Below are 55,733 nucleotides of genomic sequence, written 5' to 3'. Positions count from 1 at the left end.
CGTGCCCCGCCGCCGTCCCGCCGCGCTGCGGGCCCTGCAGCAGCGCGAGCAGGAGCTGCACGAGCGGCTGGCCACCCTGGCCGCCCGGGCCCAGAGCGGCGAGTTCGCGCGGCTGCTGGCGAGCATGGGCGCCGGGGTGCAGCAGCGACTCGCCACCTGGCCGGTGTCGTGACCCCGGTCGAGGCGCTGCAGAACGCGCTCGCCGCCGAGCACGCGTCGGTCTACCTCTACGGCCTGCTCGGGGCCCGGGCCTCGGCGTCGGCCCAGCCGGTGCTCTTCGACCGGCTCCAGCAGGCGTACGCCGACCACCGCACCGCCCGCGACGACCTCGTCGCCCGACTGGCCCGTCGTGACGTCGACCCCGTCGCGAGCGAGACCGACTACGCCCCGCCGGGGCCGGTGTCGACCCCGGCGCAGATCGAGGCCGTCGCCCGCACCCTGGAGCGCCGGGTGGCGCTGACCTACGGCGAGACCGTGGCCCACACCTCGGGCGAGGACCGGCTCGCGGCGATCGACGCGCTCGACGCGGCCGCCGTCCGCGGCCTGGGGTTCGGGGAGCCCCCGACCGCCTTCCCCGGCCTGGCCTGAGGCTCCCCGCGCCTCAGCGTCCGAAGTCGGCCTTGGTGATGAGGGCGTGGATCCCGGTCGTGCGGTCGACGACCTGCGAGCACTGGAAGTCCGCCGCCGCCGAGAGGTAGGCGTAGGCCACGGGTCCGGCCACGCCCAGCTCGTCGGTGAGGAACGCCAGCGCCTGCCGCACCGCCGCCTTCATCGCCAGGTCGAGGCTGGTGGCGTTGCCGCCGTTCTCCGGGCCGTCGGGGTCGCTGAGCCCGATCGGGATCCAGTGGTCGGGGGTCTCGGCGAACGGCGCGTCGAAGGCCGGCCGGGGCGCGCCCCGCAAGCCCCGCTTGACCACCGTCAGCCGGAAGGTCGGCCGCAGCGACCCCTCCATCGCCGTCAGCGCCACCTCGCCGTCGCCCTGCGCCATGTGGGGGTCGCCGCTGTAGAACATCGCGCCGGGCACCTGCACCGGCAGGTACAGCGTGGAGCCGACCGTCAGGTCGTTGATGTCGATGTTGCCGCCCGCGTCCGTGGGCGGCACCGAGTCCACGAGGGCCGAGGTGTCGCGGGCGACGCCCATCATCCCCATGAACGGGTGCAGGTCGAACCCGACGGGCACCGCCCCGGGCAGCCGGCCGCGCAGGCCGCCCCGGGAGCGCTCGGCGGCGGCGAAGACGCTGATGTTGCCGCCCTCGTTGAAGTACGGCCGCGCCCGGGGGTCGCCCTCGAACTTCTCGGGGTACTCCCCTGGCAGCGCGCCCTTGCCGTGGCGGTTGGAGATCACGCCGTACGGCACCCGCAGCGGGAGGTCGAGCACCTCGATCTTCAGCACGTCGCCGGGCTCGGCGCCGCGCACCGCGATCGGGCCGGTCACGACGTGCGGGCCGGGTCCGTCGTGCGGCGTGCGCGCGGCCACGGCGACGGCGTCGCGGAGCACGGCGCGCTCGGCCACGCCGTACTGCTCGAAGAACTGGCGGGGGTCCTTGCCCTGGTCCTCGAGCAGGCCCTCGTGGGAGATGGTGTCGAGGGTGACCACGTCGCCGGAGCGCACCACGGCCACGGGCTCGGAGTCGCGGTTGGGCAGCCGGCCCCACAGCACCTCGTCGGCCTTCGCCCGGACGTAACGGCCCCGGGTGCGACCGACGCCGGGCTGCAGCACCTGCAGCGGTCGCGCGCGGGTCGCGGGCGCGGCGCTCGCCGCGCCCTGCTCCCCGGTGACGAGGGCGGCTCCGAGGGCACCGGCCGCTGCGGCGCGCAGCATCGAGCGGCGGGCCAGGGCGGCGGCCGGGGAGGGGAGGGCGGGGTGAGCGGGCACGGGGGTGCTCCTCTGTCTCGGTGACGGGTCCACGCCACCGAAGCAGGGGGAGGTTTCGTCCCGACGACGCCAGATGTCGGGGAGGTCACACGTCGTCCCCCGGCGTACGACGCACCGCGGCTGCGGCGCTCAGAGGCCGGCGATGATCCCGGGGAGGTCGGCGAGCTCGTGCGCCACCGCGTCGGGGACGCCCTCGGAGTGGCCGACCTGCTCGGCCGGGATGACGCTGTGGGGCACGTGGACGGCGCGCAGCCCGGCGTTCTGGGCCCCCCAGACGTCGTCGTAGAGCCGGTCGCCGACGTAGACGCAGCGCGCCGGGTCGGAGGCACCGACCGCCGTCATCGCCGCCCGGAACACCTCCGGCGACGGCTTGGTCCACGGCACCTCGCTGGTGTAGACGGCGCCGTCGAGGAGGTCCAGCACGCCGTCGCGCCGGAAGAAGTCCTCGTGCCAGGCGCGCGGCCAGATCGTGTTGGACAGCACCCCGACCCGGACCCCGGCCTCGCGCAGCCCGGTGAGCAACGGCACCACCTGCGGGTCGGTGGCGGTGTGGGGCTCCCAGAACTCCCGGTAGTGGCTCAGCAGGTCCGGGTCGTGCGGCAGCCCGGCCTCGTCGAACAGGTCGGCCACGGTCGAGCTGCGCTGGTGGTCGCGGCTGCGCCCCCAGATCACCTGGTTGGCGCGCTGGAGCGTGTCGACGTGGACGTGCGGTGGGTGGCTGGAGCCGGTCACCGCGTGGGCCAGGGCGAGCGCCTCGGCGTGGAAGTCGATGTCGTGCCAGCGGGTCAGCGTCCCGCCCCAGTCGAAGATCACGGCCTCGGGGTGCATGACGGGAGGCTAGTGGGGCGGCGTCGCCCGCCCGGTCCGCGGTGGGTCCACGGGGCCGGGCGGACGGGTCGGCTCAGGCCCGGTAGGCCGTCCACATCTGGTCCATCCGGCTGTCCTGGCCGGCGCTGAACGTGGTGTAGCAGCTGTCGTAGCTGTAGTCCATGTAGTTGTGGATCGGGTCGAGGCCCGGGGCGGGGCAGGAGTCGCGGCCGGTGGGGCACCCCGACGACGGCGAGGCCTGGGCCGGGGTGTCGCTCACGGAGTCGCCCGGGTCGGCGCACCCGCCCTGGAAGGTGTGGTAGAGCCCGAGCCAGTGGCCGGCCTCGTGGGTGGCGGTCTCACCGAGGTCGTAGTTGGTGGCCGACCCGCCGGGCAACGAGGAGTACTGCACCCGGATGCCGTCGATCCGGGGCTGCTTGGAGTAGTCCCACGGGAAGGTGGCGATGCCGAGGTAGTCGAAGTCGACGAGCCAGATGTTGAGGGCGTTCTTGCCGCCCTGCCGGGTCGCCGCCCGGTACTTCGAGCTCTGCTTGTCCTGGTGGTAGGCGTCGTTGACGATGCGGTCGGTGCCCGCGAGCCGGAAGCCCACGCCCGTGTCGAGCCCGGCGCCGTTGACGTCGGCGCCGCCGTAGGTCTGGTTGAGCACGGTGACCTGCTGGGCGATCTGGGCGTCGGTGACGTCGCCCGCACCGCCCTTGCCGATCATCACGTGGACGTAGACCGGGATGCTCGCGATGCTGTTGCCCGCCGCGGCGCTGGTCCGGTCGGCGCGCTTCTGGCGCACGATCTGCCTGGTGGAGGCGTCGATGCGCCGCTGCTCGGCGCGGCTGACCTCGCGGGTGTCGGCCTTGGAGCCGGCCTGTCCGGGACGGACCCGCGCCGAGGCGCCGGCCTGGTCCACGTGGTCGGCGTGGTCGGTCTGCTCGACGCAGTCGGCGGCCTGGCGGGCCGAGGACGCGGCCACGGGGGCGGCGGCCGTGGAGGCGGCTCCGGCGGTGAGGGTGGTGGCCAGCGCGGCCGCGAAGGCGGCGCGCAGGAGCGTGCGTGTCATGGGTCTTCCTTCCCGAGAGGACCTCGACCGTATGCCGCGGCGCACGGCCGGCACCAGACCCCGAGACCAGATCGTTGCCCGCCGCAACCGCGGCGGGTCCCGGGCTACCCGCGCACGACCCCCACCAGGTGGTCCACGGCCTCGCCGACGGGCACCTCGGTGCGCTCGCCCGTGCGACGGTCCTTGACCTCGACGTTGCCGTCGACCAGGCCGCGGCCGACGGTGACGATGGTGGGCACCCCGATCAGCTCGGCGTCCTTGAACTTCACCCCGGGGCTGACCTTGGGCCGGTCGTCGTAGATCACCTCGACGCCCCGGGCCGAGAGCCCCTCGGCGAGCGTGGTCGCGGCCTCGAAGACGGCGGCGTCCTTGCCGGTCGCGACGACGTGCACGGCGGCCGGGGCGACCTCGCGGGGCCAGATCAGGCCGAGCTCGTCGTGGTTGGCCTCGGCGATGGCGGCCACCGCGCGCGTCACGCCGATGCCGTAGGAGCCCATCGTGACGGTCACGAGCTTGCCGTTCTCGTCGAGCACCCGGAGGTCGAGCGCCTCGGCGAACCAGCGACCGAGCTGGAAGATGTGGCCCATTTCGATGCCCCGGGCGGACTCCAGGGTGCCGTCGGCGCACTGGGGGCAGGCGTCGCCGTCGCGGACCTCGGCGGCCTCGATGGTGCCGTCGGGGGTGAAGTCGCGGCCGACGACCAGGTCCAGGACGTGGCTGCCCTGCACGTCGGCACCGGTGACCCAGCGGGTGCCCTCGGAGACCCGGGGGTCCACGACGTAGCGGATCCCGGAGGCCGACGCCTCCCCCAGGGCGCCGGGACCGATGTAGCCCTTGACCAGCGCCGGGTGCTTGCGCAGCTCCTCCTCGTCCATCGGCTCGACCTCGATCGGCTCGAGCTGACCCTCGAGCCGCTTCTGGTCGACCTCGCGGTCACCGGGCAGGCCGATGGCCAGCGGCTCGCGGGTGCCGTCGGGGTGCTTGAGCACCACCAGGACGTTCTTGAGGGTGTCGCCCGCCTGCCAGGGGCGGTCATCGCGGGGGAAGGCCTCGTCGAGGTGGGCGACCAGGGTGGCGATGGTCGGGGTGTCGGGGGTCTGCTCGGCGTGGGCGGCCGGCGCGTCGTCGTACGGCACGGGCGCGGGGGTCGGGACGGCGACGGCCTCGACGTTCGCGGCGTAGTCGCAGTTCGTGCAGCGGACGTAGGTGTCCTCCCCGACCTCGGCCTTGGCGAGGAACTCCTCGGAACGCGAGCCGCCCATCGCGCCGCTGGTCGCCTTGACGATCGCGTAGTCGAAGCCGAGCCGGTCGAAGGTCTTCACGTACGCCGCGCGGTGGGCGGCGTAGGAGCGGTCGAGGCCCTCGTCGGTGACGTCGAAGGAGTAGGAGTCCTTCATGATGAACTCGCGGCCGCGCAGCACCCCGGCGCGGGGACGCGCCTCGTCGCGGTACTTGGTCTGGATCTGGTAGAGCCAGACCGGCAGGTCCTTGTAGGAGGAGTAGAGGTCCTTCACCGCGAGGGTGAACATCTCCTCGTGGGTCGGACCGAGCAGGTAGTCGCCGCCCTTGCGGTCCTGGAGCCGGAAGATGCCGTCGCCGTAGGTCGTCCAGCGGTTGCTGGCCTCGTAGGGCTCCCGCGGCAGCAGCGCCGGGAACGACAGCTCCTGGGCCCCGATCGCGTCCATCTCCTCGCGCACGATCCCCTCGACCTTGCGCAGCACCCGCAGGCCCAGCGGCAGCCAGGTGTAGATGCCGGGGGCGGCGCGACGGACGTAGCCGGCGCGGACCATCAGGCGGTGGCTGGGCACCTCGGCGTCGACGGGGTCCTCGCGCAGCGTGCGGACGAACAGCGAGGACATGCGGAGGACGTGGGGTGTTGTCACCGGCACAGGCTAACGACCGGAGCGGGTCGCGGGCCGGGCGAGGTGGACCACGACGAGCGCCGGGCCGAGCGGGCGGCGCGGCGCTACCGGACCGGCCGTCCCGCGCGGGCGGCCCTGAGCGCGACCCGCAGCGGCGGGAGCTGCAGCGGCAGCCGGGCCCAGGCCGCGGCCTTCACGGCCGTGCTGTCGCTGCGGCGGGCGTCGCCGGCCATCTTGAGGTTGGCGGGGTAGACGGCGAGCAGCAGCGCGGCGCTCGCCCAGCCGGCGGCGGGACGCGTGCGCGGGTGCAGCAGGCCGGCGGCGCACACCAGCTCGGCGACGCCGCTGACGTAGACGATGCCGCGGTGGGCGGGCAGCACGCGCAGCACCATCGGCTCGAAGGTCTGCGGCCGCACCAGGTGCACCACGCCCGAGGACGCGAACGCCGCGGCCAGCCCGAGCACGCCGGGGTCGGGGCGACCGCGGTCGCGCCGGTGGGTGGGGCCGGTCAGCAGCGGGCCGAGGTGGGTCACGTCGCGCTCCTCGCGTCAGAACATGATGGTGGAGAAGGTGTCGGTCTGCTCGAACCCGGCGCGGGCGTAGGCGGCCCGCGCAGCGGTGTTGTGGGCGTTGACGTAGAGCGAGACCGCCGGGGCGATCTCGCGCAGGCAGGTGGCGACCACGGTCGCCATCCCGGCGGCGGCCAGCCCCTGTCCGCGCAGCTCGGGGTCGACGTACACGCCCTGGATCTGGCAGGCGCTGGGGCCGGCGCACGCGACCTCGGCCTTGAACAGCACCCGGCCGTCCTCGATGCGCGAGAACGACCAGCCGCGGCCGACGAGCTGGTTGACGCGGGCGCGGTAGAGGTCGCGGCCGCCGTCGACCTCGGGCGAGACCCCGACCTCCTCGGTGTACATCGCCACGCAGGCGGGGTAGAGCACGGCCGCCTCCTCGCGCGTCGTACGCCGGACCTGCTGGTCGCAGGCGATGTCGGCCGGCCTGGTCGTGACGAGGTGGGGCTGGTCCCAGCGCAGCTCGCGTGGCCGGGGCCAGCTGTCCTCCAACCCGGCCCAGAGCACCTCGACGGCGTCGCGCGGACCCACGATGGTCGAGCTGCGGGGGCTGTTGCGGGTGGCCCGCTCGGCGAACGCCTCGCACGCCGCCGGGCTGGCGCTCACCGGCACCAGGTTGGCGCCGACGTGGCACAGCGAGACCAGCTCGTCGCCCTCGTGGTAGCCCCACATCTCGCCCCCGAGCCAGCGGGGGTCGAGCTGGGTGATGCGGGTGCGGTAGTCGGCGAAGACGTTGGCGACCGGGTCGCGGGCGACCACGGCCAGCGCGGCGGTCACGTCGGAGGGCCCCAGCACGCGCACGCCTTGGCTCGTCCGGACCACGCGGGGAGCCTACGGCAACGGGGGTCGTCGGGTTCGGGAGTCAGCGGACCGGCGCCAGGTCTACGGTGTGGCCATGTCGCACCCCCGGCCTCGTCCCCGCCACCGGTTGCCGGTCACGCTGCTGGCCCTGGCCCTGACGGGCACCGTCCTCGCCGGGTGCGGAGGCGGTGACGACGGCCGCGACGGCAGCGCCGAGCCCGCTGCGGAGGAGGTGGACCCGCAGGACGCGGCGTGCCGCACGCGGTGGCGCGCGCTCGCCGACGAGGTCGGTGACCGGTCGCAGGACGAGCACCCCTCGACGCTCGCCGGCCGCTGGACCAGCGTGTCGGCCACCATCGACTACTACGCGGTCAGCGGGTCGGCCTCGGACTGCGAGAAGACGCTGGACGCCCAGCGTGCCCAGGTGGCCGCCCTGGAGGAGCTGGGCACCGCGCTCCGGCGCTACGACGTGCTCTACCAGCACGACCGGCTGGCCGAGGACGCCGCGGCGTACACCCCGCCGAAGGCGCGCAAGGGGCAGGACGAGCCGCCGAGCCGCAAGGCCGTCCGCGCCGCCCTCGGCACGCTGGAGGAGCAGGCGCCGCGGGCCGAGAAGGACCAGCTCGCCGGGTGGCAGCAGGCCACCGCCATCGACCCCACCGAGAAGAAGTCGGTCGCCAAGGCCAAGAAGGACCTCGCGTTCCTGTCGCAGGAGAGCGCCGCCTGGCGCAGGGCGAGCGCCGCCCAGCGCACCATCGAGCGCGGCCTCCGCGCCGCGGGCTGACCCCGCGCGTCCCTCACCGGGGTCCTGCCATGCTTCGGCCGTGACCGACCGCGCCACGCACCCCGACCACGACCGGGCCGGCGGCCGGCGGCCCCGGCTGACCCGGCTGCTCCCCTGGCTCGGCCTCGCGGCCGCGGTGGGCGTCGTGGTGTGGGCGTTCTGGTGGCCGGGCCACAGCGGCGAGCAGGTCTACCCGCGAGCACCGCGCAACGCCTCCGACCGCGAGGTGCCGCCGCTGCACGGGCTGTGGGAGCCGAAGTGGTGGGGACCCGGCACCGCCCCGGCGGTGCTGCTGGCCCTGCTCGGCTGGAGGTACGCCGCCGCGGTCGCCGACCGGCTGCCCTGGCGCGCGCTGCTGCTGGCGTCGTACGCCGTGGGGCTGGGGTGGATGGTCTCGCTCGCCCTCGTCGACGGGGTGGAGGGCCTGACCCGGCAGCTCGGCAACCCCTTCGAGTACCTCACCACCGCCCGCGAGGTGACCGACGTCCCGCAGCTGCTGACGACCTGGCGCGAGCGGATGCCGCTGTACTCCGAGGACGCCTTCCCCACCCACGTCGCGGGCCACCCGCCCGCCGCCCTGCTGTTCTTCGTCGGGCTGGTGCGGATCGGGCTGGGAGGCGACCTGGCCGCGAGCCTCGTGGTGGTGCTCCTCGCCGCCAGCACCGCCCCGGCCGTGCTGGTGGCGCTGCGGGCGCTCGGCGCGGAGACCACGGCACGGCGAGCGGCGCCGTTCCTGGTGCTCGCCCCGACTGCGGTGTTCATGGCCGTCTCCGGCGACGCGCTGTTCGCGGCGATCGGGGCGTGGGGCATCGCCTGCCTCGCGCTCGGCGCCACCCGCACCCGGCGCGGACCGGCCCTGGCCTGGTCGGCGCTGGCGGGGCTGCTGCTCGGGACTGTCGTGATGATGTCCTACGGGCTGCCGCTGCTCGGCGTCGTCGCCGTGGCCGTGCTCCTCGCCGCGCGGTCGTGGCTGCCGCTGCCGGTCGCCGCGGCCACGGCCCTGGTGGTGGTGCTCGGGTTCGCCGCGGCCGGCTGGGCCTGGTGGGACTACTACCCCGTGCTGGTCGACCGCTACGAGGAGGGCATCGCCAAGGACCGGCCCGAGGACTACTGGCGCTGGGCCAACCTGGCCCTGCTGTTCCTCAGCGCCGGCCCGCTCGTCGGGGCCGCCGTGGCGAACCTGCTGGCCACGACCCGGGCGACCTGGCGGCTCTACCGGGCGCCCGTGCTGCTGACGGCCGCGGGCGCCGTCATGGTGGCGACCGCCGACGCCTCGGGGATGAGCAAGGCCGAGGTGGAGCGCATCTGGCTGCCGTTCATGCCGTGGCTGCTGGTCGGCTGCGCCCTGCTGCCCGACCGCTGGCGCCGCTGGGGCCTGACCCTGCAGCTGCTCACCGCCCTGGTGGTGCAGCACCTCTTCTACACCGTCTGGTGAGGTAGTCCGAGACGAAAAGCACCGCCGGAGGGCCTCCGGCGGTGCTTCCTGTCTCGGACTATCGGGAGCTCAGCCGACGCTGACCTCGGCCGACGCGCCCTCCTCGGCCTCCATGGTCTCGGCGATGCGCATCGCCTCCTCGATGAGGGTCTCCACGATCTGGCTCTCGGGGACGGTCTTGATGACCTCGCCCTTGACGAAGATCTGACCCTTGCCGTTGCCGGACGCGACGCCGAGGTCGGCCTCGCGGGCCTCACCGGGGCCGTTGACGACGCAGCCCATGACGGCCACGCGCAGCGGCACCTCCATGCCCTCCAGGCCCGAGGTGACCTGCTCGGCGAGCTTGTAGACGTCGACCTGGGCGCGGCCGCACGACGGGCAGGAGACGATCTCGAGCTTGCGGGGGCGCAGGTTGAGCGACTGCAGGATCTGGATGCCGACCTTGACCTCCTCGACCGGCGGGGCCGAGAGCGAGACGCGGATCGTGTCGCCGATGCCCTGGGACAGCAGCGCGCCGAACGCGGTGGCGGACTTGATCGTGCCCTGGAACGCCGGGCCGGCCTCGGTCACGCCGAGGTGCAGCGGCCAGTCGCCGGCCTCGGCGAGCAGCTCGTAGGCCCGGACCATCACGACGGGGTCGTTGTGCTTGACCGAGATCTTGAAGTCGTGGAAGTCGTGCTCCTCGAACAGCGAGGCCTCCCAGACCGCCGACTCGACCAGCGCCTCGGGCGTGGCCTTGCCGTACTTGTCCATGATCCGCTTGTCGAGCGAGCCCGCGTTGACGCCGATCCGGATCGAGGTGCCGTGGTCCTTGGCGGTCCGCGCGATCTCCTTGACCTGGTCGTCGAACTTGCGGATGTTGCCCGGGTTGACGCGTACGGCGGCGCAGCCGGCCTCGATCGCGGCGTAGACGTACTTGGGCTGGAAGTGGATGTCGGCGATCACCGGGATCTGCGACTTGGTCGCGATCGCCGGCAGCGCGTCGGCGTCGTCCTGGGAGGGGCAGGCCACCCGGACGATGTCGCAGCCCGACGCGGTGAGCTCGGCGATCTGCTGCAGCGTCGCGTTGATGTCGGAGGTCAGCGTCGTGGTCATCGACTGCACCGAGACCGGGTGGTCGCTGCCGACGCCGACCTTGCCCACCTGGATCTGGCGGGTGGGGCGACGCGGGGCCAGCACGGGCGGCGGGGCCGCCGGCATGCCGAGGGACACAGAAGTCATGGACCCAGTCTAGGAGCGGGTCACGAGAGGCTGATCGGGGCCAGCACGTCGGCGACCACCAGGACGACGCTGACGACGAGGATCACCGAGGCCATCACGTAGGTGACGGGCAGCAGCTTGGCCGCGTCGACCCCTCCCGGGTCCGGCCGGCCGCGCAGCCGCGCGAGCGCCCGGCGGACCGTCTCGTAGAGGGTGGTCGCCATCTGGCCGCCGTCGAAGGGCGGCAGCGGCACCAGGTTGACCAGGCCGAGGAACAGGTTGAGCCCGGCCAGCAGCGTGATGATCGCGAAGAACCGGTCGAGCCCGGGCACGCGTTCCTCCGAGGCCAGCTCGCCCGCGACCCGGCCGGCGCCGACGACGCTCATCGGGCCGTTGGGGTCGCGCTCCTCCAGCCCGAGTGCGGCCTGGCCGGCGTCCCAGACCCGCGCCGGCAGGGTCCCGATGGTCTTCAGCGTCTGCCAGGTGCCGTCGGCCATCACCGTGACGACGTAGCCGAGGTCCTGGCGCTCGCGCTCCTGCGTGGGCACCACGCCGAGGAACCCGACCTCGGAGACCTCGGTGGGCTTCTCGGCGTCCGTGACCTGGGTGGTGACCGTGGTGGTGGGCCGCAGCGTGACCTCGCGGCCGGCGCGCTCGACCACGACCGTGGCCGTCCGCTCGCCGTTGCCGCGGATCGCCCGTTGGGTCTGCGACCAGGTGCGCACCGGCTCGCCGTTGATCGAGACGAACCGGTCGCCGGAGCGGAACCCGGCCTCGCGGGCGGGCGAGGCCGGGTCGTCGGGGGTGCAGTCACGCTGCGGCTGGTCGGCCGTCGCCGCGGTCACCGCGATCACGCACTCCGAGACCCCGGAGACCGTGGTGGTGGCCTGGTAGACGCCGTAGCCCATGAAGGTCATCGCGAACAGCCCGAACGCCAGCACCAGGTTGATGGCCACGCCGGAGCCCAGGATGACCAGCCGCTGCCACCACGGCTTGTCGTAGAACAGCCGGCCGTGGTCGGCGGGGTCGACGTGCTCGTACTCCGCGTCCCGGGCGTCGCTGGCCAGCTGGGCGAACATGCCGGTCGGCCGGCTGCGGACCATCGTCGCCGTGGCGCCCGCGTCGGCGTTGGGCGGGACCATCCCGACGAGCTTGCAGTAGCCGCCGAGCGGGATGGCCTTGAGGCCGTACTCGGTCTCGCCGCGCTGCCGCGACCACAGCGTGCGGCCGAAGCCGATCATGAACTGGGTGACCTTGACGCGGAACAGCTTGCCCGGGACCAGGTGCCCGGCCTCGTGCAGGGCCACCGAGCCCAGCAGCCCGACCACGAAGACGAGGACGCCGAGGACGAAGAGGAGCACGGTCATGCAGGGGCGTCCTTCAGCAGGCTCTGGGTGTGGTCGCGGGCCCAGCGGTCGGCGGCGAGCACGTCGTCGACGGTGAGCCGGGCCGCTGGCTGCTGCGAGGGTACGTCGTGCGCGGTCAGCACCCGCGCCACCGTGTCGACGATGTCGACGAACCGCAGCCGGCCCTGCCGGAACGCCTCCACGCACACCTCGTTGGCGGCGTTGTAGACGGCCGGGGCGGTGCCACCGCGGGTGCCGGCCTCGCGGGCGAGACGCACGGCGGGGAAGGCCTCGTCGTCGAGCGGGGAGAACTCCCACGTCTGCGCGGTCGTCCAGTCCACCGCCGGCGCCGTGCCGGGCACCCGGTCGGGCCAGGCCAGGCCGAGGGCGATCGGGATCAGCATGGTCGGCGGGCTGGCCTGGGCCAGGGTCGAGCCGTCGGTGAACTCCACCATCGAGTGCACGACGCTCGTGGGGTGCACCACCACCTCGATGTCCTCGAACGGGATGCCGAAGAGCAGGTGGGCCTCGATCACCTCCAGGCCCTTGTTGACCAGGGTGGCGGAGTTGATGGTCACGACCGGGCCCATCGCCCAGGTGGGGTGGTCCAGCGCCTGCTCCGGGGTCACCTCGGCGAGCTCGTCGCGGGTGCGGCCGCGGAACGGTCCCCCGCTGGCGGTGAGCACCAGGCGGCGTACCTCGGAGGCGCTGCCGCCCCGCAGGCACTGCGCGAGCGCGCTGTGCTCGCTGTCGACCGGCACGATCTGCCCCGGCGCCGCGAGGTCGGTGACGACGGGGCCGCCGATGATCAGCGACTCCTTGTTGGCCAGCGCCAGCACGTTGCCGGCCTCGAGCGCGGCCACGGTCGGTCGCAGCCCGACCGCGCCGGTGACGCCGTTGAGGACCACGTCGCACTCCAGCCCGGCCGCCTCGACCGAGGCGTCCTCCCCCAGCCCGTGGAAGGCGGGGCCGAGCTCGGCGACCTGCTGCTCGAAGAGCTCCTCCTGCGACCCCCCGGCGGTCAGCGCGACCACCCGGAACCGGTCGGGGTGGGCCCGGACCACGTCGAGGGCCTGGGTGCCGATCGAGCCGGTGGACCCGAGGATGACGACGTCGCGGCGCTGGTTCACCGGCCCATGGTGGCAGCCGACGCCGACAGGAGCCTCACGCACCGCTGGCTACGCTGGACGGTCCAGCCCCGCTCCACCCCCGCGGCCCCAGACGCGACGGAGCACCGCACCACCCTGCACCGCCGGCCGACCCGGCCCGCCCGGGACGGCGCTCCGTCGTCTGCGGCTCCCGACAGGAGCGAGCGACCCCGTGACCCACCCGTACGCCGCCTCAGCGACGGCGGCGCCAGCGTGCCCGGCCGTCGGCCCGGCGCAGCCGGCCCACGGGCGTCCAGCCGCCGCGGAGCCCCTCGCGCCCGGTGTCGGCCGCGAACACGTTGCCGGGGCCGTCCTCGGTGCTCGGACCGCGCAGGGCCACCCGGTCGACCAGCGGGCCGGAGATGCGGTCGTAGACGAACGGCAGGTAGCGGAAGCCGAGCACGGCGAGCTTGTTGACGGGCCCCGCGTCGGAGGCCCGGCGCGGCCGGTCGAGCATCGCCAGGCACTTCGTGGCCACCGCCTCGGGCGTGATCACCGGCGGCGGCGCCGACCCGCGGCTCCCGGCGTAGGAGGCGGCCTGGTGGTAGATCGGCGTGTCGATGGCACCGGGCTTGACCAGGCAGACGTGGATGCCGCGCTCGTGACGGGTCTCGGCCTGCATCGCTCGCACCAGGCCCAGCTGGCCCCACTTGGCGGCGCTGTAGATGCCCATCGAGGGCACCGCGATCTCGGCGAGCAGCGAGCTGACCACCACGAGCGTGCCGCCGCCCTGGCGGCGGAACACCGGCAGCACGTGCCGGGCCAGGTGGTGGGTGCCCATCACGGCGGTGTCGACCACCCGCTGCACGACCTCGGTCGGCACCTCGTCGACGTCGCCGTAGGCCATCACCTGGGCCGTCGTCACCACCGCGTCCAGCCGGCCGTGACGCTCGAGCACCTCGGCCACCGCCCGCTCCACGGCCGCGCCGTCTACCACGTCGGCGGCGATGCCCAGCGCCCGGCCCGGCAGCGCCGCGGCGACCTCGGCCACCCGGCCGGCGTCGCGGGCCACCACGGCGACGACGTCGCCGCGGGCGGTCGCGGCACGCGCCACGGCCAGGCCGATGCCGGACGTCCCGCCCACGACCATCAGCACGCGCCCCGGACCCGCCACACCCTCGTCAGTCGTCACCCCTCGCACACTACGGACAGGTAGATCAGCCATGACCTCACGCACGGTCCTCGTCACCGGCGCCTCCAGCGGCATCGGCCGCGCCACCGCCATCCAGGCCGCGGAGGCCGGCGACCACGTCGCCCTGCTCGCGCGGCGCAAGGAGAAGCTGGAGGAGGTCGCCGAGGAGTGCGCGGCCGCCGGCGCCTCCGGCACCACCGTCGTCGCGGCCGACGTCGCCGACGACACCGCCGTCGGCGACGCCGTCGACGAGGTGGTCCGCGCCACCGGCCGGCTCGATGCGGTGCTGCACTGCGCCGGCGTCGTCAGCTACGGCCGCACCGAGGACACGACGCCGGAGGACTTCGACTCGGTGGTCTCGACCAACCTGCTCGGGGCCGCCAACGTCGCGCGCCACGTCGTACCCGTCCTCCGGGAGCAGGGCGAGGGCACCCTCGTCCTCGTCGGCTCGCTGCTCGGCCACATCAACGTGCCCGAGATGACGCCGTACGTCGTGAGCAAGTGGGGCGTCCGGGCCCTGGCGCGCCAGCTCCACATCGAGAACCTCGACACCCCCGGCGTCCGCATCGTCCACGTCGCCCCCGGCAGCGTGGACACCCCGATCTACGGCAGCGCACTCGACTCCGCCGGCGGCGTCAACACCCCGCCCCCGCCGACCATCTCCCCCGAGCGCGCCGCCCGGGCCGTGCTGCGCCACGCCCACGGGCGTCGTACGCCGACGCGCTCGGTGCAGACGGCCTGGAGCAACTACGCGATGCTGCTCGCCTTCAACCTCGCCCCGGCCGTCTGGGACCGCACCGTCGGCCCCGCCTTCGAGCTGGTCTCCCGCCGCCGCGGCCAGTGACCGGAGAGCGGACACAGCGATGCGTCATACGAGACGGGCGCCTGAGCGACCGTCTCGCATGACGCACCCGGGCGACCTCAGAGCTTGACGGCGACGTACTTGGTCTCGAGGTACTCCGCGATCCCCTCGTTGCCGCCCTCGCGGCCCAGGCCCGACTGCTTGACGCCGCCGAAGGGGGCGCCGGCGTTGGAGACCAGGCCCTGGTTGAGGCCGATCATGCCGGTCTCCAGCGCCTCGCTGACCCGCAGCGCGCGGGACAGGTCACGGGTGAAGAGGTAGGCGACGAGGCCGAACTCGGTGTCGTTGGCCGCCGCGACCGCCTCCTCCTCGGTCTCGAAGGTGGCGATGGGCGCGACGGGGCCGAAGATCTCCTCCTTGAGCAGCCGCGCGTCCGTGGGTACGCCGGTCAGCACGGTCGGCTCGAAGAAGTAGCCCGCCCCGTCGCGGACACCGCCGCCGGTCACGGCCGTGGCGCCCTTGGCGACGGCGTCGTCGACGAGCTCGGCGACCTTGCCGCGCTGGTCGGCGTCGATGAGCGGACCGACGTCGGTGCCCTCGTCAGCGCCGTGGCCGAGCGTGAGCGCCTGCATCTTCTCGGTCAGCCTGGCGGCGAACTCCTCGGCGACGGACGCCTGCACGTGGAAGCGGTTGGCCGAGGTGCAGGCCTCCCCCATGTTGCGCATCTTGGCCACCATCGCCTGCTCGACGGCCGCGTCGAGGTCGGCGTCCTCGAAGACCACGAACGGCGCGTTGCCGCCGAGCTCCATCGAGGTCTTGAGCACCTGCTCGGAGGCCTGGGCGATCAGGGTGCGGCCGACCTCGGTCGAGCCGGTGAAGCTGAGCTTGCGCAGCCGCGGGTCGGCGATGAGCGGCTTGGCCAGCTCGCTGGAGGCGGAGGTCGGCACCACGTTGAGCACGCCCGGCGGCAGCCCGGCGTCCTCGAGCAGCCTCGCCAGCGCCAGCATCGACAGCGGCGTCTGCTCCGCGGGCTTGACGACCATCGTGCAGCCGGCGGCGATGGCCGGGGCGATCTTGCGGGTGCCCATCGCGGCCGGGAAGTTCCACGGCGTGATGAACAGGCAGGGGCCGACCGGCTGCTTCATCACGAGCACCCGCGACTGCCCGTTGCCGGCCTGCTTGAAGTAGCCGTCGATGCGCAGCGCCTCGCCGGTGAACCACCGGAAGAACTCCGCGGCATAGGCGATCTCGCCCTTGGACTCCGCCAGCGACTTGCCCATCTCGAGCGTCATCAGCAGCGCCAGGTCGTCGCTGCGCTCCTGCATCAGCGTGAACGCGCGGTGCAGGACCTCCGAGCGCTCGTTGGGCGGGGTCGCGGCCCAGTCGCGCTGGGCGGCGACGGCGGCGTCCAGGGCAGCCGCACCGTCGGCGACGCTCGCGTCGGCCACCTCGCACAGCGTCTCGCCGGTGGCGGGGTCCTCGACCGGCATGGTCGCGCCCCCCTCGGCGTCACGCCAGGCGCCGCCCACGTAGAGCTGTCGCGGGGCGGCGTCCAGGACGCGTCGGGCGTCGGGGTGGGTGCTCATGCGGGGTCCTTCCGGGTGGACGACGTCGTCACGGGCCCGTGTGCACGCGGCCCGGCTCCCACCCTAGGACCGGCGCTCAGACCTGCAGCAGCCGCCGCAGCGCCTCGGGGGCGTACGGCGCCGGCTCGGCCGCCAGGGCCTCGGCCTGCTCGACCACGCTCCGCGTCGGGGAGTACGCCGCACCGGGCTCGAGCACCTCGCACGCCGCCGGGTCGGTGCGCCCCGCGCGCAGCATCACCGACCAGTCGAGGTCGGGCTCGACCACGACCTCGCCGCCCCGGGTCCGCACCAGGCGGGTGCGTCCGTCGGGAGCCGGGTCGACGCCGCCGGAGACCACCGTGACCGGCGCCGCGGGGTCCTCGTCGGTCCGCACCACGCCCCCCACCCGCGCCGTGGCGAGCGCGGCCACGACGGCCTCGACGGCGTGGTCCTCGGCGAGGTCGACGACCACGGGGACGCCGGGGCCGACGCCGAGGTGGTGCAGCAGGCCACCGAGGGCGGCGACCTCCTCCAGCAGCCGGGCGTGGGTCCAGGTGCGGCCGGCGGGCGCCTGGATCACGGGCTCCTCGCCGCGGCCGTGGATCACGGGGGCGTCGAGGAGGTCCCAGCTGACGTTGGTCACCGAGCGGCTGCGCATGGGACAACGCTAGCCGGGCCCGCTCCGGCCACCACCGCTGCGGCATGATCGGCCGGTGACCCGCAGCGGCAGCCGGAACTGGCACGAGATCGAGTCCCCCGACGAGCTGGCCCTGGCGGTGCAGCGGGTGGGGAGCGGCGGGTCGATGGCCGGCTGGCAGCTGCAGGACGTCGACCTCGGCAGCCAGGAGGCCGCGCTGCTGGCGCTCGACCCCGCCGGCGCCCTGGTGCTGGGCGGCACCATGTCGGCCGCGCTCGAGGAGCACCTCCGCACCGGTGGCGCGCTGGTCTTCCCCGACCTGCCGCACGTGCCCTTCGACCCGTGGCGCCCGCACCTCTACACCCCCGAGGAGCTCTTTGCCGGCCTGGAGGAGGGCGGCTACCCCGGGACCCTCGACGCCCTCGTCTACGGCTGGTCGCGACGCTCCCACCGCGGCCGGCTCGCCGACCAGCTGGCGATGGCGATCCACGACGCGTCGGTCGACGACGCGCTGGAGGAGCGGCTGCGCGGCCGCCGCGTCGTCGGCCTGATGGGCGGCCACGCCGTCACCCGCACCGACGAGGTGTACGCCGCCGCGGCCCGCCTCGCCCACCGGCTCGCGGCCGGCGGGCTGACCGTCGCGACAGGAGGCGGACCGGGCGCGATGGAGGCGGCCAACCTGGGAGCCAGGCTCGGCGACAGCCCGCCCGAGGTTCTCGACGCCGCCCTGGCCGAGGTGTCCGCCGTCCCGTCGTACTCCCCCGACGTCGGGGCCTGGGCCCGCAGCGGCCTGGCCGCCGTCACCGGCCACGACGACCGGCCCGACAGCGGCCGCTCGGTGGGCATCCCGACCTGGCACTACGGCCACGAGCCGCCCAACGTGTTCGCGACGAGCACCGCGAAGTACTTCCGCAACGCCATCCGCGAGGACGTGCTGCTGGAGAAGTGCCGCGACGGCATCGTCTACCTCCCCGGCGCCGCGGGCACGGTGCAGGAGGTCTTCCAGGCGGCGTGCACCAACTACTACGCGCCGGCCGAGGACGTGGCGCCGATGGTGTTCGTGGGCGAGCACCACTGGACCCAGGTGCTACCGGTCTGGCCGCTCCTGCGCGCCCTCGCCGACGGCCGCCCCATGGCCCGCTCCGTCGTCCTCGTCGACGACCCCGCCGACGCCGCCTCGGTCCTGCTCGGCTGAGCGGTCGCCGCGTCGCAGCGACCACGGCTCGAGGCGGCGGTAGCCCTTGACCGACGTACGCCGCACCCGGCGCAGCTTGAGCTCCTCGCGGTCCTGCAGCTCCTCGGCCAGCGACCGGTCGACGAGCACGCGCCCGGGCCGGGAGGTGCCGGTGAGCCGCGAGGCCAGGTTGACGACCGGGCCCAGCACGTCGCCGAAGCGGGCCAGCGCGCGTCCCCAGGCCAGGCCCACCCGCAGCTCGGGGAAGTCGCCGTCGCGGTCGGCCTCCTCGACCAGCTCGAGCGCGATCGCGGCGACGTCCTCGGGCCGGTCGGCGACGAAGAGCACCTCGTCGCCGATCGACTTGATGATGCGACCGCCGTGCCCGCTGACGATCTCCAGCGCCCGCTCCTCGAAGCGGTCGACCAGCCGGGCGGTCTCGCGACGGCTCAACGAGCGGCTCTGCCGGGTGAACCCGACGATGTCGGCGAACCCCACGCCCATGAGCACGCCCTCGGCGTCGACGGCGCTCCCGTCGCCGGTCGCGTCCCCCTCCGACCCCTCGGCCGGGGAGGCGTCGGCCAGCAGCAGCCGGCTCGCGGTGGCGACGGTGTGCCGGCGCCAGACGTAGCTCTGCAGCTGCTCGACCGCGGGCGTGATCCGCTCCATCACCGCCGTCAGCTCCTCGACGTCCATCGCGTCGACGTCGACGACCCGGGCGAGCAGGCCGAGCTGCCACTCGGTGAGCCGCGCGAAGCTGCGGCCCATCGTGCGCACCAGCGCCGACTGGTCCTCCTCGTCGACGACCCCGAGCTCGACGAGCTCCTGGGTGAGCCGCAGCGCGTCGAGGTCGGCGTGGGTGAACGCCACCTCGTCGGGGTCGACGGCGGTGAAGCCGAGCGAGCGCCAGCGCACACGGGCGTCCTCGTAGGGGATGCCGACCTGCTCGGCGATCTGGGCACCGGTCAGCGACGGCTCCTCCCCGAGCAGGAACACCTCGAAGAGGTCGACCAGCTCACGCCGGTCGGGACGCTCGCTCACCGGAGGTCCGACGGGCGGGTCATCCGGCCGCGGGGCCCAGGCGGTCCTCGGTGGTGCCGCGCAGCGCCTCGCCGAAGGCCGGTACGTCGTCGAGCAGGTCGGTCAGCGCCTCCTTGGTGAAGTGCACGACCTCGACGGGGGTCAGGCTGACCACGCTCGCCGAGCGCAGCTTGTGGCCCACGATCGCCATCTCGCCGATGACGTCGCCCGGACCGAGCCGGGTGACCTCCTCCTTGCCCTTGCGGACCGAGACCTCGCCCTCGACGATCAGGTAGGCCTTGTCGCCCGGGGTCTTCTCCCAGATCAGCGACCAGTTGGCCGGCAGCTTGACGTGGCGGCCCTTGCTGACGACCTTCTTCAGGTCCTTCTCGCTCAGGCTCTCCAGCCGGTTCAGCGATCCGAGCTTCCTGGGGTCCAGCTCCTCGGCCATCCGGGGGCCTCCTCACTCGTCGACGAACGTGTTACCGGTGAGTCTCCCGTGACCGTGAGGGCCGTGTCCACCGAATCGCGGGGCCCCGAGACGAGGCTCACGTCGGGCCGAGGACCTACGCACTCGCCCGGTGGCTCGGCGCGAGCGACACCGCGCGGTAGTGCTCCAGCAGCTCGGCGTTGACGGCGTCCCACGAGCGGCGCACGACGCTCGGCCGGGCCGCGCGGGCCAGCCGCGCCCGCAGGGCGGGGCGGGCGCCCAGCGCCTCGACGACGCCGGCCAGGCCGGCCGCGGACCCGGGGTCGAAGAGGAACCCGTTGCGGCCCTCGACCACCAGGTCGAGCGGACCGCCCGCGCGCGGCGCCACCACCGGCACCCCGCTGGCCAGCGCCTCCTGCGCCGACTGGCAGAAGGTCTCGGTGCTGCCCGTGTGGGCGAAGACGTCCAGCGAGGCCACCACCCGGGCGAGGTCCTCGCCGTGGCGCACGCCGAGGAACGACGCCCGCGGCAGCAGCTGGCGCAGCCTGGCCTCCTCGGGCCCTCCCCCCACCAGCACCAGTCGTACGCCGGCCAGCGCGTGCACCCCCCGGAGCAGCTCCAGCTCCTTCTCGGCGGCCAGCCGGCCGACGTACCCCACGAGGAGGTCGTCGCCCGCCTGCAGCTCGGCCCGCAGCGTGCCGGTCCGCCGGCGCGGGTCGAACAGGTCGGTGTCGACGCCCCGGCCCCAGCGGTGCACCCGCTCGACCCCGAGGCCCGCGAGCTGCTCGAGGCTGGCGCTGCTCGGGGCCAGGGTGCGGTCGGCCGGGCCGTGCACCCGTCGGGTGAGCGCCCGCATCAGCGACGCGGCACCCGGGAACGGGTAGCGCTCGGCGAACCCGACGAGGTCGGTCTGGTAGACCGCGACGACGGGCACGCCGAGGCTGCGGGCCGCCTCGCCCGCCTGGTGGCCCAGCCACGCCGGGGAGGCCAGGTGGACCACGTCGGGCATCACCTCGTCGACCAGGCGGCGCAGGTGTGCCCGGGTGGCGACCCCCACCGGGAAGTCACGGTAGGTGGGCATGGCCACGCTGCGGACGCGGTGGAGCGGCGCCCCGGCGTACGACACGGGCCCGGAGGGGGCGACGAGGTGCGCCTCGTGGCCGTGGGCGTGCAGGTGCTCCAGGACGCGGCGCACGGAGTTGGTGACGCCGTTGACCTGCGGCAGGAACGACTCGGTGACGACCAGCACGCGTAGCGGCCGGGCGGCGGGAGGGAGGGCGGGGATCCGGGCAGCGGGGAGACGTACGACGGTGTCCACGGACCCGGACGCTAGGAACCCCGGGTGTCCGGACCGTCCGGCCGCGAGGACGTGCCGGTGAACGACCGGTGGCCGTCACGGAGCGTGCGGACGCGGCACGCCACCCCGCCGGACACAGCGGCGGGGTGGCGTGGGTCGAGCGAGGTGGCGCCGGGTGGTGCGGGCCGCTCAGTCCTCCGAGACCTGGTCGCGCAGGGTGTCGCGCTCCTCGTGGAGCTTCCAGATGCGGTCGGCGAGGACGTCGGGGTCCTTCTCCGCGTCACCGGCGACGATCGCGCCGCCGATGATGAGCTGGCCGACGTAGATGTCCTCCTCACCGAGCACCTCGTGCAGCAGGTCGACGTAGGCCTTCTGGCCGGCGAACGCGATCGAGGTGCCGGTCACGTTGCGACCCGGCTTGACCGCCGAGCCGCCGTTGACGAACAGGATGCTGGGCTTGGCGCCCTCGGGCAGGAAGCGCATGCCGGGGACGACCTGGTGGACCGCGGCGACGGGGCCGTAGATCGAGAACTCGACCGGACCGCGGAGGTCGGCCGGGGTGGTCTCCAGGACGGGCCGCATGAAGTCCTTCTGCGGCAGCGGGCTGTACTGCAGGACCTCGATCGGACCGAGCGTCTCGGTCGCCTTCTCCAGCGCGGCGGCGATGCTGTCGGGGTCGCGGACGTCGGCGGTGAAGCCCTTGGCCTGCACCCCGTCCTGCTCCAGCTCCGCGGCCAGCGCGTCGAGCCGTCCCTGGTGCCGCGAGATCAGGGCCACGGCGAAGCCCTCCTTGCCGAAACGACGGGCGACGGCAGCGCCGAGCCCCTTGCCTGCTCCGATGATGGCGAGTGTGGTCATGCACGTTTCAACCAGACCAACCTGCTGCCGCATTCCCGAGCGTGGGGTTCGTCTCGGTGGGCGCTGCTGGTTCCCCGGACGTCCGGGGAATCTGGTGCCTGGCAGGCGTCGCGATGCCTGCCGAGCAGCAGGAAAGCCTGCCGAGCTGCCCGAGATGTCCGACCCGACAACCCGAGCGACAGCCCCCGCCTCAGGGCGTCAGGATCGCCCGGCCCCGCACCTCACCGGCGTCGATCTCCGGTCGGCCGCTGCTGGTTCCCCGGACGTCCGGGGAATCTGGTACCTGGCAGGCGTCGCGATGCCTGCCGAGCACCAGGAAAGCCTGCCGAGCCGCCCGAGATGTCCGACCCGACGACCCGAGCGACAGCCCCCGCCTCACGGCACCAGGATCGCCCGGCCCCGCACCCCGCCCGCGTCGAGGTCGCGCAGCGCCTGGACGGCGTCGTCGAGGGGGTAGCTGCGGGTGTGGAGCGTGACCAGGCCGCGACGGGCGAGGACCATCAGCTCCGCCAGCTCGTTGTAGGTGCCGACGATGTTGCCGACGACGTTGCGCTCGGTGGAGATGACGTCGAGCGTGGGGATGGAGAGCGTGCCGCCGTACCCGATCACGTAGTCCGAGCCGCCGGGACGCGTCATCTCCCACGAGGTTGCCTCGGCGCCCTGCTCGGCGACGAAGTCGAGCACCACGTCGGCACCCTCTCCCCCGGTCAGGTCCTGCACCGCGCCGACGACGTGCTCGTCGGCGAGCAGGGTGTGGTGGGCGCCGAGCTCGGACGCCAGCTCCAGCGCCGCGGGGTTGGGGTCGACCACGACGACCTCGGTCGCGGTGAGCGCGAGCAGGCACTGGATGCCGATGTGGCCCAGTCCGCCGGCGCCGACCACGACCGCGGTGGTGCCGGGGTGCAGGAGCGGCACCGCCTTGCGGACCGCGTGGTACGCCGTGATGCCGGCGTCCGCCAGCGCCGCGACGTCCTGCGGCTGCACCGACGGGTCGAGCTTGACGCACGCGCGCGCCGAGGTGAGCAGGTAGTCGGCCATGCCGCCGTCGGTGTCGAGCCCGGGGAAGCTGCTGGCCACGCAGTGCATGTCCTGCCCGGCCCGGCAGGCGCGGCACAGGCCGCAGGTCGGCGTCGGGTGCAGGATCACGGTGTCGCCCACGGCGACGTTGGTCACCGCAGAGCCGACCTCCTCCACCCAGCCGGCGTTCTCGTGGCCGAGCGTGTAGGGCAGCGTCGGCCCCATCGCGTCGGCCCACTGGCCCTCCATGACGTGCAGGTCGGTGCGGCAGACACCGGCGCCGCCGATCCGCACCACGACGTCCAGCGGACCGGACACGTGCGGGTCGGGCACCTCCTCGACCACGGGCTCCTGGTGGTAGTCGTGCAGGCGTACGGCGCGCATGGGACCTCCTCGACGGGCAGCACCCGGCACGTCACCGGGCCTGCTGCGGTCGTACCCCACGAGGGGCACGGCACGCACGACGCCCGGTCGGCGCAGGAGGCCTCAGTCGTCGACCGCGGCCAGCTGGCCGCAGGCGCCGTCGATCTCGCTGCCGCGCGTGTCGCGCACGGTGGTGGGGACGCCCTTGGCCTCGAGGCGACGCACGAACTCGCGCTCGTCGGCGGGGTCGCTGGCGGTCCACTTCGAGCCCGGCGTGGGGTTGAGCGGGATCAGGTTGACGTGCACCCAGCCCCAGTCGCCGTAGGAGTTGAGCAGGTCGCCGAGCAGGTCGGCGCGCCAGGCCTGGTCGTTGATGCCGCGCATCATGGCGTACTCGATGGAGACGCGGCGCTTGGTCACGCGGGCGTAGTTCCAGGCCGCCTCGACGGCCTCGGCGACCTTCCAGCGGGTGTTGACGGGCACCAGCTCGTCACGCAGCTCGTCGTCGGGGGCGTGCAGGCTCAGCGCGAGCGTGACCGGGATGCCCTCCTCGGTCAGCTGGTCGATCCGCGGGACCAGGCCGACGGTGGAGACCGTGATGCCGCGGGCCGACATGCCCAGGCCGTCGGGGGTGGGGTCGGTGAGCCGGCGCACCGCGCCGATGACGGCCTTGTAGTTGGCCATCGGCTCGCCCATGCCCATGAACACGACGTTGGAGACGCGGCCGGGACCGCCGGCGACCTCGCCGCGGGCCAGCGCCCGGGCACCGGCCACGACCTGCTCGACGATCTCGGCGGTGGACATGTTGCGCTGCAGGCCGCCCTGGCCGGTGGCGCAGAACGGGCACGCCATGCCGCAGCCGGCCTGGCTGGAGACGCACATCGTCACGCGGCCGGGGTAGCGCATCAGCACCGACTCCACGAGCGCCCCGTCGAAGAGCTTCCACAGCGTCTTGACCGTGGTGCCCTTGTCGGCCTCGAGGGTGCGCAGCGGCGTCATCAGGTGGGGCAGCAGCCCGTCGACGAGCTCCTGGCGCTGGCCGGCCGGCAGGTCGGTCATCTGCGCCGGGTCGTCCACGAGCCGGGAGAAGTAGTGGGCGGAGAGCTGCTTGGCGCGGAAGCCGGGCAGGCCGAGCTCCTCCAGGCGCGCCTTGCGCTCGGCGGCCGTGAGGTCGGCGAGGTGGCGCGGCGGCTTGCCGCGGCGCGGGGGCTCCTCGAAGACGAGGGGCAGGGTCTTGACGGGTTCACTCATGGCCCCTCCATCCTCCCACCGGACCCGTGCCGCGCCCCAATCGAGCGACCTGGGTCACGCGCTCAGCCCGATGCGCCCACCAGGGCGACCAGGATCACCACGCACGCCCCCGCCAGCACGATCAGCACGGTCGCCGCGCCGGCGACGAAGCCGATGGCCCACCAGCGGGTCCGCTCGACCACCAGCGCGGCCACCAGCCCGACCAGCTCGAGCACGACGATCGCCAGCTGGGCCACGCCGCCGAACGCGGGATCCAGCGAGGAGATCTCCGACAGCACGGCGGACGGGATCGAGGTGAGGAAGGCCAGCACGAACATGAGCGGGCCGGCGAGGGCGAAGCCGATCCAGAACTTCGCCTTGTTGCTGGGTCCCGGACGACCCGCGGGGCCGGGCGGGCCGGGCGGGCCGTGCGGCGGGCCGGCGTACGGCGGGGGTGGCGGCTGGCTCATCGGACCTCCCGGTGGTGGGGACGGTGGGCGGGGTCAGACACCGACGTGCCCACCCGTCAGGGCGTACGCCGTGCCGGCCGCTCCGGCGACGGCCAGCGCGACCAGGTAGGCGATCACCAGCCGGGTGTCGCCGAGCCTGCAGCGCGACCGGAGCAGCCCGGCGCGGCGGGCCCGGGTGTAGCCGACGGCGCCCAGCACCGCGAAGCCGAGCAACGCCACGGGACCCAGCAGCCAGGCGAGCAGCGCCACGGTGGCGTAGACGCACAGCCGCAGCGGGTCGAACGACTCGTGCGCCGACGCCTCCTGGTGGGGAGGCGCGACCTGGCGCGGGTCGCTCACCGCTGCACCAGCGGCAGCCCGGCCGCGCTCGAGATCCGGCTGCGCGACAGCGGCGCCCACGCCTGCACCGCGCAGAACGGCGCGCACTGGTGGGCGGGCTCCCCCGCGTCGTCGCGCCCGACGGTGGCGACGTGCACGCAACACTGCGTGAGCCGCTCCTCGATCATCGTGTTCATGTCCATGAAGGGCTTGACCGTCACCCGCAGCACCCGCTCCCCCAGCAGCCGCCGCAGCCGCTGGTGGCCGCCGGGCAGGCGCGAGGCCGCCAGCGTCGTGAGCGTCCCGATGCCGAGGTCGCAGGTGGTGCAGATGTCCTTCCAGATCGAGCCCATGCTCGGGTGCGACAGCGACGACTGCTCCGAGAGCAGGTCGAGCAGCGACTGCCTGACCACCCCGCGGAGCTGATCGGGGACGGCGTCGTCGGCGATCCGGTTGGCCAGCACGTCGGGCTCGAGGTCGAGCCACTGCTTGAGCCGCTCGTGGCCGATCAGGGAGACCAGCGAGCGCCAGGACCCGGAGTCGTCGCGCAGCAGGTAGCCCACCGAGCAGCAGTGCGGGTGCGAGCACGGCAGCGCGGTCAGGTCGCGCCAGGTCACCACCCCGGCCGTCTGCTCCTCCAGCCGCGCCAGCACCCCGGTGTGGGTGAGCCGGTCCAGCGGGTCCAGGCCGGCCGAGCGGCCTGAGCCGAAGACCGGCTGGATGGTCACGCCCCCGACGTACGGCGTGTCCAGCGCCCGCTTGAGCACCGCGCCGATCTCGTCGTCGTTGACGCCGAGCGCCGCGGTCATGGTCAGCGTGGTGAAGACGCCGGCGCCCGAGAGCCGCTCGACGGCGCGCTCCTTGAAGCGGCGGATGTCGGCGCCGCGGTGGTGGACCGAGGCCTGGGCCGACTCCCCGTCGTACTGCAGGTAGACCTCGACGCGCTCGCGGTGCTGCGTCAGCAGCGCCAGCAGGTCGTCGTCCTGGGCGATGGCCAGGCCGTTGGTGTTGACCAGCACCCGCACGACGGGGCGGGCGGCGACGGCCTCGAGCAGCTCGGCCAGCCAGGGGTAGAGCGTCGGCTCGCCGCCGCTGAGCATCAGCACGTCGATGCGACCGCGCTCGCGGGCCAGCCGCGCGTCGATCGAGGCCAGCACCTGCTCCAGCGGCGCCACCGAGGCCAGCGCCGGCGCGGAAGCGGCGAAGCAGGTCGGGCACTTGAGGTTGCAGTGGTCGAGCAGGTCCTCGAGCAGGATGCAGGTGTGCTGGGTCTGCATCTCCGGCAGCCCGTGCTCGTACGCCGCCGGCACGGGCGCGAAGTTGCCGACCAGGTCGGGCGTGTGGACCTTGGTCGGTGCCGTCCACTGCTCGAGGTAGGACAGGATCTCCGGCGACTCGTCGTACAGCGTGCGGACGAGGCCGTGGCTCGCGCAGCCCCGCTCGAGCCAGATGCGCCCCTCCCGCTCGACCAGCCAGCCCGAGAGCCGCTGCACCTCGGCGAGCGGCCGATCGGGACGCTCCTCGTGGCACAGCGGGCAGAAGGCGTTGACGTAGCGGTGGATCCGGTCGCCGCGCAGCGGCATCCCCGGGCCCCGGGCGGGCGCGGCGGTCATCGGGCGACCAGCTCCTCGGACGTGGACGGGCGGACGGCGCGGTAGGCACCCGAGCGCCAGCGGACACCGATGCGCAGCAGCACCAGCGGGACGGTGACGGCGAGGAACAGCTGGGGGCGGGTCAGGCCGGCCCACACCACCTCGTTGCCGCGGGAGAGCTCGATGACGAAGCGGAAGACGCCGTACGCCGCCACCCACCACACGAACAGCTCGCCCGGGGGCAGCGGGCGGTGCCGCAGCCACCACCAGATCACCGCGAAGCTCGCGGCGTGGAAGGCGATCTCCGGGACGAAGGAGAAGTTGGTGCCCCCGTCGGGCCGGGGCTCGGTCAGCAGGCAGCCGACCCGCCCGACGGCCATCCCGAGCGCCACCGCGGGGGCGAACAGGTCGCCGGTGCGCACCCGGTAGCCCACCAGCCGCTTGGCCACGTGCACCCCCAGCCAGGCCCCGACGAGACCGCCCAGGACGCTGCGGTTGCCACGCAGCCACTGCTCGACCAGCGTCGCGTTGTCGCGCAGGTCTGCGTGCTGCAGCCAGGTGCCGAGCCGCATGAACAGCGCGCCACCGACCAGGGCGCCGGTGACCACGACGAGCAGCCGGTCGTCGGTGTGCCCCCGCCGGCGGGCCTCGACGACGAAGACTCCGACGGCCACGGCGACCCCCAGTGCGACGAAGGTGCCGTGGGTGTCGACCGGCAGCGGCACGCCCAGCAGGTCACCGAGGGTAGGGAACAACCGCCGCTCCTTCCGGGACGCGTCCGCCGCGTGGGCGACACCCTGCCACGGCCGCGGTGATCACCAGCCACACCACGAGCACGATCCCGACCTCCGCCGCGACGTACGTCGGCCAGGGACCGAGCAGGTCGAGCGCCGACCCGCCCGAGGGCTTGCCGTTGAGGTAGCCGTAGTTGGTGCCGACCACGGCGTTGAAGGTCATCAGGAACGCCACCCAGGCCAGGGTCACCACGACCGCGACGCGCAGCCCGCGCCAGCTCGGCCGTCCCTGGCCGGTGGCGCCGAGGTGGACCGCCGACCAGATGGTCAGCAGGTGCATCGACCAGAACATCAGGTAGCGCGGGTCCGGGAAGGTCTCCACCAGCGCGGGCGTCACCACCGCCTGCGGCACCAGCGTGACGCCCCACAGCAGCAGCACCTGCGCGGGCCGCCGCCGACCGGTCCACAGCGCCCACGCCGCCAGCATCCAGGCGAGGTCGCAGATCTGCAGCGGCAGCGAGGTGCCCAGCCGGAAGTCGCCGGGCAGCAGCTGCAGCAGCTGGAGCGGCACCGTGGTGACGACCAGCAGCACCGCCACCGCGCGCCGGAACGACGGCTCCACCCCCCGAGCACGGAGCCGTCGTCCCAGCCACACGGCTCCCGCGCACCCGACCAGGCAGACCGCGAGCCACGCGAGGTGGTCGGGGCCGAATGCCTGGAAGCGGGCGTCGGCGGGATCCATGCCGTGATCCTTCCGGGGTCGGGGGGCGCCGTCATGGGTGCAGGTACTCAGTCCGACCCGGGTACGACGCGCCATCTCGGGTCCTCGCGGGTCATCATGGACCGTGCCCTGGGTGCTGCACGTCGACATGGACCAGTTCATCGCCGCGGTCGAGGTCCTGCGCCGTCCCGAGCTGGCCGGCCGGCCCGTGGTCGTCGGCGGGCGCGGCGACCCGACGGAGCGGGCGGTGGTCGCGACGGCGAGCTACGAGGCGCGCGAGCACGGCGTCCGGTCGGGGATGCCGCTCAAGGTCGCCGTACGACGCTGCCCGGACGCGGTGTTCCTGCCCAGCGACCACGCGGCGTACGACGCGGCCTCGGCGGTCGTGATGGACACGCTCCGCGCACAGCCGGGCGCCGTGGTGCAGGTGCTCGGCTGGGACGAGGCGTTCGTCGGGGTCAGCGCCGACGACCCCGAGTCCTGGGCCCGGTCCGCACAGGCGGCCGTGCTCGCCGCGACCGGGCTGCACTGCAGCGTCGGGATCGGCGACACCACCGTGCGCGCCAAGACCGCCACCGACTTCGGCAAGCCGCGCGGCACCTTCCGGCTGACCCGGGAGAACTGGTTCGCGGTGATGGGAGGCCGTCCCACCCGCGACCTGTGGGGCGTGGGCAGCCGGATCGCGGCGCGGCTGGCCGCGCTCGGCATCGCCACCGTCCACGACCTCGCTGCGGCGGACGACGCGGTGCTGGCGGCCGAGTTCGGGCCGGCCACCGGCCCCCACCTGGGCCGGCTGGGACGCGGGGTGAGCACCGACGTCGTCGACGACACCCCGTGGGTGGCCCGGGCCCACGGCCGTGAGACGACCTACCAGCGCGACCTGCAGCGCGGGCCCGAGGTCGACGCGGCGCTGCTCGAGCTCGCGACCCAGGTGGTGGCCGACATCCGCGCCGAGGGCCGGGCCTGCGTGCGGGTGCACCTCAAGGTCAGGTTCGCCCCGTTCTTCACCGTCAACCGCTCGCGCAAGCTCCCCGCGCCGACGTACGACGCGCAGGTGGTCGCCGCCACGGCCGGTGACCTGCTCGCCGCCCTGGACGACGACCGGGCCGTCCGCCTGCTCGGCGTGCGCGCCGAGATGGAGCCGCCCGAGGGCGGCTACGACCCGCCGCGCACCCATGGCCGCCGCGGCAGTCCCTGACCGCGGTCCCGTGGGCCGCCTCAGAAGACGAGGTAGTGCAGCACCAGCCAGATCGGGGCGATGGTCGCGAGCAGCGAGTCGAGCCGGTCCATCAGCCCGCCGTGGCCGGGGATGATCTGGCTCATGTCCTTGATGCCGAGGTCGCGCTTCATCACCGACTCGCACAGGTCGCCCAGCGTCGCCATGACCACGGCGATCAGGCCGAGCACGACGCCGATCCACCAGTCGGCCCCGAGCAGCAGCACCACGAGCAGCACGCCCGCAGCGACGCAGGCGATCGCCGACCCGGCGAACCCCTCCCACGACTTCTTGGGCGAGATCACCGGCGCCATCGGGTGCTTGCCGAACAGCACGCCGGCGACGTACCCCCCGATGTCGGAGGCGATGGTGATCACCACGAAGGTGACGATGCCCTTGACGCCGTCGCTGCCGTCCTCGGCGAGCAGCAGCGCCACGAAGGAGCCCAGGAAGGGGATGTAGATGAGGGTGAACACCGACGCGGTGGCGTTCTTGACGTAGCCGTCGACCCCGCGGCGCAGCAGCCACAGCATCGTCACCAGTGCGGTGACGGCGGTGGCCGTGATCAGCGCGTCGGGGCCGTCGTCACGCCCGCCCAGAAAGGCCACGACCACCATGACCGAGCCGCCGAGCATCAGCGGCTCCTGCGGCAGGTCGATCCCGCGCGCCTGCAGGCCCCGGTGCATCTCCCAGACCGCCACCAGCACGGCGGCGACCACGATGAGCATGAACGCCGGCTTCCAGATCACCAGCGAGAGGATGATCGCCGCGCCCAGCCCGACCCCCGAGCCGATGGCGGCGGGCAGGTTGCGGCCCGCGCGCGAGGTCTTGACCGCCTCGGCGGGCGGGTGGACGACGGGGTCGGTCGGCTGCGGGGGCTGGTGCTGCGGCGACGGCGGCTGGGTCACGGGGAGACGGGCCGGACGGGCGAGGTGCTCGGAGGTCCTCAGACCTCGAGCAGCTCGGCTTCCTTGGTCTTGAGCATCTCGTCGATCTGGTCGACGTGCTTCTTGGTGGTCCCGTCCAGCTTCTTCTCCGCGCCGGTGACGTCGTCCTTGCCGACCTCGCCGTCCTTCTCCAGCTTCTCCAGCGCCTGCTTGGTGTTGCGCCGGATGTTGCGCACCGAGACCTTGCCGTCCTCGGCCTTCGCGCGGGCGATCTTGATGTACTCCTTGCGGCGCTCCTCGGTCAGCTCGGGGAAGACGCAGCGGATGACCTTGCCGTCGTTGGAGGGGTTCACGCCCAGGTCGCTGTCGCGGATGGCGCGCTCGATCGCCGGCAGCGCGCTCATGTCGTACGGCGCGACCAGGATGATCCGGGCCTCGGGCGCGGTGAACGAGGCGATCTGCTGCACGGGCGTGGGCGTGCCGTAGTAGTCCGCGGTGAGCTTGGAGAACATCTGCGGGTTGGCCCGGCCGGCGCGGATGGCGGCGAACTCCTCGCGGGTGACCTCGACGGCCTTCGCCATGCGCTGGTCGGCGTCGGACAGGGACTGGTTGATCGTCACGGGGTTCTTCTCTCCTAGCGTGGGTGGCGCCCGTCGCTGCCGGGTCCGGCGCTGACGAGCGTTCCGATCTTCTCACCCTGGACGACGCGCAGGATGTTGCCTTCCGGGCTCATGCCGAACACGACCATGGGCAGCTTGTTCTCCATGCAGAGCGCGAACGCGGTGGCGTCGGCGACCTTGAGGCCCTGGCGCAGCGCGTCGTCGAAGCTGAGCTCGTCGTACTTCACCGCGTCGGGGTGGGTGCGGGGGTCCGCGTCGTACACCCCGTCCACGCCGTTCTTGCCCATCAGCACGACCTCGCACTTGGTCTCCAGAGCCCGCTGGGCGGCGACCGTGTCGGTGGAGAAGTAGGGCAGGCCCGCGCCGGCGCCGAAGATGACGACGCGGCCCTTCTCGAGGTGGCGGATCGCCTTGCGCGGGATGTAGGGCTCGGCGACCTGGCCCATGGTGATGGCGGTCTGCACGCGGGTCTCCACGCCCTCCTTCTCCAGGAAGTCCTGGAGGGCCAGGCAGTTCATCACGATGCCGAGCATGCCCATGTAGTCGGCGCGGGCCCGGTCCATGCCGTGCTGCTGGAGCTCGGCACCGCGGAAGAAGTTGCCGCCGCCGGTGACGATCGCGACCTGGACCCCGGCCTGCTGCACCGAGGCGACCTCCCGCGCGATCCCGCGCACCACGTCGGGGTCGACCCCGACCTTGCCGCCCCCGAAGACCTCGCCGGAGAGCTTGAGGAGCACCCGTTCGTACGCCATGTCCGATCCCCTTCCGCGTGCCCCGTCGTCCGACCCCCGGAACCTACTCGACGGTCCCGGCGGGCGGGAAACCCGGTGCCCGAGCACGACGAAGGGCGCCGTCCGGTGGACGACGCCCTTCGTGGATGGGTCAGTGCGTCAGGCGCCGACCTCGAAGCGGGCGAACCGCTTCACGGTGACGCCGGCGGCGTCGAGGACGGCCTTGACCGTCTTCTTGTTCTCCGAGACCGACGCCTGGTCGAGCAGGACGACGTCCTTGAAGAAGCCGTTGAGGCGACCCTCGGCGATCTTGTCGATCACCTGGTCGGGCTTGCCCTCCTCGCGGGCGATGGCAGCGCCGATCTCGCGCTCCTTGTCGACCACCTCGGCGGGCACCTCGTCGCGGCTGAGGTACTGCGGCTTCATCGCCGCGATCTGCATCGCGGCACCGCGGGCGGCCTCGGCGTTGCTGCCGTCGTACTCCACGAGCACGCCGACGGCGGGCGGCAGGTCGGCCGCACGCTTGTGCAGGTAGACCACGGACTGGCCGTCGAAGTGCGCGACCTCGCCGAGCTCGATCTTCTCGCCGATGGTGGCGGCGAGGTCGGCGACGACCTCACCCACGGTCTTGCCGTCCAGCTCGACACCCTTGAGGGTCTCGACGTCGCCGGCGCGGGCCTGGTCGGCCGCCTCGGCGATGCGCTGGGCGGTGGCGACGAAGTCGGCGTTCTTGGCGACGAAGTCGGTCTCGCTCTTGAGCTCGACCAGCGCGCCCCCGGAGGAGACCACGAGGCCGGAGGTGGCCTCGCGCTCGGCGCCGCGCTCGGCGGCCTTCTTGCCCAGCTTGATGCGGAGCAGCTCGGCGGCCTTGTCGAAGTCGCCGTCGGCCTCGGTGAGGGCCTTCTTGCTGTCCATCATGCCCGCGCCGGTCTGGTCGCGGAGCTTCTTGACGTCGGCGGCGGTGATCGCCACGCTCAGTCCTCCTTCTTCTCGGTCTCCGCGGGGGCGGCCTCGGCGGCCGCGTCGGCGGTGTTCTCGGTCGAGGCCTCGGTCGAGGTCTCGGCGGTGTTCTCCACGGCGGCGGACTCGGCGGCGGCCGACTCCGCGGCGGGGGCCTCGGTCGCGGCGGCGGGAGCCTCGACGGCCTCGCTGCTGGCGCCGGTGGCCTCGGTCGCGGGGGTGGCCTCGGTGGCGGTGTCGCCACCGGTCGCGGCGACGGCGGCCTTCTCGACCTTGTCACCGTCCTGGCCCTGCAGCAGGTCGCGCTCCCAGTCGGCCAGCGGCTCGTCGGCACCCACGCCCGCGTCGGTGCCGGTCTTGGCGCCGGAGCGGGAGATGAGGCCGTCGGCGACGGCGTCGGCGACCACGCGGGTCAGCAGCGAGACGGCGCGGATCGCGTCGTCGTTGCCCGGGATCGGGAAGTCGACCAGGTCGGGGTCGCAGTTGGAGTCCAGGATCGCGATGATCGGGATCCGGAGCTTGCGCGCCTCCTCGACGGCCAGGTGCTCCTTGTTGGTGTCCACGATCCACACCGCCGAGGGGGTGCGGGTCATGTCACGGATGCCGCCGAGCGTCTTGTCGAGCTTGACCTGCTCGCGACGCATGTGGAGCAGCTCCTTCTTGGTGCGACCGGAGCCGGCCACCGCGTCGAAGTCGACGTCGTCGAGCTCCTTGAGGCGGTTGATCCGCTGGTGCACGGTCTGGAAGTTGGTGAGCATGCCGCCGAGCCAGCGCTGGTTGACGTAGGGCATCCCGACGCGGGTGGCCTGCTCGGCGATCGCCTGCTGGGCCTGCTTCTTGGTGCCGACGAACATGATCGTGCCGCCCTTGGCGACGGTGTCCTTGATGAACGCGAAGCTCGTGTCGATGTAGGACAGCGACTGCTGCAGGTCGATGATGTAGATGCCGTTGCGCTCGGTCATGATGAAGCGCTTCATCTTGGGGTTCCAGCGACGGGTCTGGTGCCCGAAGTGGACGCCGCTCTCGAGGAGCTGGCGCATGGTGACGACTGCCATCTGCTTCTTTCCTGTCGTGGCCCCGCACGCGGGCGCGCGTGGGCCGTGGTCAGTTCTCGCAGGGGCCCGCGGGTGCGGGGTGGCCTGCCCTGACGCTCGTGCGGGACCCCACCCACCGCAGCGGGCTGCGGTGGGACCGAGGGCCTCGCCCGTGGTGCTCCACCGGAGCGGAAAGGCACCGGTGGCACGGTCGACGAGCGTGCGAAGTCAACCCACGGATGGGTTGCTGGGGTCAGTCTAGGCCGGGGCCACAGGGATGTCGAAACGTCCACAGGGCGCCCTGCGGCGCCGTTCGTCCACAGCCCGGGCCCGGGCCCTGGCGTCGCCCGACGACGGGGCCGAGCCTGGCACGCATGACGTCCCGCACCCGCATCCTCCCCCGCGCGCTCGCCCTCTGCGTCCTGGCCGCCCTGCTCGTCGGCCCGGCTCCGACCGCCGGGGCGGCGTGGTGGGACCCGGCACCCGCTACCGCCCGCGACGGCGCCTGGCCGCTGCTCCCCCGGCCCCGCATCGCGGAGGGCTTCGACCCGCCGGAGGTGCGCTGGGGGTCGGGGCACCGCGGGGTCGACCTCGCCGGCTCGCCCGGCGCGGCCGTACGGGCGGCGCTGCCGGGCCGGGTCTCGTTCTCCGGGACGGTCGCGGGCCGCGGCGTGGTCGTGGTCGACCACGGGGGCGTGCGCACGACCTACCAGCCCGTGGCCGCTCGGATCCCCGTCGACCAGCAGGTCGCGCGCGGCGAGGTCGTGGGCCGGCTCGCGCTCGCGGGGAGCCACTGCCTGCCCGCCGCCTGCCTGCACTGGGGACTGCGTCGGGGCGAGGACTACCTCGACCCGCTGACACTGGTCGGCGGTGGCCCGGTGCGGCTGCTGCCGTTCTTCGACGGAGCAGTCTGACCGGCCCTCCCCGACCCTTTCCCGGCCCTCCCCGACCTGCGGTCCGCCGTGGGCCGGTCCGCCGTGGGACGTCATACGAGATGGCTCCCCGCACGACCAGGTCGTATGACGTCCCGCCCCGGGACCAAGCGGCGAGGTGGGACGTCATACGAGATGCCTCCCCGGACGACCAGGTCGTATGACGTCCCGCCCCGGGACCAAGCGGCGACGTGGAACGTCATACGAGATGGCTCCCCGGACGACCAGGTCGTATGACGTCCCGGGCGGCGGGCAGGCTCAGGCGCGCGGGTGCGCCAGCCGGTACGCCGAACGCAGCCGCTCGCTGCTGACGTGGGTGTAGATCTGCGTCGTCGCCAGCGAGGCGTGACCGAGCAGCTCCTGCACGGTGCGCAGGTCGGCGCCGCCCTCCAGCAGGTGCGTCGCCGCCGTGTGGCGCAGCCCGTGCGGGCCCATGTCGGGCGCGTGCGGCACGTCGGCGAGGCGGGCGTGCACCAGCGTGCGCACGGCGCGCTGGTCGACTCGGCCACCCCGTGCCCCCAGGAAGAGCGCCGCCCCGGAACCGCTCACGGCCAGCGCGGGGCGACCCGCCTCGAGCCACCGTCCGAGCGCCCGGTCGGCCGGCAGCCCGTAGGGCACGGTCCGCTCCTTGCGGCCCTTGCCGAGCACCCGCACCACCCGACGCTCCCGGTCGAGGTCGTCGACGTCGAGTCCGGCCAGCTCCCCGACCCGGATGCCGGAGGCGTAGAGCAGCTCGAGGACCGCGACGTCGCGGAGCCCGACCGGGCTGCCGTCGTCGGCCCGCTCGGCGGCGGCGTCGAGCAGCAGCCGGGCCTGCTCGGCGCTCAGGGCGGCCGGCAGCGTGCGGTGCGCCCTGGGCGACCCCAGCGAGGCACCGACGTCGTCGGCGGTCCGACCGGTGCGCCGCGCCCACGCCGTGAACACGCGCACCGCGGTCGCGCGGCGGGCGATCGTCGTGCGGGCCCGACCGAGGGTCTGCTGCTTGGCCAACCAGCTGCGCAGCGTGCGCAGCTGCAGCTGGTCGAGCTCGTCGTGGCCGAGGGCGGCGGCGTGCTCGAGCAGGCTCGTGACGTCGCTGAGGTAGGCGCGGACGGTGTGGGCCGTCAGGTCGCGCTCGGCCCGCAGGTGCCGCTCGTAGTCGCCCAGGACCCGGGCGAAGGGCTCGGGCAGCCCGGGCTCGTCCTGCTCCCGCTGCTCGTCCTCGTCGTGACCGGCCACCGCCTCAGGGTAGGGAGGACGGAGCCGGCGGCCCTGCAGGCGCGTCGAGGCCGGGCAGCGCGTGATCGCCGTCGCGCACCCGCCAGCGGCCGAGCCCGTGCTCGACCAGGCCGGCGCGGTGGAGCACCAGCAGCGCCTCCTGCGTGCGGGTGAGGGACAGCCCGGCGGTGCGTCCGACCGAGCGGGCGTCGGCGCCACGCACCAGCGGCACCGCGTCGAGCACCTGGCGCTCACGCGCGGTGAGCCGGTCACGGGCAGACTCCGGCGCGCGCGGGTCGGCGAGCGCGAAGCTGCCGACGGGGCTCACCGCCTCGAGCACCTCCTCCCCGCAGGTGACGAGCAGCGCGTCGCGGGCCCGGACCAGCTGGTGCACGCCGGCGGACGGGGCGCTGGTCACGGGGCCGGGCACCCCCATCACGACGCGGCCGAGCCCCTGCGTCCAGCTGGCCGTGTTGAGGGCGCCGCTGCGCACCGCCGCCTCGACCACGACCGTCCCTCGGGCGAGAGCAGCGATCAGACGGTTGCGGGCGAGGAACCGGATGCGCGTCGGGGCGGCGCCGGGGGCGGCCTCGGAGACGACCAGGCCGACGTCGGCGACGTAGTCGATCAGCGCGCGGTGCGCGGTCGGGTAGGCCCGGTCGGCCCCGCAGGCGAGCACCGCCACGGTCGGCCCGCGGGCCGCCAGGCTGCCCCGGTGGGCGGCCTGGTCGATCCCGAAGGCGGCACCCGAGACGACCGTCCAGTCCTCGCGCGCCAGGACCGCGGCGACGTCGGTGGCCACGGCCGCGCCGTACGTCGTGGCGGAGCGCGAGCCGACGACCGCGACCGACCGCTCCACCGTCTCGGCCAGCCGCAGCGGGCCGCGGCACCACAGGCCGACGGGGACCCCGCCGCGCTCGTGCAGGTGCGGGGCGAGCGCGAGCGCGTCCAGACCCGCGGGCCACTCGTCGTCCCCCGGGACCACGAACCGCAGGCCGCGGCCGGCGGCCGTCTGGAGCTCACGGGCCGGGTCGACCGAGGCGAGCCGGTCGCGCAGGTCGGTCGCCAGGTCGCCCGCGGCCGCCTGGTCCTGCAGCGCGCCCAGCACGGTCACGGCCCCGAGCTCGTGCACGAGGTCGGTCAGGCGCGGGTCGCCGGGCTCGCCGATGCGCGAGAGCACCACCCGGGCCAGCCGCTCGTCCTCGTCGGCGCTCACGCGGTCCTCCCCCGCACCATCCGCGGCAGGCTGCCCATGAGCAGCGGTGCCGCCGAGCGCAGCCGCAGCGCGACGTCGAGCTCCTCGGGGCCGGGACGCTCGAGCCCGGCCAGGTCGGCCACCGACCAGGCGACGCGATGGGCGCGCACCGCCCCGCGCCGGGTGAGGCGGGTGCGCATCACCTCGTCCTCGAGCCGGGCCGCGGCCAGGGGTGCCAGCGGCCACTCCTCCCGCAGCGCCGGACCGGGTGCGTGGGCGTTGAGGCGCCACGGGAGGCCGGCGTAGCGCTCGCCCTGCCGATCGCGCGCCGCGGCCACCCGGACGCGGACCTCCGCCGAGGACTCGGGGCGCTCGAAGGGCAGGCTGCCGGCGGACCCGTCGCGGACGGGCTCGACGAAGCGCGTGATGTCGATGCGGTCGGCGACCGGGCCGGAGACCTTGGCGCGGTACTCCCGGCGGGCCTGCTCGGAGCAGGTGCACCGGTGGTCGCGCGCCCAGGGGTGGTACTCCCCGCACCGGCAGGGGTTGGAGGCGAAGACGAACATCGCCCGGGCCGGGAAGGTGGCGTCGTCCTCTCCCCGCGAGATCGAGATCTCGCCCGCCTCCAGGGGCTCGCGCAACGCGTCGACGACGTCGGAGGGGAACAGCGGGAACTCGTCGAGGAACAGCACGCCCAGGTGGGCCTTGCTGACGTCACCGGGGCGCACCCGTCCCGTGCCGCCGCCGAGGATCCCGCTGCGCGAGGCCGAGTGGTGGGGGTTGCGGAACGGCGGGCGCGTGATGCGCGTCGAGCCCGGTGGCAGCGAGCCGCAGAGCGAGTGGACGGCCGTCAGCTCGAGCGACTCGGCGTCGGTCAGGTCGGGCAGCAGCCCGGGGATGCGCTCGGCGATGGTGGTCTTGCCGGACCCTTTGGGGCCGGTGAGGAGCAGGTGGTGCCCACCCGCGGCCGCGACCTCCACGGCGTACCGCGTGTCGGGGATGCCGAGCACGTCGGCGAGGTCGAGGTCGTCGAGGCGCTGCTCCCCGCGCCAGGTCAGCAGCGGTGACCCGGTCATCGCCTCGACCGGCGGGGCGTCGGGGACCTCCTCACCGGCCAGCAGCGCCACCGTCTGGCCGAGCGAGCGGATGCCGAACACGCTGAGGCCCTCCACCATCCGTGCCTCCTCGACCTGGGGCTCGGGCACGAAGACGGTGTGGATGCCCCGGGCGGCGGCGGCCATCACCATCGGCAGCACGCCCGGCACGCAGCGGACCCGGCCGTCGAGGGTCAGCTCCCCCACCAGTGCGGTGCCGCGCAGCGCCGCGGCGGGGATGGTGGGGTCGGCGGCCGCCAGCACGGCCACCGCGATGGCCAGGTCGAAGTGCGGACCGCGCTTGGGCAGGTCGGTGGGCGAGAGCAGGATCGTCACGCGACGGGTGTTGGGCCAGCGTCGCTTGTCGCTGTCGAAGACCGTGTTGCCGATCGCGGCCTTGCAGCGGTCGCGCGCCTCGTTGATGGAGGTGTCGGGCCGCCCCACCAGGGAGGTGCCGACCACCCCGGCGGCGAGGTCGACCTGCACGTCGACGACGTGGCCGACGGTGCCCTGCAGCGAGACGGTGTGCGTGGTGGCGACCATCAGCCGATCCCCCGCACGTGCTCCACGTCGGCCACGCCGCGGTCGCGCATCAGCACCCCGACCACGTCGATGCGCACGCCGACCGGACGCACGTCGTGCGCCTCGAGCCACCGCGCGGCGAGGCGCCTCAGCCGCTGGGCCTTGACGGCGTCGACCGCCTCCAGCGGGTGGCCGTACGCCGCGGACCGCCGCGTCTTGACCTCGCAGAACACCAGCACGTCACCGTCGCGCAGCACCAGGTCGAGCTCGCCGGCGTCGCAGCGCCAGTTGCGGTCGATCACGGTCATGCCCGCCTCGACCAGGCGACGGGCGGCCAGGCCCTCGCCGTACTGCCCCAGGCTCTTGTTGCGCTCTCCGGTCATGGGGCCACGACACACCTGGGCCGACGCCAGCGACGGGTAGGAAGGTCGACCTGTGGACGGAGCCCTCGGTGAGAACGGCTGTGGAGTCTGGGACAGACGGTGCGGTCAGCCGACGAGTCGAACGATCTTGTCCCCACTGGCCGGGTCGTAGCTCACGGACTCGTCGGACTCGTCCAGGGGCAACGCACGGGGGCTGAAGGTGAAGACGTGCAGTGTCTTGAACGAGTTGCCCTGCATCTCAACTCCGTTGATCTCGCTGGTCACCCCGGAGATCGGCTTGGTGAGCGTCTCCTCCGTGATGAAACCCGGAACGAAGCTACGGATCGGTTGAAAACCCTTCTGCGCACGGTCACTGGGATAGACGACCGGCAGGTAGACGAACCTCGGTGACTTCTTGATCGCAGGGTCGAGCATCGTCCTGTCCGCGGTGTCATCGCTGGAGATGGACGCGAGGCTGCCGCTCCCGCGAAGGAAGCACTGGAGGTAGTCGTTGTTGATGCTCTTCGTGCCGACCTCGACGTCGTTCCTGTCCTCGCAGACGGTCCGGCCGTTGTCGGTGTCGAGGCGACCGGGATGCGAACTCGTGCCCTCGACGAGCCCCTGGAAGGCCTTGGGGCCGTCGTTGCCGGGGTCGCCGATGATGCAGTTGGCGCCATCACCCGGGCCTGCCTCGTTGTTGTCGAAGACCGCTCCTAGCAGCGGCGAGGAAGCGGACCCGCAGTCCTTGGTCTCCGCCACGTTGGCGGGGAAGGTGTAGGCGGCTAACCGGTGGTCGAGGCCCAGCGCGACGTTGAGAAGGAAGTCGTCGTTCTTGTGCCCGGTCGCACGTGGGCTGTCGAGCTGTCCGAAATTTCCTCGGTCCTGCCCCACGCAGCCGCTCTCGACTCCCGGAGGCGCTGTCGTCGCCGGATCGCTCGGCGTCGTGGGAGGGTCGGTCGCAGGGTCCGGGTCGGGCACAGGGTCCGGAGTCGGCGTCACCGGTTGTCCCTCGACCTTGATCGTCTTGTAGTTCGTAGACGTGATCACGTGTTGCTGGTTCTGCTGGGCCATCGCCACGACCCGCCACGCCCCGACCTTGCCCGTCACGTCACTCGGCCCGAGCGAGATCTCGGGCAGGGCACCATCTCCGGAAGCCAGTGCGACGAAGTCGACGAACGTGCCGTCGGGGGCGGTGGCGCGCAGGGACACCTTGTTGTACTGCCTGGGGACGCCGGAGACGGAAAAGCCCTTCAGCTTCGTGGTGCTTCCGGCATACACGAAGCTGTCATCGGGCCCGAGGAGCGTGAGCGGAGCCGGGTCCTCCGGACCGTTGTTGGCCGCGCGCGGAAGGGTCCACGTCGAGGGCACGACGGGGCCTGCTTTGCCACCCTGGGTGGTGTCGGCGTGTGTGGGTCCGTAACCGCAGCCACTGGGTAGCCAGAAGGGCAGCATGTCCTCGTTGCGCGGGACCGACGTGCGGACCTCGACAGTTGCCCGCCGCTGGACCGTGGTCGAGCCCCCTACTCCTTCGAACGCACCGGCGAAGCCGAACCGCACCTCCGCCTCCGGCGCGACGACGACCATGACCGGGCAGGGCCCCAGTGCCTCGGTGCACTCCGGCGTGCCATTGGTGGCGTCCGACCGCGTCTTGTAGAACTTCACGTCCCCGTCCGAGGGGTCGCCATTCTTCAGGTCGGCCGTGAGCGCCGTGACCAGGCTCGCTCGGTCCCGGGTGTTGTCGAACGTGTCGGACTGGCCCAGGACAGCGTTGCTGACCATGCGACCCGCAAGGTCTGCAACGACCTCGTCGCGGGTGTGGCCGGCCACGGGACCCATCGGGAGGCGGTACCCGACCGAGATGGCACTCACGTCGACCTGCTTCTGGACGGTGCGACCGCGTGCCCAGGCGTTGCCCATGTCAACCGCCAGCCCGGCCATCATGAACATCAGCAGGGCGAGCACCCCCACCATTACCGCGGTGGCCCCGTTCTCGTCACGGCGTCGCATCGGCGCAATCCAGGTAGGGCGGCGCGGGGAGGTAGTCGACGCGCGCTGTGGCCCCGGAGGTCACCACGCCGTCGTCGGGGATGGGTATGAAGGGCAGGTTCAGGTCGTAGGAGTCGAAGATCACCGAGACCTCGACCGTGTCACCGACAGCGACCGTGCTGCCCGCCTTGGTGAAGGTTCGTGTGACCTCCAGGCCAGCCTTATCCGAGGTCACGGCACCGATCGCATTGCGCACGGCCGTCTGCAGGCCGGCGCACGAGCTCGGATCGCCCACGGCGGCCAGGCGCGCGGCGTACCTCGCGGTGTCGGCGCCACCCTGCATCGACCAGAAGTAGAGGCCGTACTGCATGATCCCGAACACGAGGTAGAGCAGCGGCAGCATGACGAAGGCGAACTCCACGGCAGCAGCGCCGTGCTCGCCGCGTGGGCGCCGGGTTCGGTGCACCTGACTCCGCCTCGTCTCCTGGGGCAGGCGGGGGGCCTGCGGTGCCAGGGTAAGGCGGCTTATGCCCGATTAGAGGGGTTTTCGGGGGGAGGGTGCCACTGGTGCAGACCAGCCCTCAGACCTTGGGCGGCTCGATCTCGCTGTGGCTGATCTCCTCGACGTTGACGTCCTTGAAGGTCAGCACCTTGACGTTCTTGGCCAGCCGCCGTGCGGGGCGGTACATGTCCCAGACCCAGGCGTCGGTCAGCGTCACCTCGAAGAACACGTCGCCGGCCTCGGTGCGGGCCTTCACGTCGACCTGGTTGCACAGGTAGAAGCGGCGGTCGGTCTCCACGACGTACTTGAAGATGCCGACGACGTCGCGGTACTCGCGGTAGAGCGTGAGCTCCATCTCGGTCTCGTACTTCTCGAGATCCTCGGCGCTCATCGCGCTGCCTCCTGCAGGTCGTGACGGGTGGGTCGGGGTCCGGTCGCGGAGCCGGCGTCGGCCTCGAACAGCTGCGGCTCCAGCGTGAGCGGTGGTGCGTCGACGATCCCGGCGGCGCGCCGTACGTTGACGAAGCGCATCCGGTGCACCGCGCTGGGGCCGTGCTCGGTGAGCGCGGCGGCGTGCTCGTCGGTGATGTAGCCCTTGTGCGTGGCGAAGTCGTACGCCGGGTGGTGCTCGTGCAACTCGGCCATGATGCGGTCCCGGGTCACCTTGGCGAGGACCGAGGCGGCCGAGATGCACGCGGCGACCCGGTCACCCTTCCACATCGCCAGGCCCGGCACCTCGAGCCCGTCCACGGGGAACCCGTCGGTCAGCACGTACGCCGGACGCGTGGTCAGCCGGGCGAGGGCACGGCGCAGCGCCTCGACGTTGGCGACGTGCATGCCGAGCCGGTCGCACTCCCCCGGCGGCACGACGACCACCGACCAGGCGGTGGCCCGGCGCACCACCTGCTCGTAGCACCGCTCGCGCGCCCGCGCGGTGAGCAGCTTGGAGTCGGCCAGCCCGGGCACGATGCCCGCCCGCCCCTCCGGCAGGATCGCCGCGGCTGCCACGAGAGGGCCCGCGCAGGCACCCCGGCCCGCCTCGTCGACCCCGGCGACGGGCGTCAGCCCCACCCGGCGCAGCGCGCGCTCGTAGCCGTAGAGACCGGCGTCGCGCCGGACGGTGGCTCCGCGGGGCAGGGTCGTCACCGCAGGCCTCAGGAGGTGCCCGACCGTCGGTCGGGCACGTCGGCGAAGGTGGCGGGACGGTGGATGACCTCGGCGCGGTCCCAGGGCCAGATCAGCGCGAACACCTTGCCCACGACGAGGTCCTGGTCGACGAAGCCGCCGCCGGGGCCGCCCATGTGGACGCGCGAGTCGGCCGAGGCGCCCCGGTTGTCGCCCATCATCCACATGAATCCCGCGGGCACGGTCTTGTCGAAGGGGATGTCGGAGGGGACGGTGCCCTCGGGCAGGTAGGACCGCTCGTCGAGGGGCCGGTCGTTGACGGTGATGCGGCCCTCGTCGTCGCAGCACACGATGTGGTCGCCGCCGACCGCCATCACCCGCTTCACCAGGTGACCGCCCGCGGGGTAGAGCCCGACGCGCTCCAGCGCCTTGCTCACCGGGCTGGTGGGTCCGGCGGAGTCCGTCGGGTCGAGCCAGCCGCCGGGGTCGGCGAAGACGACGATGTCGCCCCGCTCGGGGGTGCCCGAGCCCCAGTAGGAGACCTTCTGGACAAGGATCCGGTCGTTCTCCACGAACTGCGGCACCATCGACGGCGAGGGGATGTAGAAGGCCTGCAAGAACAACGTCTTGATGACGATGGCCAGCACCAGCGCCAGGCCGAGCAGCAGGACGCTCTCCTGCCACAGCGGCATCGGCTTGCGGGACCGCGACCGCCTCCGGCGACCTCCCGGGCTCTCGGGGGCGGCGGCCGCCTCGTCCACGTTGGTCACCTTCGGGAGCCTAACCGTCGGGGAGCAAGCGGTGGGTCCTCACGCCTGCTCCTGTCGTCGTCCGGACGCACCACCGGCCGGCCACCAGGGCCGGCCGGGGGTCTCGCGCGCGGGTCAGGACTCGCGACGCTCCTTGATCTTGGCGGCCTTGCCGCGCAGGTTGCGCAGGTAGTAGAGCTTGGCGCGACGGACGTCACCGCGGGTCACGACCTCGATCTTCTCGAAGATCGGGGAGTGCAGCGGGAAGGTGCGCTCGACGCCCACACCGAAGGAGACCTTGCGGACGGTGAAGGTGCGGCCGATGCCGGAGCCCTGCACCTTGATCACGACGCCCTGGAAGACCTGCACGCGCGCCCGGTTGCCCTCGACGATGTTGACGTGCACCTTGATGGTGTCGCCGGCCCGGAAGGCGGGGACGTCGTCGCGCTTGACGGCGCTGCTGAGCGTGTCGATGACGTTGGTCATGTGTGTCTCCTCGTGACTGCCACAGGTCACCCACGGATAGGTGTCTCGGATGAATGGTCGACCCGTCGTACGCCGATCCGGTCGTCCCCCTGTGGCAGGTGACCGTGGCAGCCGGGCCAACGGGAGATTCTGCCACGCGGGGCGGCGTACGACGAAATCAGCGGACCCGGGCTGTCCGCCCGACCTGGTAGACCCCCTCCCATGGAGCTGACCCGCGCGCAGGTGCTGCGCCACCGCGTCCACGTGCAGCAGCTGGACCGCCCGGGGACGCACCCCGACGCCGCCGTGCTCGACCTCGGCGTCCAGGACACCGGCACCGACGGGGCGCGCTGGGCCCTGGCCCTGCGGGGCTGCGAGCCCGACCCGGACGACCTGGTCACGGCCTGGACGCTGCGGGGCGCCCCCCACGTCTTCCGGCGGGCCCAGGTCGCCGAGGTCGCCGCCGCCGTGGCCCCCTGGTCCGAGGCCGACGCGGCCAAGCGGATCTTCGACGCGGCCCGGCCGCTGCGCGCCGCGGGCCTCGAGGTCCGCGGCGCGCTGGCGCGCGTCGCCGAGGAGATGGCCGACGTGGTGCGCGAGCCGATGGTCAAGGGCGAGCTGTCGGCCGAGCTCACGCGGCGGCTCCCGCCGCCCTACCTGCGCTGGTGCCGACCCTGCGACGCCGAGCACGTCTTCGAGCAGCCGTTCCGGTTGGCTGCCCTCCAGGCGGGCCTGGAGCTGCGACCGGGCACCTCGCCGCCCGTCCTGGAGCCGGTGCCGGGGTGGTCCGGCCCGGCGAGCGACCCCGACCCGGCGCTCGACCCCGTCCGGGCCGCGCTCCACCTGCTCGGCCCGACCACCCCGCAGCTCGTGGCGGGCTACGTCGACGCCCCGGTCGCCGAGGTCCGCCGACGCTGGCCCGACGACGTCGTCGAGGTGTCGGTGGCCGGCGAGCGCCGCTGGGCGCTCGAGGGCGACCGCGACCTGCTTGCCGACCCGCCGTCCGGTGACGCCGTGCGGCTGCTCGCGCCGTTCGACCTGCACCTCCAGGCGCGTGACCGCGACCTGCTGGTGCCCGAGGAGGCGGCGCGCAAGGACCTGTGGCGCACGCTGGGCCGCCCCGGCGCGCTGCTCGTGGGCCACGAGGTGCGCGGCAGCTGGCGGCCCCGGGCGAGCGGCGGTGTGCTGCGGCTGCTCGTGGAGGAGTGGGAGCCGTCGCCGGACCGCACCGACCTCGTCGAGCAGGCCGAGCGGCTCGCGGCGCACCGCGGGCTGCGCTTCGGCGGGTTCACCGACAGCTAGGAGCGGCTGCGCCGACGCTTGCCGAGGACGACGGCACCCGGTGGCGCCGTCAGGTCGGGCCGCGGTCGGTAGCCGGCCTTGCGGTACATCGCGAGGTTGCGGGCGCTGCCGGCACCGGTGAAGAGCACGAGGTCCTTCGCCTCGGCCGGGGCGGCGGCCTCGATGGCGGCGAGCAGCGCCCGCCCCAGGCCGCGGCCCTGGAGGTCGGGTGCCACCATCAGCCGACCGACGTCCCAGGTGGAGCCGTCGACCAGGCGGCCGCGGACCGCGGCCACCAGCCGGCCGCCGCTGCGCGCCACCAGGGTCGTCCACTCCCCCAACCAGGCCAGCACGTCGTCGAGGTCCTCGTGCAGCGCGGGGATCCGGGTGTCGGGGTTGGCCAGCTGCTCCTGCACCCAGCACGCGCGCTGGAGCGTGAACAGCTCCCCGGCGTCGCCGACGGTGGCGGCGCGGAGCAGGCCGTCGAGGTCGGCGGCGGCCAGGGCCTGCGCCGGGTGGGCGAGGTCGGGTCGACGCTCGGCGGTGCGGCGTACGGACTGGTCGTGGCGCCACGCGGCGATCCGCGCGTGGTCGCCCGAGAGCAGCACCTCGGGGACGTCGTGGCCGCGCCAGGAGGCGGGCTTGGTGTAGACGGGGTACTCCAGCAGGCCGTCGGTGTGCGACTCCTCGGCCAGCGACGCGGCGTTGCCCATGAAGCCCGGCAGCAGGCGCACCACGGCCTCGACCACCACCAGCGCGGCGACCTCGCCCCCGTTGAGGACGTAGTCGCCGACCGAGAGCTCGACCACCTCGAGCCGTCCGGCAGCGTCGTCGACCACCCGCTGGTCGATGCCCTCGTAGCGGCCGCAGGCCACCACGAGGTGCTCGCGCGTGGCGAGGTCGGCGGCCACGGCCTGGGTGAGGGGCCGCCCGGAGGGGGTCGGCACGACGAGCGTGGCCCCGTCGGGCGCGACCGCGTCGAGCGCCTCGCCCCAGGGGCCGGGCGTCATCACCATGCCGGCGCCGCCGCCGTAGGGGGTGTCGTCGACGGTGCGGTGCCGGTCGTGGGTCCAGGTCCGCAGGTCGTGGACGTGCAGGTCGAGCAGGCCCTCGCGCCGGGCCCGGCCCGGGAGCGAGAGGTCCAGGGCGTCGAGGTAGGCGGGGAAGATCGAGACGACGTCGACGCGCACGCCTACTCCAGGTCCAGCAGGCCGGGCGCGTCGTCGACCACGAGCCGGCCCTCGTCGAGGTCGACCTCGGGCACCAGCGCGGAGACGAAGGGGAACAGCACCTCGCCGCGGTCGGTACCGATGACCAGCAGGTCCTGGGCGCCGTGGTGCTCCACGCGCAGCAGCTCGCCGACGGCCGCGCCGTCGGTGGTGACCACGCGCAGGCCCACCAGCTGGTGGTCGTAGAACTCCTCGGGGTCGGCCGGGGTCTCCTCGGGGTCGACGAAGACCCGCAGCTCGGTCCCGCGTGCCGCCTCGGCGGCGGTGCGGTCGGCGAGCTCCTCGAAGCGCACCAGCAAGCGGCCGGAGTGCATCCGGGAGCTCGCCACCGTCAGCTGCCCAGTGGGGGTGCGCAGCGCGGCGCCGTCGGCGAAGCGGCGCTCCGGCTCGTCGGTGCGGACGTCGACGGCGACGTCGCCGCGGATGCCGTGCGCGCGGCCGACGCGGCCGACGACCACCCAGTCACCGGCGTCGTCGTGGGATGCGGTGGGGACCACGCTCACTCCTGTCGTGCACGGCGAAGGCACCACCCCGGACCAGGTCCGGGATGGTGCCTTCGGTGGGTGTCCTAGCGCCGACGGTCGACGTCGACGAAGTCGATCCTGGCGCCCTCGCGGCCGGCCAGCGACGACACGACCGTGCGGAACGCGGTGGCCGTGCGGCCGCCGCGGCCGATCACCTTGCCGAGGTCGTCGGGGTGGACCCGGACCTCGAGGATCGAGCCGCGACGCAGCTGCTTGTCGTGCACCACGACGTCGTCGGGGTGCTCCACGATCCCGCGGACGAGGTGCTCGAGGGCGTCGGCCAGCATCGGCTCAGGCCTCCGACTTCTCGGCGGACTCCTGCTCGGCGGGAGCCTCGGCGGCCGGGGTCTCCTCGGCGGCGGGGGTCTCCGCGGCCGGGGTCTCCTCGGCCTTGTCGGCCTTCTTGGTGGACTTCTTGGTCACCGCGGCGCCCTTGGGCTCGTTGGCGGCGTCCTTGAGGGCCTCGTTGAACAGCTCCTGCTTGTCGCGCTTGGCCTCCTTGACGCGCAGGGTGCCCTCGGTGCCCGGCAGGCCCTTGAAGGTCTGCCAGTCGCCGGTCACCTTCAGGAGGGCCTCGACGGCCTCGGTCGGCTGCGCGCCGACGCCCAGCCAGTACTGCGCCCGGTCGGAGGTGACCTCGATCAGCGAGGGCTCCTCCTTGGGGTGGTACTTGCCGATCTCCTCGATGACCCGCCCGTCCCGCTTCTTGCGGGCGTCGACGACGACGACGCGGTAGAACGGCTGACGGATCTTGCCCATGCGCTTGAGGCGAATCTTGACGGCCACGTCTGTGGTGTCTCCTTGACGGTTCGTGTGGTGGTGGGTCCTCCTCGACCCCGTGGGGACAGGGCGGTGGGACCCGATGGCGTGCACCGGACGGATGAGAGGGTCCGGTCGGCGTACGACTCAGCCGGTGATTCTGCCACGCCCTGCCCACCGCGACCGAATCGAGCCGTCCCGACCGCGGCGGAGTGGGACGATCCGACGGTGAGCCAGCACCCTGCCCCGCCGTACGCCGCACCCGGCAGGCCCCGTCCGCGCCGCCGGTGGTTCGTGGTCGGCGGCGTCCTCCTGGCCCTGGCGGCGGTGGTGTTCGTGGTCGGCCTGGTCACCACCGTCGGCCGCGGCACCGACACCGACGTGGTCGCCCTGCTGCGCGGGCCCGGTCAGCCGGTGGGCGCCGGGGTGCCCGTCGACGAGGAGCGGATGCTGTTCGTGCCCCGGGGCGAGCCGGCGCCGCAGTGCCGCGTCACCGACGCCGAGGGCCGCGACGTGCCGGTGCGGCCCACCACCGTCGGCACCACGGTCACCACCATGGGCGTCACCTGGACCGGGGTGTCCACCTTCACCAGCCCCACCGCGGAGGTCCGGGTCGAGTGCGCGACCCCGGTCGACCGGCTGCGGATCGGGAGCCCGCTGGGCGCGGGGTTCGCCGTCGGCCTGGTGCTGACGATCCTGGGCCCGCTGCTGCTCGGCGGCGCCGGCCTGGCGGTCCTGGTCGTCACCACCGTGCTGTGGCTCAGCCGACCGCCGCGTCCGGCCGGGTCGCCGCCACCACCGTCGAGCCCGTCCCCGGGCTGGTGACGACCTCGACCACGAGCCCGGCGGCCGTGCAGGCGGCCACCGACCCGGCGGCCTGACCCTCGCTCGACTCCAGGAGCAGCACGCCGCCCGGCGCCAGCCAGTCCGGGGCGGCGGCGGCCACGCGGCGGTGGAGGTCGAGGCCGTCGACGCCGCCGTCGAGCGCGACCCGGTGCTCGTGGTCGCGGGCCTCGGGCGGCAGCAGCGCGATCGACCCCGTCGGCACGTACGGCGCGTTGCAGGTCACCACGTCGACCCGGCCACGCAGCCGGCGGGGCAGCGCGGCGAACAGGTCGCCCTCGTGCACCGCCGAGCACGGCAGGTTGAGCCGGGCGCAGGCCACCGCGTCGGGGTCGAGGTCGGCGGCGTGGACCTCGGCCCCGGGCACCTGCTCGGCGACCACCAGCGCCAGCGCGCCCGTGCCGCAGCACAGGTCGACCACGACCGGCGCGGGGCGGTCGGCCAGCAGCCGCACCGCGAGCGCCGCCATCGCCTCGGTGCGCCGGCGCGGCACGAAGACCCCGGGCACAACACGGACCCGGCGCCCCGCGAACTCCGCCCAGCCGAGGACCTGCTCGAGCGGCTCCCCCGCGACCCGGCGCGCCACCAGCGCCTCGAGGGCCGGCCCGGTGGCGCCGGTCCCGTGCAGCAGCGCGGCCTCCTCCTCGGCGTACACGCAGCCGGCGGCCCGGAGCCGGACCACCAGCCCGGGCGGGGGGTCAGGCGACGACGCGGCCACGCAGCACGACGGCGGTCGGGCGCCGCAGCACGGTGAGGTCCTGGCGCGGGTCGCTGTCGTAGACCACGAAGTCGGCCGAGGTGCCCTCGCGCAGGTGGCCGTCCAGCCCGAGCCACTCCCGCGCACGCCAGGACGCCGCGCCCAGCGCCTCCTCGGTGCTCAGCCCGAGGTCGTGCAGGGCGACCACCTCGCCGGCGAGGTTGCCGTGCCGGGACAGCCCGCCCCCGTCGGAGCCGGCGTAGAGCGCCACCCCGGCCTCGTGGGCGTTCATCAGGGTCTCGCGGCGCCGGGCGTGGAGGTCGGTCATGGTGGCGGCGTAGTCGGGGAACTTCGAGGCCCCGGCCTCGGCGTACTCCGGGAACTTCTCCAGCTGCATCACCGTCGGCACCAGCGCCACCGAGCCGGCGACCATCCGCTCGACGAGGTCGGGGGTCAGCCCGGTGCCGTGCTCGACGCAGTCGATGCCCGCGTCGATCAGGCCGCCGAGCACCTCGTGGCCGAAGCAGTGCGCGGTCACCTTGGCGCCGTGCTCGTGCGCGGTGCGGATCGCGTCGGCGAACGCCTCGGGGCCGAAGGAGGGCGCGAGGTCGCCGCTGTCGCGGGAGATCCAGTCGCCGACGAGCTTGACCCAGCCGTCGCCGCGCTGCGCCTCCTGGGCGACGTAGGCCGACAGCTCCTCGGGCTCGACCTCGTGGGCGTAGTTGCGGATGTAGCGGCGGGTGCGCGCGATGTGGCGCCCGGCCCGGACCAGCCGCGGCAGGTCGTCGCGGTCGTGGATCCAGGAGGTGTCGGCAGCCGAGCCGCAGTCGCGGATCAGCAGCGCCCCGCCGTCGCGGTCGTCGATCGCCTGCTGCTCGGTCTCGGCCTGGCCCAGGGCGCCGTCGTCGTCGAGGCCGAGGTGGCAGTGGGCATCGACCAGCCCGGGCACGATCCACCCCTGGGCGACGGTGTCGGCGCCGGGCTGCCGCTCGTAGGTGACCTGCCCGTCCACGACGTAGAGGTCCCGGGTCTCGCCGTCGGGGAGCACCGGCCCGGCGAATCGCTGCGCTGCCATGGCGGGGACGCTACCGCGACCCGGGACGTCGTACGACGCCGGCGAAGTGTCGCGACTGGCGTGGCTATGCCCGCATTTCGCGACCTAGACCGGGGTTGCGGTCTCGAAATTGGCGTGTCCACGGTGTGAGACCCACGTCACGCCGCCGTCCCAGGAGCCACCGATGTCACGCTTGGTCCGACCCCTCCACCTGACCGCCCTGCTCGGCACCGCGCTCGCGACCGCCGCCGTGGCCCTGGCCCCGCCGTCCACCGCGGCGGGGTCGACCCCCGCCACCGAGCGGGCGGAGCGTCCGGGCCGTGCCGTGGTCGCCACCGGCCTCGACAACCCGCGCCAGCTGTCCTTCGACCGACGCGGCCGGCTGTTCGTGGCGGAGTCCGGGCAGGGAGGGGCCGGGCCCTGCGTCGACGGCCCCGAGCAGGAGACCGTCTGCCTGGGCTACAGCGGCGCGGTCACCATGGTCGCGAACGGCCGGCAGCGCCGGGTGGTCACCGGGCTCCCGTCGCTGGCCGGCGAGGGCAGCGGCAACCAGGCGAGCGGGCCGACGGACGTCTCGGTCGACCGGAGGGGGCACTACCGGATCTCGGTGGGTCTCGGGGGCGACGAGGAGGTCCGCGGCCAGTTCCCGACGCCCGCACGACGCCAGCTCGGCACCGTCCTGGCCGGCCGGCTCGGCGGCGCCCCCTACGTGTACGCCGACCTGGCGGCGTACGAGCAGGACGCGAACCCCGACGGCAGTACGCGGAAGCTGGAGGACGGGACCGTGGTGCGCGCCCCCGACAGCAACCCCGGCGGCCTGACCCGCACCGGGCGCGGCCTGCTCGTCGCCGACGCCGGTGGCAACACCCTGCTGCGCGTCCGCTCCGGCCGGGTCAGCGCCCTGGCCGTCTTCCCGCAGACCCAGGTCGCCGATCCCTTCGGTGCCGGCACCATCCCCATGGACGCGGTGCCCACCTCGGTCACGAAGGGGCCGCGGGGGTCCTGGTTCGTCAGCCAGCTGACCGGCTTCCCGTTCCCGAGGGGTGGGGCCAGGATCTTCCGGGTCGTGCCCGGCCGGGCGCCGACGGTGTGGGCCACCGGGCTGACCAACGTCACCGACCTGACCTGGAGCAGGGGTCGTCTGTACGCCGTCCAGCTGGCCACCGGCGGGCTGCTGACCACGCCCGAGGACGAGCTGCCCACCGGCTCGCTGGTGCGCGTGCCGCGCGGATCGACGTCGCCCAGGACGGTCGCCTCCGGGCTGGCGGCGCCCTACGGCGTGGCGGTGCGCGGCGGCTCGGCGTACGTCACGACCTGCAGCGTCTGCGCCGACGGCGGCACCGTCACCCGGGTCCGCCTGCGGTGACCGACCGCCCGGTCGCGGCTACTTGAGGTACTTGGACAGGTCCGGCAGCTGCGAGGGGTCGAACTCCTCGCCGCCCTTGCCGGCGCCGAGACCGAAGGCCGCGCCGGGCGCCGCCTCGGGCGTGGCGTCGGCCGCGGGCGCCGGGGTGCGCTTGGCGGGGTTGCCGGACTGACGGCGGCCCTTGGCCTTGCGCGGCTGCGGCGCCTGGCGGCCCTTGGCCTTCTTGCCCATGCCGACGCCGGGCATGCCGGGCATCGCCGGGGCACCGCCGCGGGCCATCTGCTGCATCATCTTGCGCGCCTCGAAGAACCGGTCGACGAGCTGGTTGACGTCGCTCACGGCCCGGCCGGAGCCCTTGGCGATGCGGGAGCGACGGGAGCCGTCGATCATCTTGGGGTTGGCCCGCTCGGCCGGCGTCATCGACTGGATGATCGCCTGGATGCGGTCGATCTCGCGCTCGTCGAAGTTCTCCAGCTGCTCGCGGAACTGGCCCATGCCGGGCAGCATCCCGAGCATCTTGGTCAGCGAGCCCATCTTGCGGACCTGCTGCATCTGCTCGAGGAAGTCGTCGAGGGTGAACTCGCCGCCCTGGCCCTGGAGCTTGGCTGCGGCCTTGGCGGCCTGGTCGGCGTCGAAGGTCTTCTCGGCCTGCTCGATCAGGGTGAGCAGGTCGCCCATGTCGAGGATGCGCGAGGCCATCCGGTCGGGGTGGAAGAGGTCGAAGTCGGTGAGCTTCTCGCCGTTGGAGGCGAACATGACCGGCTTGCCGGTCATCGAGGCGATCGACAGCGCCGCGCCGCCGCGGGCGTCGCCGTCGAGCTTGGTCAGCACGACCGCGTCGTAGCCGACGCCGTCGAGGAAGGCCTGCGCGGTGTTGACGGCGTCCTGTCCGATCATCGCGTCGACGACGAAGAGCACCTCGTCGGGCTGGACCGCGTCGCGGATGTCGGCGGCCTGCTGCATCAGCTCGGCGTCGATGCCGAGCCGGCCGGCGGTGTCGACGATGACGACGTCGTGCAGCGTGCGCCTGGCCTCCTCGATCGCCCGCCGCGCCACCGCGACCGGGTCGCCGACGCCGTTGCCGGGCTCGGGGGCGAAGACTGTGACGCCCGCGCGCTCGCCGTTGACCTGGAGCTGCTTGACCGCGTTGGGGCGCTGCAGGTCGGCCGCGACGAGCATCGGGCTCGTGCCCTGGCCCTTGAGCCAGAGCGCGAGCTTGGCCGCCAGGGTCGTCTTGCCGGCGCCCTGCAGGCCGGCGAGCATGATCACGGTCGGGGGCTGCTTGGCGAACCGCAGCCGCCGGGTCTCGCCGCCGAGGATCCCGACGAGCTCCTCGTTGACGATCTTGATGACCTGCTGGGCCGGGTTGAGCGCTCCGCTGACCTCGGACCCGCGCGCCCGCTCCTTGACCGAGGCCACGAACTGCTTGACCACCGGCAGCGCGACGTCGGCCTCGAGCAGCGCCAGCCGGATCTCGCGCGCGGTCGCGTCGATGTCGGCCTCGGAGAGCCGACCCTTCCCGCGGAGGTTCTTGAAGGTGTCGGAGAGGCGGTCGGAGAGCGTGGCGAACACGGTGGGCGATTCCTCGGGTGACGACGTCGGGGGGGCGGCGGGGCCCGCGGAGGGCTGGGTACGCCGGACTGTCAGCCTAGCCCCGCCCCGGACCCGCTGCTCCCGCGCCCGAGGCGGCGTACGTCGTGACGAGGGCCTCGCGCACCGCGTGCGCCGCCGAGGCCGCCCGCTCCTCCGAGAGCGCCCCGGCCGAGGCCTCCTGCACGTAGAAGACGTCCACGGCCTGGGGCCCGAGCGTGGAGACGTGGGCCGAGCGCACCGAGACGTCCATCCGCGCCAGGGCCGAGCACACGGTGTGGATCAGGCCGGGCCGGTCGGCCGAGCGGACCTCGACGACGGTGGCGGTCGTGGACGCATCGGTGCGCACGGCCACCGTGGGCTCGAGCCGCACCGGCGTGGGTCGACGCAGCCGGGCCGCGGCGTCGACGCGCCCGTCGACCACGGCCTCGAGCCGCTGGCGCAGCAGGATCTCGTCGAGCCCGGACTCCACGACGTCCCAGACCGAGACCCCGACGCCGTCCTGGGTCCACGCCCGCGCGGCGCGCACCGAGACGCGCTGCAGCGCCAGCATCGCCGCCGCGTCGGCCAGCAGGCCGGTCCGGTCGCCGGAGACGACCTGCACCCGGGCCCCGTCGGCGACCTCCTCCACGGTCACGGCCACCGCACGGGGGTCCTCGCGGACCGAGGCGGGCACCTCGACCCGGTCGACCTCGTCGGCGGGCAGGGGCTCGTCGGCCAGCACCGCACCGGCGCGGCGCACGAGACCGGCGACCAGGGAGGCGCGCCACCGGGTCCAGGCCTTGTCGGAGGTCGCGCGGGCGTCGGCCTCGGTCAGGGCCGCGAGCAGCTCGAGCTCCTCGCGGTCGCGCACCTTGGCCGTCACCAGCGCGACCGTGGCCGGGTCGTCCGGGTCGCGGGTGGTCGCGGTCTCGGGCAGCAGCAGGTGCCAGCGCACCAGGTCGCCGACCAGGTCGACCTCGTCGGCGTCGAAGCCGATCCGCTGGGCGATCCGCCGCGCGATCGGCTCGCCGGCCACGCAGTGCTCGGTGAGCTGGCCCTTGCCGATGTCGTGGAGCAGCGCGGCCACCATGAGCACGTCGGGCCGGGCCACCCGGCGGATCAGCGCGGCCGCCTCGGTGCAGGTCTCCACGAGATGCCGGTCGACGGTGAACCGGTGGATGGCCGAGGCGTGGGGCAGCAGCCGCACCCGCTCCCACTCCGGCAGCAGCGACTCCAGCGCCCCGGTCTCGTCGAGGGTCTCCCACACGCCGAGCAGGCCCGGTCCGGCGGCGAGGAGCCGCACCAGCAGGTCGCGCGCTCCGTCGGGCCACGGGTCCGGCAGCGGGGCGCCCTCGCGCACCAGTCGGGCCACGGTCGGGGGCGCGAGCACCAGGTCGCGCTCCGCGGCCTCGGCCGCGCACCGGAGCAGCAGCAGGGGGTCCTCGGCCACCCGGGCGCCCCGGTCCAGGACGACCTCCTCGAAGGACAGCGCCACCCCGGGGGCCACGCGCGTCAGCTGCGGGGCGCGGCGCCGGGTCGGATGGGGCTCGCGCAGCGTGGCCTCGGCGCGGCGCCAGGCCAGGCGCGAGAGGTGGGTCAGCCGCCGGGCCAGCCCCCGGGTGTGGGCCTGCGCCGCGTCGGGCCCGGGCAGGCCGAGCGCCTCGGCCACGTCGGGCCAGTACTCCGGCACCACCCGGTCGGTCGCGCGCCCGGCCACCGCGTGGACCGCGTCGCGCACGTCGAGCAGGGCCACCCGGCAGCGCTCGAGCTCGCCGTGGGGGACGTCGACGACCCAGCTGGCCACCAGCGCCTTGAGCACGGTGGCGTCGCGCAGGCCGCCGGCGGACTCCTTGAGGTCGGGCACCGAGGCGTGCGCCAGCTCGCCGCTGCGCCTCCCGCGCTCCAGGACCAGCTCGCGCAGCTCGCCGAGGCGGGTGCGGGCGTCGCGGCGCCACTGCGTCAGCACGGCGGTGCGCAGCTGCAGCGTCAGCCCGGGGTCCCCGGCCAGGTGGCGCACGTCGAGCATGCCGGCCGCCACCCGCAGGTCGGCCGCCGCCTGCTCCAGGACCTCGCTCACCGTGCGCACCGAGTGGTCGACGGTCCACCCGGAGTCCCAGAGCGGGTACCAGACGCCGCCGGCCCAGTCCCCCACCTCGACGTCGTCGGCCAGCACCAGCACGACGTCGAGGTCGCTGTGGGGCGCGAGCTCGCCCCGGCCGTAGCCGCCGACGGCCACCAGGGCCACCCCGGCCTCGGGGCACCCGGCCGTCCGGAACGCCTCGAGGCACAGCGCGTCGGCCGAGCGGGTCCGCGCGGCGCGTTCCGCGTCGGTCACGCGCGAGCCCCCGGCAGGGACGCGCGCGGCACGGTGCTCAGAGCGCCGACCCGTCCCGGTCGCCGGTGCGCACGCGCACGACGGACTCGACCGGGGACACCCAGACCTTGCCGTCGCCGATCCGGCCGGTGCGGGCCGCCTCGACGACCGCCTCGGTCACGGCCTCGACGTCGGCGTCCTCGAGGACGACCTCGAGGCGCACCTTGGGCACCAGCGAGACGTCGTACTCCGCG

The 55,733-nt window shown here is 73.9% G+C and carries 57 protein-coding genes and 1 pseudogene (1 of these 58 cut by a window edge); 11 read left to right on the top strand and 47 right to left on the bottom strand.

The annotated features are described in order from the left end of the window. Positions 1 to 172: the 3' end of a hypothetical protein gene (locus ASG49_RS18645; protein ID WP_056542268.1), read on the top strand. It extends 350 nt beyond the left edge of the window; 172 of the gene's 522 nt are visible here — the last part of the coding sequence; the start codon falls outside the window, past its left edge; its stop codon occupies positions 170 to 172. Next, entirely contained in the window at positions 169 to 588 is a 420-nt protein-coding gene (locus ASG49_RS18640) for a ferritin-like domain-containing protein (protein ID WP_056542265.1), read from the top strand. Before ASG49_RS18645 ends, ASG49_RS18640 begins: the two co-directional genes overlap by 4 nt. Positions 589 to 601: 13 nt before the next feature. Here ASG49_RS18640 and ASG49_RS12310 read toward each other — a convergent pair whose 3' ends face one another. The 6 genes from ASG49_RS12310 to ASG49_RS12285 form a co-directional block, all read right to left on the bottom strand. After that, positions 602 to 1,876 (bottom strand): acetamidase/formamidase family protein, encoded by a 1,275-nt coding sequence (locus tag ASG49_RS12310; protein ID WP_235562053.1) that lies wholly within the window; start codon positions 1,874 to 1,876, stop codon positions 602 to 604. 129 nt (positions 1,877 to 2,005) lie between these two features. Beyond that, a complete protein-coding gene (locus ASG49_RS12305; protein WP_056542263.1) occupies positions 2,006 to 2,704 on the bottom strand; it encodes an HAD family hydrolase in 699 nt (232 codons plus the stop codon). 73 nt (positions 2,705 to 2,777) lie between these two features. Continuing rightward, a complete protein-coding gene (locus ASG49_RS12300) occupies positions 2,778 to 3,755 on the bottom strand; it encodes a zinc metalloprotease (protein ID WP_056542261.1) in 978 nt (325 codons plus the stop codon). 104 nt (positions 3,756 to 3,859) lie between these two features. Then, positions 3,860 to 5,614: a proline--tRNA ligase gene (locus tag ASG49_RS12295; protein ID WP_056542259.1), complete on the bottom strand. Its 1,755-nt coding sequence runs from the start codon at positions 5,612 to 5,614 to the stop codon at positions 3,860 to 3,862. 107 nt (positions 5,615 to 5,721) lie between these two features. Beyond that, complete coding sequence (locus tag ASG49_RS12290; RefSeq protein ID WP_235562052.1) at positions 5,722 to 6,150, bottom strand: DoxX family protein; 429 nt, start codon at positions 6,148 to 6,150, stop codon at positions 5,722 to 5,724. A 15-nt stretch (positions 6,151 to 6,165) separates the two neighbouring features. Then, a complete protein-coding gene (locus tag ASG49_RS12285; RefSeq protein WP_056542258.1) occupies positions 6,166 to 7,011 on the bottom strand; it encodes a GNAT family N-acetyltransferase in 846 nt (281 codons plus the stop codon). Between the two features lie 73 nt (positions 7,012 to 7,084). On the opposite strand from ASG49_RS12285, the gene ASG49_RS12280 reads away from it, so the two are divergent. Together ASG49_RS12280 and ASG49_RS12275 are read left to right on the top strand one after the other, a co-directional pair. Then, positions 7,085 to 7,774: a hypothetical protein gene (locus ASG49_RS12280; RefSeq protein WP_156384321.1), complete on the top strand. Its 690-nt coding sequence runs from the start codon at positions 7,085 to 7,087 to the stop codon at positions 7,772 to 7,774. A gap of 40 nt (positions 7,775 to 7,814) precedes the next feature. Further along, on the top strand, positions 7,815 to 9,209 hold the full coding sequence (locus ASG49_RS12275; RefSeq protein WP_235562051.1) for a hypothetical protein: 1,395 nt from the start codon (positions 7,815 to 7,817) through the stop codon (positions 9,207 to 9,209). 69 nt (positions 9,210 to 9,278) lie between these two features. Here ASG49_RS12275 and ispG read toward each other — a convergent pair whose 3' ends face one another. The 4 genes from ispG to ASG49_RS12255 all read right to left on the bottom strand — a co-directional run bounded on the left by ispG (position 9,279) and on the right by ASG49_RS12255 (position 14,035). Next, the gene (ispG, locus tag ASG49_RS12270; protein ID WP_056542254.1) at positions 9,279 to 10,430 is read right to left on the bottom strand and encodes a flavodoxin-dependent (E)-4-hydroxy-3-methylbut-2-enyl-diphosphate synthase; all 1,152 of its coding nucleotides are present in this window, start codon (positions 10,428 to 10,430) and stop codon (positions 9,279 to 9,281) included. 20 nt (positions 10,431 to 10,450) lie between these two features. Next, positions 10,451 to 11,776, bottom strand: a complete 1,326-nt coding sequence (locus tag ASG49_RS12265; protein ID WP_056542252.1) for an RIP metalloprotease — start codon at positions 11,774 to 11,776, stop codon at positions 10,451 to 10,453. Continuing rightward, positions 11,773 to 12,885 (bottom strand): 1-deoxy-D-xylulose-5-phosphate reductoisomerase, encoded by a 1,113-nt coding sequence (gene dxr / locus ASG49_RS12260; RefSeq protein ID WP_082534091.1) that lies wholly within the window; start codon positions 12,883 to 12,885, stop codon positions 11,773 to 11,775. Before dxr ends, ASG49_RS12265 begins: the two co-directional genes overlap by 4 nt. A gap of 211 nt (positions 12,886 to 13,096) precedes the next feature. Continuing rightward, positions 13,097 to 14,035 carry an SDR family oxidoreductase gene (locus ASG49_RS12255; RefSeq protein ID WP_162244527.1) on the bottom strand — a complete coding sequence of 313 codons (939 nt, stop codon included), beginning with the start codon at positions 14,033 to 14,035 and terminating at the stop codon, positions 13,097 to 13,099. Between the two features lie 31 nt (positions 14,036 to 14,066). Between ASG49_RS12255 and ASG49_RS12250 the strand changes: the two genes are divergently transcribed. After that, a complete protein-coding gene (locus ASG49_RS12250) occupies positions 14,067 to 14,879 on the top strand; it encodes an SDR family oxidoreductase (RefSeq protein WP_056542247.1) in 813 nt (270 codons plus the stop codon). A gap of 77 nt (positions 14,880 to 14,956) precedes the next feature. Here the strand turns inward: ASG49_RS12250 and ASG49_RS12245 are convergent, their stop codons facing one another. After that, on the bottom strand, positions 14,957 to 16,423 hold the full coding sequence (locus tag ASG49_RS12245) for an NAD-dependent succinate-semialdehyde dehydrogenase (protein WP_056542245.1): 1,467 nt from the start codon (positions 16,421 to 16,423) through the stop codon (positions 14,957 to 14,959). Positions 16,424 to 16,499: 76 nt separating this feature from the next. Next, positions 16,500 to 17,060, bottom strand: coding sequence for an AMP-binding protein (locus tag ASG49_RS12240; protein ID WP_056542244.1), 561 nt, complete (start codon positions 17,058 to 17,060; stop codon positions 16,500 to 16,502). 55 nt (positions 17,061 to 17,115) lie between these two features. Here ASG49_RS12240 and ASG49_RS12235 point away from each other — a divergent pair, with 55 nt between their 5' ends. After that, positions 17,116 to 18,234, top strand: coding sequence for an LOG family protein (locus ASG49_RS12235; protein WP_056542241.1), 1,119 nt, complete (start codon positions 17,116 to 17,118; stop codon positions 18,232 to 18,234). On the opposite strand, the gene ASG49_RS12230 is transcribed toward ASG49_RS12235, so the two are convergent. The 11 genes from ASG49_RS12230 to ASG49_RS12180 all read right to left on the bottom strand — a co-directional run bounded on the left by ASG49_RS12230 (position 18,127) and on the right by ASG49_RS12180 (position 28,284). Next, positions 18,127 to 19,254 carry an adenylate/guanylate cyclase domain-containing protein gene (locus tag ASG49_RS12230; protein WP_056542240.1) on the bottom strand — a complete coding sequence of 376 codons (1,128 nt, stop codon included), beginning with the start codon at positions 19,252 to 19,254 and terminating at the stop codon, positions 18,127 to 18,129. The two genes, ASG49_RS12235 and ASG49_RS12230, sit on opposite strands and share 108 nt — an antisense overlap. Positions 19,255 to 19,273: 19 nt before the next feature. Continuing rightward, the gene (locus ASG49_RS12225) at positions 19,274 to 19,684 is read right to left on the bottom strand and encodes a Crp/Fnr family transcriptional regulator (protein WP_082534088.1); all 411 of its coding nucleotides are present in this window, start codon (positions 19,682 to 19,684) and stop codon (positions 19,274 to 19,276) included. A 115-nt stretch (positions 19,685 to 19,799) separates the two neighbouring features. After that, positions 19,800 to 20,981, bottom strand: a complete 1,182-nt coding sequence (locus tag ASG49_RS12220; RefSeq protein WP_235562050.1) for a glycosyltransferase family 1 protein — start codon at positions 20,979 to 20,981, stop codon at positions 19,800 to 19,802. 168 nt (positions 20,982 to 21,149) lie between these two features. Next, positions 21,150 to 21,818, bottom strand: a complete 669-nt coding sequence (locus ASG49_RS12215) for an SDR family NAD(P)-dependent oxidoreductase (protein ID WP_056542238.1) — start codon at positions 21,816 to 21,818, stop codon at positions 21,150 to 21,152. 375 nt (positions 21,819 to 22,193) lie between these two features. Then, entirely contained in the window at positions 22,194 to 23,219 is a 1,026-nt protein-coding gene (locus ASG49_RS12210; protein WP_056542236.1) for an NAD(P)-dependent alcohol dehydrogenase, read from the bottom strand. A gap of 102 nt (positions 23,220 to 23,321) precedes the next feature. Further along, a complete protein-coding gene (rlmN, locus tag ASG49_RS12205) occupies positions 23,322 to 24,449 on the bottom strand; it encodes a 23S rRNA (adenine(2503)-C(2))-methyltransferase RlmN (protein ID WP_056542235.1) in 1,128 nt (375 codons plus the stop codon). Between the two features lie 62 nt (positions 24,450 to 24,511). Beyond that, positions 24,512 to 24,898 (bottom strand): hypothetical protein, encoded by a 387-nt coding sequence (locus tag ASG49_RS18635; protein ID WP_056542233.1) that lies wholly within the window; start codon positions 24,896 to 24,898, stop codon positions 24,512 to 24,514. 33 nt (positions 24,899 to 24,931) lie between these two features. Beyond that, positions 24,932 to 25,237, bottom strand: coding sequence for a hypothetical protein (locus tag ASG49_RS12195; protein ID WP_056542231.1), 306 nt, complete (start codon positions 25,235 to 25,237; stop codon positions 24,932 to 24,934). Continuing rightward, entirely contained in the window at positions 25,234 to 26,829 is a 1,596-nt protein-coding gene (locus tag ASG49_RS12190; RefSeq protein WP_200936303.1) for a radical SAM protein, read from the bottom strand. Before ASG49_RS12190 ends, ASG49_RS12195 begins: the two co-directional genes overlap by 4 nt. Next, positions 26,826 to 27,563, bottom strand: a complete 738-nt coding sequence (locus ASG49_RS12185) for a prolipoprotein diacylglyceryl transferase (RefSeq protein ID WP_056542229.1) — start codon at positions 27,561 to 27,563, stop codon at positions 26,826 to 26,828. Before ASG49_RS12185 ends, ASG49_RS12190 begins: the two co-directional genes overlap by 4 nt. Further along, positions 27,544 to 28,284, bottom strand: coding sequence for a TIGR02206 family membrane protein (locus ASG49_RS12180; RefSeq protein ID WP_056542227.1), 741 nt, complete (start codon positions 28,282 to 28,284; stop codon positions 27,544 to 27,546). The genes ASG49_RS12185 and ASG49_RS12180 overlap by 20 nt, the downstream gene beginning before the upstream one ends. 103 nt (positions 28,285 to 28,387) lie before the next feature. Here ASG49_RS12180 and ASG49_RS12175 point away from each other — a divergent pair, with 103 nt between their 5' ends. Next, a complete protein-coding gene (locus ASG49_RS12175; RefSeq protein WP_235562049.1) occupies positions 28,388 to 29,461 on the top strand; it encodes a DNA polymerase IV in 1,074 nt (357 codons plus the stop codon). A gap of 20 nt (positions 29,462 to 29,481) precedes the next feature. Here ASG49_RS12175 and ASG49_RS12170 read toward each other — a convergent pair whose 3' ends face one another. From ASG49_RS12170 to rpsB, 5 genes are all read right to left on the bottom strand, one after another. Next, positions 29,482 to 30,387, bottom strand: a complete 906-nt coding sequence (locus tag ASG49_RS12170) for a phosphatidate cytidylyltransferase (RefSeq protein ID WP_082534087.1) — start codon at positions 30,385 to 30,387, stop codon at positions 29,482 to 29,484. Positions 30,388 to 30,425: 38 nt separating this feature from the next. After that, positions 30,426 to 30,980 (bottom strand): ribosome recycling factor, encoded by a 555-nt coding sequence (gene frr / locus ASG49_RS12165; RefSeq protein WP_200936307.1) that lies wholly within the window; start codon positions 30,978 to 30,980, stop codon positions 30,426 to 30,428. A gap of 20 nt (positions 30,981 to 31,000) precedes the next feature. Beyond that, positions 31,001 to 31,738, bottom strand: coding sequence for a UMP kinase (pyrH, locus tag ASG49_RS12160; protein ID WP_056542225.1), 738 nt, complete (start codon positions 31,736 to 31,738; stop codon positions 31,001 to 31,003). A gap of 138 nt (positions 31,739 to 31,876) precedes the next feature. Continuing rightward, positions 31,877 to 32,689 carry a translation elongation factor Ts gene (gene tsf, locus ASG49_RS12155; RefSeq protein ID WP_082534085.1) on the bottom strand — a complete coding sequence of 271 codons (813 nt, stop codon included), beginning with the start codon at positions 32,687 to 32,689 and terminating at the stop codon, positions 31,877 to 31,879. Positions 32,690 to 32,691: 2 nt separating this feature from the next. Continuing rightward, on the bottom strand, positions 32,692 to 33,732 hold the full coding sequence (gene rpsB, locus ASG49_RS12150) for a 30S ribosomal protein S2 (RefSeq protein ID WP_056542223.1): 1,041 nt from the start codon (positions 33,730 to 33,732) through the stop codon (positions 32,692 to 32,694). Between the two features lie 353 nt (positions 33,733 to 34,085). On the opposite strand from rpsB, the gene ASG49_RS12145 reads away from it, so the two are divergent. Further along, positions 34,086 to 34,625: a peptidoglycan DD-metalloendopeptidase family protein gene (locus ASG49_RS12145; RefSeq protein ID WP_056542221.1), complete on the top strand. Its 540-nt coding sequence runs from the start codon at positions 34,086 to 34,088 to the stop codon at positions 34,623 to 34,625. A gap of 276 nt (positions 34,626 to 34,901) precedes the next feature. On the opposite strand, the gene ASG49_RS12140 is transcribed toward ASG49_RS12145, so the two are convergent. The 10 genes from ASG49_RS12140 to rplS form a co-directional block, all read right to left on the bottom strand. Then, positions 34,902 to 35,861 (bottom strand): tyrosine recombinase XerC, encoded by a 960-nt coding sequence (locus tag ASG49_RS12140; RefSeq protein ID WP_056542219.1) that lies wholly within the window; start codon positions 35,859 to 35,861, stop codon positions 34,902 to 34,904. Positions 35,862 to 35,865: 4 nt separating this feature from the next. Then, positions 35,866 to 37,056, bottom strand: coding sequence for a DNA-processing protein DprA (gene dprA / locus ASG49_RS12135; protein WP_082534084.1), 1,191 nt, complete (start codon positions 37,054 to 37,056; stop codon positions 35,866 to 35,868). After that, entirely contained in the window at positions 37,053 to 38,672 is a 1,620-nt protein-coding gene (locus ASG49_RS12130) for a YifB family Mg chelatase-like AAA ATPase (RefSeq protein ID WP_056542217.1), read from the bottom strand. Before ASG49_RS12130 ends, dprA begins: the two co-directional genes overlap by 4 nt. Continuing rightward, entirely contained in the window at positions 38,672 to 39,034 is a 363-nt protein-coding gene (locus tag ASG49_RS12125; protein ID WP_056542216.1) for a YraN family protein, read from the bottom strand. Before ASG49_RS12125 ends, ASG49_RS12130 begins: the two co-directional genes overlap by 1 nt. Positions 39,035 to 39,139: 105 nt before the next feature. Further along, positions 39,140 to 41,020 (bottom strand): TadE/TadG family type IV pilus assembly protein, encoded by a 1,881-nt coding sequence (locus ASG49_RS12120; RefSeq protein WP_156384319.1) that lies wholly within the window; start codon positions 41,018 to 41,020, stop codon positions 39,140 to 39,142. Beyond that, positions 41,007 to 41,420, bottom strand: coding sequence for a TadE/TadG family type IV pilus assembly protein (locus ASG49_RS12115; RefSeq protein WP_056542212.1), 414 nt, complete (start codon positions 41,418 to 41,420; stop codon positions 41,007 to 41,009). The genes ASG49_RS12120 and ASG49_RS12115 overlap by 14 nt, the downstream gene beginning before the upstream one ends. A 160-nt stretch (positions 41,421 to 41,580) precedes the next feature. Further along, complete coding sequence (locus ASG49_RS12110; protein WP_056542209.1) at positions 41,581 to 41,892, bottom strand: DUF2469 domain-containing protein; 312 nt, start codon at positions 41,890 to 41,892, stop codon at positions 41,581 to 41,583. Then, positions 41,889 to 42,647 carry a ribonuclease HII gene (locus ASG49_RS12105; RefSeq protein ID WP_082534083.1) on the bottom strand — a complete coding sequence of 253 codons (759 nt, stop codon included), beginning with the start codon at positions 42,645 to 42,647 and terminating at the stop codon, positions 41,889 to 41,891. The genes ASG49_RS12110 and ASG49_RS12105 overlap by 4 nt, the downstream gene beginning before the upstream one ends. A gap of 8 nt (positions 42,648 to 42,655) precedes the next feature. Then, positions 42,656 to 43,396 (bottom strand): signal peptidase I, encoded by a 741-nt coding sequence (gene lepB / locus ASG49_RS12100; protein WP_235562048.1) that lies wholly within the window; start codon positions 43,394 to 43,396, stop codon positions 42,656 to 42,658. Positions 43,397 to 43,510: 114 nt separating this feature from the next. After that, the gene (gene rplS, locus ASG49_RS12095; RefSeq protein ID WP_056542208.1) at positions 43,511 to 43,861 is read right to left on the bottom strand and encodes a 50S ribosomal protein L19; all 351 of its coding nucleotides are present in this window, start codon (positions 43,859 to 43,861) and stop codon (positions 43,511 to 43,513) included. A 201-nt stretch (positions 43,862 to 44,062) separates the two neighbouring features. Between rplS and ASG49_RS12090 the strand changes: the two genes are divergently transcribed. Beyond that, positions 44,063 to 45,142 carry a DNA glycosylase AlkZ-like family protein gene (locus tag ASG49_RS12090; RefSeq protein ID WP_056542205.1) on the top strand — a complete coding sequence of 360 codons (1,080 nt, stop codon included), beginning with the start codon at positions 44,063 to 44,065 and terminating at the stop codon, positions 45,140 to 45,142. Here the strand turns inward: ASG49_RS12090 and trmD are convergent. The 4 genes from trmD to rpsP form a co-directional block, all read right to left on the bottom strand. Next, positions 45,139 to 46,311: a tRNA (guanosine(37)-N1)-methyltransferase TrmD gene (gene trmD / locus ASG49_RS12085; protein WP_056542203.1), complete on the bottom strand. Its 1,173-nt coding sequence runs from the start codon at positions 46,309 to 46,311 to the stop codon at positions 45,139 to 45,141. The genes ASG49_RS12090 and trmD overlap by 4 nt on opposite strands. Positions 46,312 to 46,313: 2 nt before the next feature. Then, positions 46,314 to 46,847, bottom strand: coding sequence for a ribosome maturation factor RimM (rimM, locus tag ASG49_RS12080; RefSeq protein ID WP_235562047.1), 534 nt, complete (start codon positions 46,845 to 46,847; stop codon positions 46,314 to 46,316). Between the two features lie 71 nt (positions 46,848 to 46,918). Continuing rightward, positions 46,919 to 47,161 (bottom strand): RNA-binding protein, encoded by a 243-nt coding sequence (locus tag ASG49_RS12075; RefSeq protein ID WP_056542201.1) that lies wholly within the window; start codon positions 47,159 to 47,161, stop codon positions 46,919 to 46,921. 4 nt (positions 47,162 to 47,165) lie between these two features. Continuing rightward, entirely contained in the window at positions 47,166 to 47,660 is a 495-nt protein-coding gene (gene rpsP, locus ASG49_RS12070; RefSeq protein ID WP_056542200.1) for a 30S ribosomal protein S16, read from the bottom strand. 201 nt (positions 47,661 to 47,861) lie between these two features. Here rpsP and ASG49_RS12065 point away from each other — a divergent pair, with 201 nt between their 5' ends. Next, on the top strand, positions 47,862 to 48,458 hold the full coding sequence (locus ASG49_RS12065) for a hypothetical protein (RefSeq protein WP_156384318.1): 597 nt from the start codon (positions 47,862 to 47,864) through the stop codon (positions 48,456 to 48,458). Here the strand turns inward: ASG49_RS12065 and ASG49_RS12060 are convergent. Next, positions 48,394 to 49,158, bottom strand: a complete 765-nt coding sequence (locus ASG49_RS12060; protein ID WP_235562046.1) for a putative protein N(5)-glutamine methyltransferase — start codon at positions 49,156 to 49,158, stop codon at positions 48,394 to 48,396. The genes ASG49_RS12065 and ASG49_RS12060 overlap by 65 nt on opposite strands. Positions 49,159 to 49,174: 16 nt before the next feature. After that, complete coding sequence (locus ASG49_RS12055) at positions 49,175 to 50,248, bottom strand: amidohydrolase family protein (protein ID WP_056542194.1); 1,074 nt, start codon at positions 50,246 to 50,248, stop codon at positions 49,175 to 49,177. 163 nt (positions 50,249 to 50,411) lie between these two features. On the opposite strand from ASG49_RS12055, the gene ASG49_RS12050 reads away from it, so the two are divergent. Next, positions 50,412 to 51,593 (top strand): ScyD/ScyE family protein, encoded by a 1,182-nt coding sequence (locus ASG49_RS12050; protein WP_056542192.1) that lies wholly within the window; start codon positions 50,412 to 50,414, stop codon positions 51,591 to 51,593. An 18-nt stretch (positions 51,594 to 51,611) separates the two neighbouring features. Here ASG49_RS12050 and ffh read toward each other — a convergent pair whose 3' ends face one another. The 3 genes and pseudogenes from ffh to ASG49_RS19360 form a co-directional block, all read right to left on the bottom strand. Continuing rightward, positions 51,612 to 53,165, bottom strand: coding sequence for a signal recognition particle protein (gene ffh, locus ASG49_RS12045; RefSeq protein WP_056542189.1), 1,554 nt, complete (start codon positions 53,163 to 53,165; stop codon positions 51,612 to 51,614). A gap of 76 nt (positions 53,166 to 53,241) precedes the next feature. Then, positions 53,242 to 55,500 (bottom strand): [protein-PII] uridylyltransferase, encoded by a 2,259-nt coding sequence (locus ASG49_RS12040; RefSeq protein WP_056542187.1) that lies wholly within the window; start codon positions 55,498 to 55,500, stop codon positions 53,242 to 53,244. A gap of 37 nt (positions 55,501 to 55,537) precedes the next feature. Beyond that, positions 55,538 to 55,733, bottom strand: a pseudogene (locus ASG49_RS19360) (P-II family nitrogen regulator); the annotation flags it as partial.

Origin of the sequence: Marmoricola sp. Leaf446, from assembly GCF_001424755.1 — a bacterium.
In the GTDB taxonomy this organism is placed as follows: domain Bacteria; phylum Actinomycetota; class Actinomycetes; order Propionibacteriales; family Nocardioidaceae; genus Marmoricola.
The sequence above is the reverse complement of the archived record's forward strand: the minus strand, read 5'-3'. Positions and strand labels throughout refer to the sequence as shown.

Bases quoted from the DNA above. Each gene is read 5' to 3' on its own strand.
- ASG49_RS12225 (WP_082534088.1), bottom strand. From the start codon at position 19,684: ATGGCCGAGGAGCTGGACCCCAGGAAGCTCGGATCGCTGAACCGGCTG.
- ASG49_RS12090 (WP_056542205.1), top strand. From the start codon at position 44,063: ATGGAGCTGACCCGCGCGCAGGTGCTGCGCCACCGCGTCCACGTGCAG.
- ASG49_RS12130 (WP_056542217.1), bottom strand. From the start codon at position 38,672: ATGGTCGCCACCACGCACACCGTCTCGCTGCAGGGCACCGTCGGCCAC.
- pyrH (WP_056542225.1), bottom strand. From the start codon at position 31,738: ATGGCGTACGAACGGGTGCTCCTCAAGCTCTCCGGCGAGGTCTTCGGG.
- rpsB (WP_056542223.1), bottom strand. From the start codon at position 33,732: ATGGCAGTCGTCACCATGCGCCAGCTCCTCGAGAGCGGCGTCCACTTC.
- ASG49_RS12295 (WP_056542259.1), bottom strand. From the start codon at position 5,614: ATGTCCTCGCTGTTCGTCCGCACGCTGCGCGAGGACCCCGTCGACGCC.
- ispG (WP_056542254.1), bottom strand. From the start codon at position 10,430: ATGACTTCTGTGTCCCTCGGCATGCCGGCGGCCCCGCCGCCCGTGCTG.
- ASG49_RS12125 (WP_056542216.1), bottom strand. From the start codon at position 39,034: ATGACCGGAGAGCGCAACAAGAGCCTGGGGCAGTACGGCGAGGGCCTG.
- ASG49_RS12145 (WP_056542221.1), top strand. From the start codon at position 34,086: ATGACGTCCCGCACCCGCATCCTCCCCCGCGCGCTCGCCCTCTGCGTC.
- ASG49_RS12280 (WP_156384321.1), top strand. From the start codon at position 7,085: ATGTCGCACCCCCGGCCTCGTCCCCGCCACCGGTTGCCGGTCACGCTG.
- ASG49_RS12075 (WP_056542201.1), bottom strand. From the start codon at position 47,161: ATGCTGGCCGACGCCCTCGAGCACCTCGTCCGCGGGATCGTGGAGCAC.
- ASG49_RS12265 (WP_056542252.1), bottom strand. From the start codon at position 11,776: ATGACCGTGCTCCTCTTCGTCCTCGGCGTCCTCGTCTTCGTGGTCGGG.
- rplS (WP_056542208.1), bottom strand. From the start codon at position 43,861: ATGACCAACGTCATCGACACGCTCAGCAGCGCCGTCAAGCGCGACGAC.
- ASG49_RS12110 (WP_056542209.1), bottom strand. From the start codon at position 41,892: ATGAGCGCCGAGGATCTCGAGAAGTACGAGACCGAGATGGAGCTCACG.
- ASG49_RS12190 (WP_200936303.1), bottom strand. From the start codon at position 26,829: ATGACCGCCGCGCCCGCCCGGGGCCCGGGGATGCCGCTGCGCGGCGAC.
- ASG49_RS12300 (WP_056542261.1), bottom strand. From the start codon at position 3,755: ATGACACGCACGCTCCTGCGCGCCGCCTTCGCGGCCGCGCTGGCCACC.
- ASG49_RS12215 (WP_056542238.1), bottom strand. From the start codon at position 21,818: ATGACCACACTCGCCATCATCGGAGCAGGCAAGGGGCTCGGCGCTGCC.
- ASG49_RS12245 (WP_056542245.1), bottom strand. From the start codon at position 16,423: ATGAGCACCCACCCCGACGCCCGACGCGTCCTGGACGCCGCCCCGCGA.
- rlmN (WP_056542235.1), bottom strand. From the start codon at position 24,449: ATGAGTGAACCCGTCAAGACCCTGCCCCTCGTCTTCGAGGAGCCCCCG.
- ASG49_RS12180 (WP_056542227.1), bottom strand. From the start codon at position 28,284: ATGGATCCCGCCGACGCCCGCTTCCAGGCATTCGGCCCCGACCACCTC.
- ASG49_RS18635 (WP_056542233.1), bottom strand. From the start codon at position 24,898: ATGAGCCAGCCGCCACCCCCGCCGTACGCCGGCCCGCCGCACGGCCCG.
- ASG49_RS12050 (WP_056542192.1), top strand. From the start codon at position 50,412: ATGTCACGCTTGGTCCGACCCCTCCACCTGACCGCCCTGCTCGGCACC.
- ASG49_RS12250 (WP_056542247.1), top strand. From the start codon at position 14,067: ATGACCTCACGCACGGTCCTCGTCACCGGCGCCTCCAGCGGCATCGGC.
- ASG49_RS12305 (WP_056542263.1), bottom strand. From the start codon at position 2,704: ATGCACCCCGAGGCCGTGATCTTCGACTGGGGCGGGACGCTGACCCGC.
- ASG49_RS12120 (WP_156384319.1), bottom strand. From the start codon at position 41,020: ATGCGACGCCGTGACGAGAACGGGGCCACCGCGGTAATGGTGGGGGTG.
- ASG49_RS12210 (WP_056542236.1), bottom strand. From the start codon at position 23,219: ATGCGCGCCGTACGCCTGCACGACTACCACCAGGAGCCCGTGGTCGAG.
- ASG49_RS12055 (WP_056542194.1), bottom strand. From the start codon at position 50,248: ATGGCAGCGCAGCGATTCGCCGGGCCGGTGCTCCCCGACGGCGAGACC.
- ASG49_RS12240 (WP_056542244.1), bottom strand. From the start codon at position 17,060: ATGCGCAGCCGCTCGGTGACCAACGTCAGCTGGGACCTCCTCGACGCC.